The organism is Streptosporangium sp. H16 (assembly GCF_051918855.1).
Taxonomy (GTDB): domain Bacteria; phylum Actinomycetota; class Actinomycetes; order Streptosporangiales; family Streptosporangiaceae; genus Streptosporangium.
Genome location: NZ_JBPXMD010000004.1, coordinates 230,687 through 286,592 on the forward strand (window position 1 = coordinate 230,687; position 55,906 = coordinate 286,592).

General features: G+C 72.3%; 52 protein-coding genes (2 of these 52 cut by a window edge). 30 read left to right on the forward strand and 22 right to left on the reverse strand.

Features of this window, described 5'->3' with window-relative positions; translation table 11 throughout:
- A protein-coding gene (locus tag ACTOQ2_RS09105; protein ID WP_440099225.1) for a cobyrinate a,c-diamide synthase crosses the window boundary here: on the forward strand, positions 1–632 show its final stretch. The gene continues 691 nt to the left of window position 1, outside the view; the window shows 632 of its 1,323 coding nt (coding positions 692–1,323); its start codon lies beyond the left edge, outside the window; the stop codon is at positions 630–632.
- 432 nt (positions 633–1,064) lie between these two features.
- Here the strand turns inward: ACTOQ2_RS09105 and ACTOQ2_RS09110 are convergent, their stop codons facing one another.
- The 4 genes from ACTOQ2_RS09110 to ACTOQ2_RS09125 form a co-directional block, all read right to left on the reverse strand.
- The gene (locus ACTOQ2_RS09110; protein WP_440099226.1) at positions 1,065–1,904 is read right to left on the reverse strand and encodes a serine/threonine-protein kinase; all 840 of its coding nucleotides are present in this window, start codon (positions 1,902–1,904) and stop codon (positions 1,065–1,067) included.
- A gap of 262 nt (positions 1,905–2,166) precedes the next feature.
- Positions 2,167–2,961, reverse strand: a complete 795-nt coding sequence (locus tag ACTOQ2_RS09115) for a serine/threonine-protein kinase (RefSeq protein WP_440066159.1) — start codon at positions 2,959–2,961, stop codon at positions 2,167–2,169.
- Positions 2,962–3,119: 158 nt separating this feature from the next.
- Positions 3,120–3,524, reverse strand: a complete 405-nt coding sequence (locus ACTOQ2_RS09120; protein WP_440084884.1) for a hypothetical protein — start codon at positions 3,522–3,524, stop codon at positions 3,120–3,122.
- Between the two features lie 166 nt (positions 3,525–3,690).
- The gene (locus tag ACTOQ2_RS09125) at positions 3,691–3,978 is read right to left on the reverse strand and encodes a DUF1330 domain-containing protein (RefSeq protein ID WP_440099227.1); all 288 of its coding nucleotides are present in this window, start codon (positions 3,976–3,978) and stop codon (positions 3,691–3,693) included.
- 131 nt (positions 3,979–4,109) lie between these two features.
- Between ACTOQ2_RS09125 and ACTOQ2_RS09130 the strand changes: the two genes are divergently transcribed.
- The 9 genes from ACTOQ2_RS09130 (at position 4,110) to ACTOQ2_RS09170 (ending at position 12,006) form a co-directional block, all read left to right on the forward strand.
- Positions 4,110–4,457 carry an ArsR/SmtB family transcription factor gene (locus tag ACTOQ2_RS09130; RefSeq protein WP_440099228.1) on the forward strand — a complete coding sequence of 116 codons (348 nt, stop codon included), beginning with the start codon at positions 4,110–4,112 and terminating at the stop codon, positions 4,455–4,457.
- Positions 4,458–4,624: 167 nt separating this feature from the next.
- Entirely contained in the window at positions 4,625–4,834 is a 210-nt protein-coding gene (locus tag ACTOQ2_RS09135) for a ubiquitin-like protein Pup (RefSeq protein WP_329079325.1), read from the forward strand.
- Positions 4,835–5,550: 716 nt separating this feature from the next.
- Positions 5,551–6,369 (forward strand): proteasome subunit beta, encoded by an 819-nt coding sequence (prcB, locus tag ACTOQ2_RS09140; RefSeq protein ID WP_440099374.1) that lies wholly within the window; start codon positions 5,551–5,553, stop codon positions 6,367–6,369.
- A 25-nt stretch (positions 6,370–6,394) separates the two neighbouring features.
- The gene (gene prcA / locus ACTOQ2_RS09145) at positions 6,395–7,198 is read left to right on the forward strand and encodes a proteasome subunit alpha (protein ID WP_440099229.1); all 804 of its coding nucleotides are present in this window, start codon (positions 6,395–6,397) and stop codon (positions 7,196–7,198) included.
- Between the two features lie 114 nt (positions 7,199–7,312).
- Positions 7,313–8,026 (forward strand): hypothetical protein, encoded by a 714-nt coding sequence (locus ACTOQ2_RS09150; RefSeq protein WP_440099230.1) that lies wholly within the window; start codon positions 7,313–7,315, stop codon positions 8,024–8,026.
- A gap of 191 nt (positions 8,027–8,217) precedes the next feature.
- Complete coding sequence (gene pafA, locus ACTOQ2_RS09155; protein WP_030904553.1) at positions 8,218–9,576, forward strand: Pup--protein ligase; 1,359 nt, start codon at positions 8,218–8,220, stop codon at positions 9,574–9,576.
- A gap of 95 nt (positions 9,577–9,671) precedes the next feature.
- Complete coding sequence (locus ACTOQ2_RS09160; RefSeq protein WP_440099231.1) at positions 9,672–10,625, forward strand: FKBP-type peptidyl-prolyl cis-trans isomerase; 954 nt, start codon at positions 9,672–9,674, stop codon at positions 10,623–10,625.
- Positions 10,626–10,855: 230 nt separating this feature from the next.
- On the forward strand, positions 10,856–11,497 hold the full coding sequence (locus ACTOQ2_RS09165; protein WP_440099232.1) for a helix-turn-helix transcriptional regulator: 642 nt from the start codon (positions 10,856–10,858) through the stop codon (positions 11,495–11,497).
- A 32-nt stretch (positions 11,498–11,529) separates the two neighbouring features.
- Positions 11,530–12,006 carry a DUF3291 domain-containing protein gene (locus ACTOQ2_RS09170; RefSeq protein WP_440099375.1) on the forward strand — a complete coding sequence of 159 codons (477 nt, stop codon included), beginning with the start codon at positions 11,530–11,532 and terminating at the stop codon, positions 12,004–12,006.
- On the opposite strand, the gene ACTOQ2_RS09175 is transcribed toward ACTOQ2_RS09170, so the two are convergent.
- Positions 11,952–13,115 carry a DUF3866 family protein gene (locus tag ACTOQ2_RS09175; RefSeq protein WP_440099233.1) on the reverse strand — a complete coding sequence of 388 codons (1,164 nt, stop codon included), beginning with the start codon at positions 13,113–13,115 and terminating at the stop codon, positions 11,952–11,954. The two genes, ACTOQ2_RS09170 and ACTOQ2_RS09175, sit on opposite strands and share 55 nt — an antisense overlap.
- A 39-nt stretch (positions 13,116–13,154) precedes the next feature.
- Between ACTOQ2_RS09175 and ACTOQ2_RS09180 the strand changes: the two genes are divergently transcribed.
- The 7 genes from ACTOQ2_RS09180 (at position 13,155) to ACTOQ2_RS09210 (ending at position 20,424) form a co-directional block, all read left to right on the forward strand.
- On the forward strand, positions 13,155–14,111 hold the full coding sequence (locus ACTOQ2_RS09180; protein ID WP_435288033.1) for a helix-turn-helix transcriptional regulator: 957 nt from the start codon (positions 13,155–13,157) through the stop codon (positions 14,109–14,111).
- Positions 14,108–15,064 (forward strand): helix-turn-helix transcriptional regulator, encoded by a 957-nt coding sequence (locus tag ACTOQ2_RS09185; protein WP_440066174.1) that lies wholly within the window; start codon positions 14,108–14,110, stop codon positions 15,062–15,064. Before ACTOQ2_RS09180 ends, ACTOQ2_RS09185 begins: the two co-directional genes overlap by 4 nt.
- Positions 15,065–15,100: 36 nt before the next feature.
- Positions 15,101–15,355 carry a hypothetical protein gene (locus ACTOQ2_RS09190; RefSeq protein ID WP_440066176.1) on the forward strand — a complete coding sequence of 85 codons (255 nt, stop codon included), beginning with the start codon at positions 15,101–15,103 and terminating at the stop codon, positions 15,353–15,355.
- Complete coding sequence (gene tatA / locus ACTOQ2_RS09195; RefSeq protein WP_440084874.1) at positions 15,355–15,684, forward strand: Sec-independent protein translocase subunit TatA; 330 nt, start codon at positions 15,355–15,357, stop codon at positions 15,682–15,684. The genes ACTOQ2_RS09190 and tatA overlap by 1 nt, the downstream gene beginning before the upstream one ends.
- 58 nt (positions 15,685–15,742) lie before the next feature.
- Positions 15,743–16,699, forward strand: a complete 957-nt coding sequence (gene tatC, locus ACTOQ2_RS09200) for a twin-arginine translocase subunit TatC (RefSeq protein WP_440099234.1) — start codon at positions 15,743–15,745, stop codon at positions 16,697–16,699.
- 17 nt (positions 16,700–16,716) lie between these two features.
- Positions 16,717–17,592, forward strand: a complete 876-nt coding sequence (locus tag ACTOQ2_RS09205) for a diacylglycerol/lipid kinase family protein (RefSeq protein ID WP_440099235.1) — start codon at positions 16,717–16,719, stop codon at positions 17,590–17,592.
- A gap of 102 nt (positions 17,593–17,694) precedes the next feature.
- Positions 17,695–20,424: a DEAD/DEAH box helicase gene (locus ACTOQ2_RS09210; protein ID WP_440066181.1), complete on the forward strand. Its 2,730-nt coding sequence runs from the start codon at positions 17,695–17,697 to the stop codon at positions 20,422–20,424.
- Between the two features lie 103 nt (positions 20,425–20,527).
- Here ACTOQ2_RS09210 and ACTOQ2_RS09215 read toward each other — a convergent pair whose 3' ends face one another.
- The 3 genes from ACTOQ2_RS09215 to ACTOQ2_RS09225 form a co-directional block, all read right to left on the reverse strand.
- Positions 20,528–21,877, reverse strand: coding sequence for an RNB domain-containing ribonuclease (locus ACTOQ2_RS09215; RefSeq protein ID WP_440099236.1), 1,350 nt, complete (start codon positions 21,875–21,877; stop codon positions 20,528–20,530).
- A gap of 286 nt (positions 21,878–22,163) precedes the next feature.
- Positions 22,164–23,066 (reverse strand): 5'-3' exonuclease, encoded by a 903-nt coding sequence (locus tag ACTOQ2_RS09220; protein WP_440099237.1) that lies wholly within the window; start codon positions 23,064–23,066, stop codon positions 22,164–22,166.
- A gap of 17 nt (positions 23,067–23,083) precedes the next feature.
- The gene (locus tag ACTOQ2_RS09225) at positions 23,084–24,301 is read right to left on the reverse strand and encodes a PP2C family protein-serine/threonine phosphatase (protein WP_440099238.1); all 1,218 of its coding nucleotides are present in this window, start codon (positions 24,299–24,301) and stop codon (positions 23,084–23,086) included.
- A 225-nt stretch (positions 24,302–24,526) separates the two neighbouring features.
- Between ACTOQ2_RS09225 and ACTOQ2_RS09230 the strand changes: the two genes are divergently transcribed.
- Both ACTOQ2_RS09230 and ACTOQ2_RS09235 read left to right on the forward strand, forming a co-directional pair.
- On the forward strand, positions 24,527–25,642 hold the full coding sequence (locus ACTOQ2_RS09230) for a M24 family metallopeptidase (RefSeq protein WP_440099239.1): 1,116 nt from the start codon (positions 24,527–24,529) through the stop codon (positions 25,640–25,642).
- Between the two features lie 233 nt (positions 25,643–25,875).
- Positions 25,876–27,057, forward strand: coding sequence for an acyl-CoA dehydrogenase family protein (locus ACTOQ2_RS09235; RefSeq protein WP_440066191.1), 1,182 nt, complete (start codon positions 25,876–25,878; stop codon positions 27,055–27,057).
- Positions 27,058–27,207: 150 nt separating this feature from the next.
- Here ACTOQ2_RS09235 and ACTOQ2_RS09240 read toward each other — a convergent pair whose 3' ends face one another.
- Both ACTOQ2_RS09240 and ACTOQ2_RS09245 read right to left on the reverse strand, forming a co-directional pair.
- A complete protein-coding gene (locus ACTOQ2_RS09240) occupies positions 27,208–28,617 on the reverse strand; it encodes a dihydrolipoyl dehydrogenase family protein (RefSeq protein ID WP_440099240.1) in 1,410 nt (469 codons plus the stop codon).
- A 175-nt stretch (positions 28,618–28,792) separates the two neighbouring features.
- Positions 28,793–30,016, reverse strand: a complete 1,224-nt coding sequence (locus ACTOQ2_RS09245; protein ID WP_440099241.1) for an MFS transporter — start codon at positions 30,014–30,016, stop codon at positions 28,793–28,795.
- Between the two features lie 72 nt (positions 30,017–30,088).
- Here ACTOQ2_RS09245 and ACTOQ2_RS09250 point away from each other — a divergent pair, with 72 nt between their 5' ends.
- Positions 30,089–30,940, forward strand: a complete 852-nt coding sequence (locus ACTOQ2_RS09250) for a LysR family transcriptional regulator (RefSeq protein WP_440099242.1) — start codon at positions 30,089–30,091, stop codon at positions 30,938–30,940.
- 15 nt (positions 30,941–30,955) lie between these two features.
- Here the strand turns inward: ACTOQ2_RS09250 and ACTOQ2_RS09255 are convergent, their stop codons facing one another.
- Positions 30,956–31,909 (reverse strand): pirin family protein, encoded by a 954-nt coding sequence (locus tag ACTOQ2_RS09255; protein WP_440099243.1) that lies wholly within the window; start codon positions 31,907–31,909, stop codon positions 30,956–30,958.
- Between the two features lie 165 nt (positions 31,910–32,074).
- Between ACTOQ2_RS09255 and ACTOQ2_RS09260 the strand changes: the two genes are divergently transcribed.
- The 3 genes from ACTOQ2_RS09260 to ACTOQ2_RS09270 all read left to right on the forward strand — a co-directional run bounded on the left by ACTOQ2_RS09260 (position 32,075) and on the right by ACTOQ2_RS09270 (position 35,311).
- On the forward strand, positions 32,075–33,718 hold the full coding sequence (locus ACTOQ2_RS09260) for a sensor histidine kinase (RefSeq protein ID WP_440099244.1): 1,644 nt from the start codon (positions 32,075–32,077) through the stop codon (positions 33,716–33,718).
- 47 nt (positions 33,719–33,765) lie between these two features.
- Positions 33,766–34,242 (forward strand): Lrp/AsnC family transcriptional regulator, encoded by a 477-nt coding sequence (locus ACTOQ2_RS09265; protein WP_440066203.1) that lies wholly within the window; start codon positions 33,766–33,768, stop codon positions 34,240–34,242.
- Between the two features lie 133 nt (positions 34,243–34,375).
- Positions 34,376–35,311, forward strand: coding sequence for a nucleoside hydrolase (locus ACTOQ2_RS09270; RefSeq protein WP_440099245.1), 936 nt, complete (start codon positions 34,376–34,378; stop codon positions 35,309–35,311).
- A gap of 24 nt (positions 35,312–35,335) precedes the next feature.
- Here ACTOQ2_RS09270 and ACTOQ2_RS09275 read toward each other — a convergent pair whose 3' ends face one another.
- The gene (locus ACTOQ2_RS09275) at positions 35,336–36,394 is read right to left on the reverse strand and encodes an SDR family oxidoreductase (RefSeq protein WP_440099246.1); all 1,059 of its coding nucleotides are present in this window, start codon (positions 36,392–36,394) and stop codon (positions 35,336–35,338) included.
- Positions 36,395–36,609: 215 nt separating this feature from the next.
- Between ACTOQ2_RS09275 and ACTOQ2_RS09280 the strand changes: the two genes are divergently transcribed.
- Positions 36,610–37,524 (forward strand): LysR substrate-binding domain-containing protein, encoded by a 915-nt coding sequence (locus ACTOQ2_RS09280; RefSeq protein ID WP_440099247.1) that lies wholly within the window; start codon positions 36,610–36,612, stop codon positions 37,522–37,524.
- 128 nt (positions 37,525–37,652) lie between these two features.
- Here ACTOQ2_RS09280 and ACTOQ2_RS09285 read toward each other — a convergent pair whose 3' ends face one another.
- The 6 genes from ACTOQ2_RS09285 to ACTOQ2_RS09310 form a co-directional block, all read right to left on the reverse strand.
- Complete coding sequence (locus ACTOQ2_RS09285) at positions 37,653–38,624, reverse strand: N-acetylglucosamine kinase (RefSeq protein ID WP_440099248.1); 972 nt, start codon at positions 38,622–38,624, stop codon at positions 37,653–37,655.
- Positions 38,621–39,880: a 6-phospho-beta-glucosidase gene (locus ACTOQ2_RS09290; RefSeq protein ID WP_440099249.1), complete on the reverse strand. Its 1,260-nt coding sequence runs from the start codon at positions 39,878–39,880 to the stop codon at positions 38,621–38,623. Before ACTOQ2_RS09290 ends, ACTOQ2_RS09285 begins: the two co-directional genes overlap by 4 nt.
- The gene (locus ACTOQ2_RS09295; RefSeq protein ID WP_440099250.1) at positions 39,877–40,770 is read right to left on the reverse strand and encodes a carbohydrate ABC transporter permease; all 894 of its coding nucleotides are present in this window, start codon (positions 40,768–40,770) and stop codon (positions 39,877–39,879) included. The genes ACTOQ2_RS09290 and ACTOQ2_RS09295 overlap by 4 nt, the downstream gene beginning before the upstream one ends.
- Positions 40,767–41,708 carry a carbohydrate ABC transporter permease gene (locus tag ACTOQ2_RS09300; protein ID WP_440099251.1) on the reverse strand — a complete coding sequence of 314 codons (942 nt, stop codon included), beginning with the start codon at positions 41,706–41,708 and terminating at the stop codon, positions 40,767–40,769. The genes ACTOQ2_RS09295 and ACTOQ2_RS09300 overlap by 4 nt, the downstream gene beginning before the upstream one ends.
- 6 nt (positions 41,709–41,714) lie before the next feature.
- A complete protein-coding gene (locus ACTOQ2_RS09305) occupies positions 41,715–43,058 on the reverse strand; it encodes an extracellular solute-binding protein (protein WP_440099252.1) in 1,344 nt (447 codons plus the stop codon).
- A 120-nt stretch (positions 43,059–43,178) separates the two neighbouring features.
- The gene (locus ACTOQ2_RS09310) at positions 43,179–44,375 is read right to left on the reverse strand and encodes an ROK family protein (RefSeq protein WP_440099253.1); all 1,197 of its coding nucleotides are present in this window, start codon (positions 44,373–44,375) and stop codon (positions 43,179–43,181) included.
- 172 nt (positions 44,376–44,547) lie between these two features.
- On the opposite strand from ACTOQ2_RS09310, the gene ACTOQ2_RS09315 reads away from it, so the two are divergent.
- The 4 genes from ACTOQ2_RS09315 (at position 44,548) to ACTOQ2_RS09330 (ending at position 50,924) form a co-directional block, all read left to right on the forward strand.
- Positions 44,548–46,896 (forward strand): HelD family protein, encoded by a 2,349-nt coding sequence (locus ACTOQ2_RS09315; protein ID WP_440066220.1) that lies wholly within the window; start codon positions 44,548–44,550, stop codon positions 46,894–46,896.
- A 597-nt stretch (positions 46,897–47,493) separates the two neighbouring features.
- Positions 47,494–49,371 (forward strand): apolipoprotein N-acyltransferase, encoded by a 1,878-nt coding sequence (gene lnt, locus ACTOQ2_RS09320; RefSeq protein ID WP_440099254.1) that lies wholly within the window; start codon positions 47,494–47,496, stop codon positions 49,369–49,371.
- Positions 49,371–50,126, forward strand: coding sequence for a polyprenol monophosphomannose synthase (locus ACTOQ2_RS09325; RefSeq protein WP_440099255.1), 756 nt, complete (start codon positions 49,371–49,373; stop codon positions 50,124–50,126). Before lnt ends, ACTOQ2_RS09325 begins: the two co-directional genes overlap by 1 nt.
- Positions 50,127–50,357: 231 nt before the next feature.
- Positions 50,358–50,924: an FxsA family protein gene (locus ACTOQ2_RS09330; protein ID WP_440099256.1), complete on the forward strand. Its 567-nt coding sequence runs from the start codon at positions 50,358–50,360 to the stop codon at positions 50,922–50,924.
- On the opposite strand, the gene ACTOQ2_RS09335 is transcribed toward ACTOQ2_RS09330, so the two are convergent.
- Positions 50,911–51,354 (reverse strand): SRPBCC family protein, encoded by a 444-nt coding sequence (locus ACTOQ2_RS09335; protein WP_440099257.1) that lies wholly within the window; start codon positions 51,352–51,354, stop codon positions 50,911–50,913. The genes ACTOQ2_RS09330 and ACTOQ2_RS09335 overlap by 14 nt on opposite strands.
- A 218-nt stretch (positions 51,355–51,572) precedes the next feature.
- Between ACTOQ2_RS09335 and ACTOQ2_RS09340 the strand changes: the two genes are divergently transcribed.
- Positions 51,573–52,064, forward strand: a complete 492-nt coding sequence (locus tag ACTOQ2_RS09340) for a GNAT family N-acetyltransferase (RefSeq protein ID WP_440099258.1) — start codon at positions 51,573–51,575, stop codon at positions 52,062–52,064.
- 142 nt (positions 52,065–52,206) lie between these two features.
- On the opposite strand, the gene ACTOQ2_RS09345 is transcribed toward ACTOQ2_RS09340, so the two are convergent.
- Both ACTOQ2_RS09345 and ACTOQ2_RS09350 read right to left on the reverse strand, forming a co-directional pair.
- The gene (locus tag ACTOQ2_RS09345; RefSeq protein WP_440099259.1) at positions 52,207–52,779 is read right to left on the reverse strand and encodes a snapalysin family zinc-dependent metalloprotease; all 573 of its coding nucleotides are present in this window, start codon (positions 52,777–52,779) and stop codon (positions 52,207–52,209) included.
- 64 nt (positions 52,780–52,843) lie between these two features.
- The gene (locus tag ACTOQ2_RS09350; RefSeq protein ID WP_440099260.1) at positions 52,844–53,962 is read right to left on the reverse strand and encodes a S1 family peptidase; all 1,119 of its coding nucleotides are present in this window, start codon (positions 53,960–53,962) and stop codon (positions 52,844–52,846) included.
- 525 nt (positions 53,963–54,487) lie between these two features.
- Between ACTOQ2_RS09350 and ACTOQ2_RS09355 the strand changes: the two genes are divergently transcribed.
- Positions 54,488–54,670 (forward strand): hypothetical protein, encoded by a 183-nt coding sequence (locus ACTOQ2_RS09355; RefSeq protein WP_440066234.1) that lies wholly within the window; start codon positions 54,488–54,490, stop codon positions 54,668–54,670.
- Positions 54,671–54,797: 127 nt separating this feature from the next.
- Here the strand turns inward: ACTOQ2_RS09355 and ACTOQ2_RS09360 are convergent, their stop codons facing one another.
- Positions 54,798–55,906, reverse strand: the 3' portion of a protein-coding gene (locus ACTOQ2_RS09360; RefSeq protein WP_440099261.1) for a phosphotransferase. It continues 160 nt past the right edge of the window; only the last 1,109 of its 1,269 coding nucleotides appear in the window; the start codon falls outside the window, past its right edge — the gene reads right to left on this strand; the stop codon is at positions 54,798–54,800.

Sequence of the window (55,906 nt, forward strand, 5' to 3'; positions counted from 1 at the left end):
TGACCGCCGTTCCGTGGAGCCCGGGGCCGCCCGCCGCTCCCGTCACGAGGATCGCGGTCGCCGGGGGGCAGGCCTTCACCTTCGGCTACACCGAGCAGGCAGAACTGCTGGCGGCGGCGGGCGCCGAGGTCGTCCCCTTCGACCCGCTCGTCGACGAGACCCTCCCCGAGGGGGCTCGCGGGATCGTCGTCGGAGGCGGCTTCCCCGAGGTCTACGCGGCCGAGCTGTCGGCCAACGAGCCGTTGCGCGATCAGGTCGCCGCGTTCGACGGGCCGATCTCGGCCGAGTGCGCGGGCCTGCTGTATCTTGCCAGGAAGCTGGACGGCAGGCCGATGTGCGGGGTCCTCGACGTCGAGGCCAGGATGACCGGCACCCTCACCCTCGGCTACCGGGACGCGGTGGCCGTCCGCGACTCGCCGCTCACCAGGGACGGGGAGCGCTACCGGGGCCACGAGTTCCACCGCACCGCGGTCGAGCCCGTCCCCGACCGGCCGCTGTTCCGCTGGCGTGGCGGCGCCGACGGGTTCGCCGACGGCCGGATCACCGCCTCCTACCTGCACCTGCACTGGGTCGGCAGTCCCCGGCTGGCCTCCAGGTTCGTCGAGGCCTGCCGCCGCGTACCGGTCGTCTGACCTCTCCCGGCCCCGGACCGCCCAGGACCGGACCCGCCCAGAACCGGTCCGCCCAGGGTCGGCCCGGCCCGGTCCGATCCGAGCTGGTCCGAGCCGGTCCGAAGCATCCGGAAACGGCTCGAGGCTGGTTCGAGCTAATTTGTGATGATTGGCGAAGATTTGGGATGTGTTGAAAGCCAGGGATGTCAGCGTCTGGCCTTTTCGCGGTTTTTCGAGCTCCATCCGTTCTGATCAATTTCGCCCGGCCGGAAAACGCGCCCGGCCTGGCCGTCCCGGGACACCCCGCCCGCGCGGGAGGCGGGCCCGCGTGGCGGAAGAGTGGCGGAAGAGTGGCGGGAGAAAGGAGGAAAGCGGCCGTTCCCCGTCCCGAATGCCCGGCCCGAAGACCGCGCGATCCCGCGCGGTCCCGCCAGGTCTCAAGGGGGCCAGGTCTCAGGGGAGGGCGTCCGGCGGCAGCCGGGCCGCGGGCAGCCGTGGCGGGGCCAGGGCCACCCCCTCCGCATGGAGGATCGCCGACAGCATGCGACCCGCCTGCCCCATGCTGATGCGGGCCGCGGGGTCGCGCCGGAGCAGCCCCTCCAGGACGGGCCACAGCATCCCCGCCCGCGCCACCGGCCCCTGGTACCCGGCGCCCCCCGGTTCGCGCGGCGCCGGCGTACGGGACAGGGGGCGCGGCGGCCGGCCCTCCACCGCGAAGTACAGGCTCGCCCCGAACGACCACAGATCGCCCGCCGGGGTCGGCGGCCCGCCCCGCAGCCGCTCCGGCGCGACGAAGGTGGGAACGTGGACGACCGGCACGGTCGCGGAAGTGTCCAGGTCGCCGTGCAGCGCCGCGATGCCGAAGTCGGCCAGCACCACCCGATCGCCGGTCAGCAGGATGTTGCGCGGGTTGATGTCCCGGTGCAGGACACCCGCCCCGTGCGCGTGGCGCAGCCCGCCCAGCAGCTGGAAGCCGATCCACGCCACCCAGTGGATCGGCAGGTGGCCCAGGTGCCGTACGGTCTCCTTGAGCGTGAGGGCCTCCAGCAGCTCCATGACGATCCAGAGCCGCCCGTCCTCCTCGATCAGGTCGTGCACGGAGATCACCGCCGGGTGGTTCAGCCTCCCGGCCGAGCGCGCCTCGCGCAGCGCCCGTCGTCGCGCCTCCCGCATGTCCGCCCCGTCCTCGCCGAACCGGGGCTGGATCTCCTTGATCGCCACGTTCCGCCCGAGCAGGGAGTCGTGGGCCCGCCACACCGTGCCCACGCCGTCCTGCCCGATCGGCGAGGCCAAGTGATAGCGATCACTTAGTAAGCGTGCCTTTCCCGCATCTGTTCCCATGAATCACCTGCTGCACATAGAAGCCGGGCCCCTCAGCTGATTCATATTTTCACCTGGAACAGTGCACTATGTGATTACCTACGGTGATTCTCGGTAACGATTCAGACGCATGGGCATGATGGAATTTTGTTCCATGTCCGTAAACCCTGATCGGGGAATCAGGAAAATGGCCCGGAGGTCGGCGAAGGCGTTTCGGAAACGCTCGTGAACGTTCTCAGGCCGCGCTGAAGCAGCGCACGTCCTCCAGCATCTTCGACGTCCGCTCGGCACTCAGCCGCGCCCGCGGATCCTTGCGCAGCAACCCCCGCAGCACCGGCTCCAGGGCGCCCGCCCGCTTCGGCGCGCGTGGAGGCTCGCGCAGCGCCTCCACCAGCGCCGCCATCGAGTTCACCGTACGGAACGGGGTCCTGCCCTCCACCGCCATGTACAGCGTCGCGCCGAACGACCACATGTCCGCCTCGCGGGTGCCGCCCCTGCCCTGCAGCGCCTCCGGCGCGATGAACGCCGGAGTGCCCCGCGTCGAGGTCGTCGCCGCGCCCTCCGGCGCGGCGAAGCCGAAGTCGGCCAGCACCACCCGGTCGCCGGTCAGCATGATGTTGGCGGGCTTGATGTCGCGGTGGATCACCCCGCCGTCGTGCGCGTGCCGCAACGCCTCCAGCAGGCGGCATCCCATCGCCGCCACCAGGTCCACCGGGAGCGGGCCCGCCTGCACGAGCGTGTCGTGCAGCGTCAATGCCTCCAGGAACTCCATGACGATCCAGAGGCGCTCGGCCTCCTCGGTGAGGTTGTGCACCGTCACGATGCCACGGTGGCTCAGCCGCGCCGCCATGCGCGCCTCCCTGACCACCCGCCGCCGCTGCTCGGCCGCGGCGGCCCCCGGGGGCAGGAGTATCTCCTTGAGGGCCACCTCTCGCTCCAGAAGCAGGTCGTAAGCGCGCCAGACGACGCCGGTCGCCCCCTGGCCGACGCGTGAGACGAGCTTGTACCTGCGCGCGATGATGGTGCTCACCACCCAATGATCGCAGTTTCCAGCCCCGAAGGCCTACCTGGAACGTTCCTTATCTCTCCAGGAGTGTCGGACCTGCCCAAATTCCTGGGTGACGATGCTCACACGGGGGCGTACGGGCTCGCGGGGCTCGTGCGGGACCGCACAGGTCATGCGGAGGCTCACACGAGGCCGATGCCGAGCAGCAGCGTGCCGGCGCCCAGTGACACCCCGCCCGCCGGGACCAGCCAGATCAACCTGTTCGGCTTCGTGTCGGAGGGGCGCACCACGGACAGGAAGAAGCCCAGCGGCATCAGGATGGGCGCCGCCACGATCAGGACCCGGGACAGGTCCTTCAGGCCGCCGGACAGGTCGGCCTGATCGATGTAGAGCAGCGCGACGAGCGCGAAGAGCACCAGGACGCCCGCGTGCGCGTGCCCGGCCCGCCACAGGCCGCGCCGCACCGGATTGTCCAGGTATCCGGGGACTCCGCGCATGATCTGCGAGAGCAGGGAGACCCCGCCGAAGGCCACGGCGGGCACGGTGATGAGGAGTATTCCCGCTGTGTTCAGCGACGACGGTGACATGGGGACCTCTCATTGGATAGTGAAGCTAGCCAATTATTGGATAGGAGTGCTATCCAGTCAAGGGCGGGCGCATTCGCTTCGACATCCGGAGGGGCTCCCTGCCTGGCGGGCTCGGCGGGCTCGGCGGGTTCGGCCGGCCGTGGGGGCGGGGCGCGCCGGACGGGGGTCAGGTGGCGTCGATGAGGACGGCGCTGGCGCGGGCGAAGGTGTGCCGGAACTCCTTGAGGGGTTCGTACTCGGCGGAGTTGTAGAAGTTCAGCACGCTCTGCTTGTCGGGGAACTCCAGGATGACCGCGATCGCGGGCTCGTGGTCGCTCTCCAGGGCGATCGGGGCGGTGTCGCGCCTGATCGGCCGGCCGCCGAAGCGCGCCACGACGGACAGGGTCTCCCTCTCGTATCGGGCCATCTTCTCCTCGTCGTCCGGCGTGACGGTTATGACCATGTAGGTGCTCATGCCGTTCCCTCTCCAAATTGTTTGCTAGTACGTGAACTATGAAACAGTCCGTTGGGGGAGAAGGCAAACCGGCCGGCTGTGAGGCTGCTCACAACGCTTCGTCACTTTGCGCAGACGCGTACAATCGAGATATGAAGGCGTTCGTTCACCCCGCCCGCGAAGACCTGCGCCTGGACGCCGTCCTGGAGGCTCTCGCCCATCCCCTGCGCCTGCGGATCGTCGGGCGCCTCGCCGAAGGGGAGGAGCTGACCTGTTCCACCACCCTGCCCGACGTCAACGCCTCGACGGCCAGTCGTCACTGGCGGGTGCTGAGGGAGGGCGGCATCCTGTGGGCGCGGCGCGAAGGGCGCATCATCACCCACACCCTGCGACGCGAGGACCTCGACGCCCGTTTCCCCGGCCTGATCGACACCGTCATCGCCGCCGTCGACGACGGCGAGACGGGCGAGCCTCTCTCGGATGGAGCCGCTGTCGGATGAAAGGCGCCCGGATTCGCCTCGATGCCTCGGGGAAGGTTTCCTGGCGGGCAGGACCTCGGCACGGCCCGTCCGGGCTCCCGTAAAGATCGCGGGACGATCCGCGCGCAATGTCGCCCGGTTCGGGGAAGATATGAATCAGATCCGTCCCCCAGGTGGAGGTGCCACACATGGCAAGCAAGGACACCGGCGGCCAGAAGCAGACCGGCCGTACCGACAAGGAGGTCGAGGAGACCGCCCCGGCGGAAACCTCCGACGTCCAGGAGCGTCACGAGAAGCTCTCCGATGACGTCGACGCGATCCTCGACGAGATCGACGAGGTCCTTGAGGAGAACGCCGAGGAGTTTGTGAGGAGTTACGTGCAGAAGGGCGGACAGTAGGTCCGCCCGGCCGAACCCAGGTCAGGGATGAGGGCAGATCCGGCGAGGAGCCGGCAGACCCGTCCTGACCGCGGGCCCGGCCCGGCGCCCGCCGGGCCCGGCAGGCGGGTGACGCGCGGCCGTCCCCCGCCGGTAGCGCCTTTCCGGGTGCTCCGCCCGCGAACGCCGCGAACACGCTGAGCCGGCAGAACACGCTGAGCCGACAGGGGGGACCCCTCCGGGAACGGTTCCCGGAGGGAACGAGAACCGCCCGGGGTACGAAACGGGAAGGCGCGGGCCGAATCCGGTCGCGATCGTTCCCGGCCCGGCGGGCCGACCCTTTCCCGCCGGCCCCGCCTCCTCCGCGGCGAGAGCCCGCGCGGCGAACGACCGCGTGCACCGGCACCCCGCGAAGTTTTTCACGAGCACCGGCTCCCTCGCGAAGTCCTTCCACGAGCGCCGTCCCGCGCCTTCCGCGAGCACTGTCACGTGTCCTCCGTGATCACCGCCTTGTCGCCCTCGCCACCCCTCGTCCTCGTCGCGTCCGGCGGGATCCGCGGCGGTTCCGGCGATCGGGACCGATCACCCGTAAAGATTCAAAAGCCCGCCGCGGGGGGTTCGCGCTGAGCTGATCCAGGGAAGTGCAAGCAGCACGGCAAGATGAGTAAGGTCAGGCCTTAAAGGACTGCACCTTTGGAGGGAGTCGCGTGGGATCTCACAGGGACCTGCCCGCCGGCATGGTGAATCACATCTTTACCGACACCGGGAGCTCCTCGTTCACCGAGTTCGTCAGGTCCCATTCGCCGGACTTGCTGCCTGGCCGTAACGAGACCCTGGCAACCCCGGTGGGCGATCAGATCCCGCATGCCACCACGATCGTGGCGGCCATGTGCGCCGGTGGCGTGGTGATCGCGGGAGACCGCCGGGCGACCTCCGGCAACATCATCTCCCAGCGTGACATGGAAAAGGTGTTCCGCACCGACGACCACTCGGGCATGGGCATCGCCGGGGCGGCGAGCACCGGCATCGAGATGGCCCGCCTCTACCGGGTGGAGCTCGAACACTACGAGAAGCGCGAGGGCCGCACGCTCTCGGTGGCGGGCAAGGCCAACCGGCTCGCCACGATGATCCGCGGCAACCTGCCGATGGCGATGCAGGGGCTCGTGGTCGTCCCGCTCTTCGCCGCCTACGACCCCGACGTCGACGGTGGCCGCATCTTCAGCTACGACGTGGGCGGCGGCCCCTACGAGCAGCGTCACCACCACGCGATCGGATCCGGCTCGATCTTCGCGCGGGGCTCCCTGAAGAAGCTCTACCGCGAGGGCGCCTCACCCGAGGACACCGTGCTGACGCTGATCCAGGCCCTCTACGACGCGGCCGACGACGACTCGGCGACCGGCGGCCCGGACGTGATCCGCAAGATCTGGCCCGTCGTCGCGGTGATCACCGCCGACGGATACCACCGGCTTCCCGACGAGGAGGTCGGAGAGCTCGTCCGGGCCGTGGTCGAATCCCGGGCGGAACGCCCCGACGGCCCCGCCGCCCCGCTGCGCTAACACGAGAGGATCACCCCAGGTGTCCATGCCTTTTGGATATGTCTCGCCCGAGCAGCAGATGCGGGACAAGGCGGACTACGCGCGCAAGGGGATCGCGCGGGGCCGTAGCGTCGTCGTCCTGCAGTACGAGGACGGCATCCTGTTCGTCGCGCCCAACCCGTCCCGTGCCCTGCACAAGATCAGCGAGATCTACGACAAGATCGGGTTCGCCGCGGTCGGCCGCTACAACGAGTTCGAGGCCCTGCGCCTCGGCGGCATCCGATACGCCGACATCAACGGCTACACCTACGCCCGCGACGACGTCACCGCCCGTGGTCTGGCCAACCTCTACGCGCAGAACCTCGGCCAGATCTTCACCGAGTCGCTGAAGCCGTTCGAGGTGGAGATCGTGGTCGCCGAGGTCGGCGACTCCTCCGACGAGGACCACATCTACCGGCTGACCTTCGACGGCTCGGTCTTCGACGAGGCGGGCCTGGTGGCCATGGGCGGACAGGCCGAGGCGGTCGCGGGCCGTCTCAAGGAGCGCTACCGCGACGGCCTGTCGCTGGCCGATGCGCTGGAGGCGGCGCTGTTCGCGCTGACCGAGCCGGGAGGCGAGCGCTTCCCGGCGGGCCAGCTGGAGGTGGCGGTGCTCGACCGCAACCGGCCGCACCGCAAGTTCCTGCGGCTCAACGGCCCCAGGCTGGAGCGGCTGCTGGCCGACGGGGCCCCCGCCGCCGAGTCGGCCGCCCAGGCGGCCAGGGAGGAGAGCCCCCTCTCCGCGCCCGAGACGCCCGGCGCCCCGCCGACCGCGCCCGACGGCGACATCGACACCGGATCCAGCGGCTGACCGCGTTCACCGGCGACACCGAGCGCCGCCCCCGTCAGGGGGCGGCGCTTCGTTGTGTCCTGGATCACATCGTCTTCAGGCAACCGATCCCGTCCCGCGGCGGTCACAGTCTGCGTGAAGAACAGCACCTCCCGGGCCTGGACCAGGCTCGTTCCCGCTTTGACCGCCCCAGCCGCCCCGCGGCGACGCGGTGCGGCGCTCGCCCTGCTCGCGGCGGTGGCGCTGGCGTCCGGCTGCGCCCCTGAGACCGCCTCCAAGACCGCCCCCGCCACTCCCGCCGCCGCGGCCTCCTCCGCGTCCGTTCCCTCCGCGTCCGCTTCGACGGGTGCGCAGGACCCCGCGGCGGAACCCACCCCGGCCTCCGCGCCCGCGGCCACCCCCGAGCTCTTCGGTACCGAGTTCCAGGCCGCTCCCGAGCACGACTGGAGCAAGGGGCGGCCGCCGCCCTTCGAGGGCGTCCTGCGGGGCTGGCTCACCGACGTGGACGACAACGGGGTGGCCGAGTACCGGCCGATCCGCTTCGTCCAGCGCGGCGGCGAGGACGGCCACTTCGACGGTCCCGAGGAAGGCGACGTGGTCCGCTACCTGGCGCCCATCGCCGAGGACGTGCGGTTCCTCGCCGACAGCGGCTGCGACGGCGCGTCGCAGACCTACGACAAGGCCACCAGCCTCGGCACCGAGAGCTGCTCCCGCCAGACGCTGATCGACAACGTCAGGGAGGCCGCCTCCCTGACCGGGGTCGAGGGCCTCCACCGGCCGGCCCTGATCACCACCGAGAACGGCAGGATCACCAAGGTTGTCGAGATCTTCTGGCAGGGCGGAGGCTGACCGGGACCGCCGATCCCGGCGCCTCCGCGCCACCCGCGCCCGGCGGGAGCCGGGCGCGGGCCGTGTCCGCCCGTGTCTGCCCGTGTCTGCCCGTGTCCGCGCTTAGCCGCTCACAGCCCGGGGCATAAGCCGTACGACCGAAAACCCCATGATCCCTCCCGCGAGAGGGGTTCGGCGAATAGTGTGAGGCAATGGATCGTCGCATCTTCGGGCTTGAGAACGAGTACGGCGTCACCTGCACGTTCAGGGGGCAGCGGCGGCTGTCACCCGACGAGGTAGCGCGTTATCTATTCCGCCGTGTCGTCTCCTGGGGCCGATCGAGCAACGTCTTCCTGCGCAACGGGGCACGCCTGTATCTCGACGTGGGCAGCCACCCCGAGTACGCCACCCCCGAGTGTGACAACGTCGTGGAGCTCGTCACCCACGACAAGGCGGGCGAGCGCATCCTGGAGGGCCTCCTCGTCGACGCCGAGAAGCGTCTCCGCGAGGAGGGCATCGCCGGGGACATCTACCTGTTCAAGAACAACACCGACTCCGCGGGCAACTCCTACGGCTGCCACGAGAACTACCTGGTCGGCCGGCACGGCGAGTTCGGCCGCCTGGCCGACGTGCTGATCCCGTTCCTGGTCACCCGGCAGATCATCTGCGGGGCGGGCAAGGTGCTGCAGACCCCGCGGGGAGCGGTCTACTGCGTCTCCCAGCGGGCCGAGCACATCTGGGAGGGCGTCTCCAGCGCCACCACCCGGTCGCGCCCGATCATCAACACCCGCGACGAGCCGCACGCCGACGCCGAGCGGTTCCGCCGCCTGCACGTCATCGTCGGCGACTCCAACATGAGCGAGACGACCATGCTGCTCAAGGTCGGCGCGACCGACCTGGTGCTCCGCATGATCGAGGCGGGCACTGTGATGCGCGACCTGTCCCTGGAGAACCCGATAAGGGCCATCCGTGAGGTCTCCCACGACATGACCGGGCGGCGGCGGGTCCGGCTGGCCAACGGCCGCGAGGCGTCCTCGCTGGAGATCCAGGAGGAATACCTCTCCAAGGCCCGCGACTTCGTCGACCGCCGCGGTGGCGACGAGATCAGCCATCGGGTGCTGGAGCTGTGGGAGCGCACCCTCAACGCGGTCGAGACGGGCAACCTCGACAAGGTCGCCCGCGAGATCGACTGGGTGACCAAATACCAGCTGATCGAGCGCTACCGCAAGAAGTACGACCTGCCGCTGTCGAGCCCCAGGGTCGCCCAGCTCGACCTCGCCTACCACGACGTGCACCGCCGCCGTGGCCTGTTCTACCTGCTGCAGAAGCGCGGCGCGGTCGAGCGGGTGGCCTCCGACCTGAAGATCTTCGAGGCCAAGTCGGTGCCGCCGCAGACCACCCGGGCCCGGTTGCGCGGCGAGTTCATCCGCAAGGCGCAGGAGAAGCGGCGCGACTTCACCGTCGACTGGGTGCACCTGAAGCTCAACGACCAGGCGCAGCGCACCGTGTTGTGCAAGGACCCCTTCCGCAGCGTCGACGAGAGGGTGGACAAGCTCATCGCCGGAATGTGACGGTCATACTTCGGCAAGCTCGTCCCGGCCTTACCTCCTCCGTACGCCGGGACGGGTAGTGTGGCGCGAACCTGACGTCTGCTTGAGGGATACCTATGCGCCGCCGCAGCATGGCCGTACTGGCCGCAGTGCCTCTGATGTTCGCCGCAGCATGTGGCTCCGGCGGAGGCGTGGCCACCGGCGCCTCCAGTCCCGCCAGCAGCAGCGGGGTCACCGAGCTGCAGGTAACCGGACAGGCCGGCGCCAAGCCGACCGTCGCCTTCCCGTCCAAGGTCGTCGAGACCTCCTCCTACAAGGTGCTCACCCCCGGCACCACCGGCGAGACCGCCAAGCTCGGCACCAGCGTGATCGCCAACTTCACCGTCTTCACCTGGGACGGCAAGGAGAACAAGATCGCCGGTTCGACCTACGACGAGGGCGGGCCGCAGGTCATCACGCTCAACGAGCAGGTCCCGGAGATCCTCCGCAAGGGCTTCGCCGAGACCAAGGGCGGCGGCAGGTTCATGTCGGTCGTCGCCAAGGACACGCTGCCCGCCGAGCAGCAGGCGCAGGCCCCTCCTGGCCAGTCGCAGGTCTTCGTGGTCGACGTGGTGGGCGTCCCCCAGGCCAAGGCCGCCCAGGGCACCGCGACCGATCCCGGCGTCGAGGGGATCAAGGTGGAGAACCCCGGTGGCGACGCCGCGCCGAAGCTCACCACCAAGACCAAGAAGAAGGCTCCCAAGGAGCTCGTCGCCAAGACCGTGATCAAGGGCACCGGCCCCGAGGTCAAGACCGGCCAGTCGATCCTGGTGCAGTACGCCGGGAAGATCTGGGGATCGGACGTCGAGTTCGACAGCAGCTGGTCCCGCGGCGCCCAGCCGATCATGTTCCCGATCGGCGCCGGCAAGGTCATCAAGGGCTGGGACCAGGGTCTGGTCGGCGTCCCGGTCGGCAGCCGGGTCCTGCTGAGCATCCCGCCGGACCTCGGTTACGGCAAGGCGGGCAGCGGCGAAAAGATCAAGGGCACCGACACCCTCGTCTTCCTGGTCGACGTGCTGGGCGCCTACTGATTCCGCTGATCCGGCGTTCCGTCCCCGGCGAGGCCCGCCGGGCCGTCGCCGGGGCGACCCGCCCCATCCCGGAGCCCGGCCGTGCGCGCACGGCCGGGCTCCGTGCTTTCCCGGTGCTTTCCCGGCAAGGTGCCCGGTCCGCGCGATCGTGCCGCCCGGGTCCGCGCACGGGCCGGGCGGTCCGCCGGGCGAGGGCCGGCCTCCGGGGGCCGCGGCCTACAATCCGGGCTGTGAGCGGCGACGACCTTGACACGGTGGCGGTACTTCACGACCCGGTGCGCCGGGCCGTCTACGACTACGTGGCCTCCCGGGGCCAGGACGTGGGGCGCAACGAGGCGGCCGAGGCGGTGGGGGTCCAGCGGACCCTGGCCGCCTTCCACCTCGACCGGCTCGTCGAGGCGGGCCTGCTCGAGGCGGGGTTCCGGCGGCTGACGGAGCGGACGGGACCCGGCAGCGGCAGGCCGGCGAAGGTCTACCGCAGGGCGCCGGGGGAGTGGCAGGTCAGCGTGCCGGCCAGGGACTACCGCACCCTCGCCCTGGTGCTGGCGGAGGCGGTCGAGCTGCTCGGCGGGGACGAGCGGGCCGAGCAGGCCGCCCGGCGGGCGGGGGCCCGGTCCGCGGGGGAGGGCGAGGATCTCGCCGGGGTGCTGCGGCGGCGCGGGTACGAGCCGTACGAGGAGGGCGGCCGGATGCGGCTGCGCAACTGCCCGTTCCACGTGCCGGCCGAGGAGCATCCGCTGCTGGTCTGCTCGGTGAACCTGGAGCTGTGCCGCGGGCTGCTCGACGCGCTCGGGCAGGACGCCTCGGCGGCCAGCCTGGACCCGCGCCCGGGGGAGTGCTGCGTCACCTTTTCTAAAAACAATGGAGATTGACATAGAAGGATCGGGGATGATCTGCTGTGTCCATGCATCTGGCCCAGCTGAACGTCGCCCACCCGCGCGCGCCCAAGGACTCCCCGGAACTGGCCTCCTTCATCGCCGGCCTCGACCCCATGAACCGGCTGGCCGAGGCCGATCCCGGCTTCGTGTGGCGGCTCAAGGGGGGTGACGGCCCCGAGGACCTGATCGAGCACGGGTACGGTGACCACCTGATGATCACCTTCTCCGTGTGGAGGTCGCGCGACGCGCTGTGGAACTACGTCTACCGCAGCGGCCACCTGGCGTTCCTGCAGCGGCGCAGGGAGTGGTTCCTGCGCATCGCGGAGCCGTACTCGGTGATGTGGTGGATCCCCGAGGGGCACGAGCCGACGCTCGCCGAGGGGATGGAACGCCTGGAGAGGCTGAAGGCCGAGGGCCCCACGCCGGAGGCCTTCACCTTCAAGGACTTCTACGACAGCAGCGAGGCCGCGTGGCGCCCGGCGGCGGCCGAGGCCAGGAAGTAGGCCAGGTCCTCCTCCAGCCCCCGGCCCATCGTCGACAGCCGCACCGGAGAGCCCCGCAGCGCCTCGTGCAGCCCGTCCACCGGCACCTCGACCAGCTCGTGCCGCGCGGCGAGCGGGCGCGACTGCTCGGCCACCCGCCTGCCGAAGTCGCCGGGCAGCACGGGCACGGCGACCTGGGCCGGGGCGAGCGCCACCCGGCCGTAGGCGGTCAGCGAGTGGTGCGAGACCCCGATGTGGCGCTCGCGCAGGTCGCCCTCGCTGACCCGCAGCGCCGCGACCGGGCGGCCACCCAGGACGGCGGCGGCGTTGACCGCCTCCCCGGCCGAGACGCCGGAGAAACCCCAGCGGGTGCCGCTGCCCAGGTTGCCCGGCCCCTGGGTGACGATCGCGACGTCGGCCTCCAGGACGTGCCTGGCCGCCAGCAGGCCGGTGTGCGGGGTCACCACCTCCACGTCGCCGCCGAAGGCCTGGCCCGCCGTGACGACCCCGCACAGCCAGCCGGTCTCCCGCAGCCGCGCGCACGACATGGAGAACCAGGCGGGCAGCGCGCCCCCGTCGAGCATCACGTAGGCGACCCTGACGGGCTTTCCGCGCTCCCTGCCGCCGGGTCCGGCCGCGGTCTCCCCGGGCTCGGGCGGGTGCCGGCCGCCGGGTTCGCCCGCGAATTTCCCGGACCCGGGCGGGGTGGTGCCGTACAGGCCGCAGAGGATCGCGGGCAGGGCCGAGTGCAGGTCAGCGACGATCACCGGCATGCCGTCCACGGAGTCGGCGTCGCGCAGGACCTCGTGGAAGGGCGAATCCTGCTCGTCCGCGCCGAGGACGGTGGCCTGCAACGGGGTGTAGCGTGCCTTCACCAGGTGTCCGGGGCCTTGGGGATCTTGCGGCAAACGGTCGGGAACAGCCACCACCATGGCGTAGCCTCCCGTACCGAGACCCATCGCGAGCGCGGTCGTGTTGAGCAGCACCACGTCACCGGGCTCCGGGCGTCCCACCAGGGCCGGGTAGGCGAGCGCGCGCGCCTCACCGTCCTCGGTGGTCACGTCGAGTTCCACCGCCCCCGGCCACTCGCGCCGGACCCGTACGACCTCGCCCCTGCGCCATCTGATCACGGGGGAAGGGTAGCGTCACTCGAACAGGGAGGAGGCCGGATGTCGCGCCGGAAGACCGAGCGGCTGCTCAATCTCGTGATCTGCCTGCTGGCCACGCGGCGGCCGCTCAGTGCCGAGCACATCCGCCAGGCGGTGCCGGGCTACGACGCCGACAACGACGAGGCCTTCCAGCGGATGTTCGAGCGGGACAAGAACGAGCTGCGGGAGATCGGCATCCCGATCGAGGTCCACAAGGACCCGTGGGAGGAGGATCCGGGCTACCGGATCGTCCGGTCGGCGTACGAGCTGCCGGAGATCACCCTGGAGCCCGACGAGGCCGCCGTGGTGGGCCTGGCGGCCCAGGTGTGGCAGCGGGCCAGCCTGGCCGAGGCGGCCAGCGGGGCGCTGCTGAAGCTGCGCGCCGGGGGCGTGCAGACCGACGAGGCCCACGGGGTGCTCGGCGGGGCGCTGGAGCTGCGCGTCGACACCCAGGACCCGTCCTTCCCCGCCCTGTGGGAGGCCGTGCGCGACCGGCGCGCGGTCCGGTTCGCCTACCGGGCGGCGGCCAGCCAGAACGTGCTGACCCGCACGGTGGAGCCGTGGGGCGTCGTCAGCCGCCGGGGCCGCTGGTACATGGTCGGCCACGACCGCGACCGGGACGCGCCGAGGGTCTTCCGGCTCAGCAGGATCAGCGGCACGGTCACCACCGTCGGCCGCCCCGGCGCCGTGGTGGTGCCCGAGGGCGTCGACATCAAGTCCATGGTCGGCTTCAGCGACGCCGCCGTCCGCGAGCGCACCGCCCTCATCCGGGTGAGGCGGGACACCTGCCAGGGACTGCGCCAGGTGGCGAAGGCGGTGCGGCCCGCCGGCGACGGCTGGGACGAGCTGGACGTCGACTTCACCGACCCGGGCCGGCTGGCCGGGTGGATCGTGGGCTTCGCCGCGGACGCCGAGGTGGTCGGCCCGCCGGACGCCCGCGACGCGGTCATCTGCCGCCTGAAGGGAGCACTCGCGTGAGCACGGCCGATCGCCTGCCCAGGCTGCTGGCACTGGTTCCCTACCTGATGTCGCACCCCGGGGCCCAGGTGCCCGAGGTCGCGAAGATCTTCGGGCTGAGCGAGAAGCAGCTCATCGACGACCTGCAGCTGGTGTGGATGTGCGGGCTGCCCGGCCACACCCCCGGCGACCTGATCGACGTGTCGTGGGACGGCGGGGAGATCGTCATCGACAACGCCGAGACCATCGCCCGCCCGCTGCGGCTGGGCGTGGACGAGGCCAGCGCCCTGCTGGTCGCGCTGCGCCTGCTCGCCGAGATGCCGGAGTTCGGGGAGCGCGACGCGCTGGCCCGGGTCATCGCCAAGTTCGAGCAGGCCTCGGGCGAGGGCGCCGCGGCGGTCAGCAGCCAGGTCGCGGTGGAGGTCGACGCCGCGCCCGACGCGCTGCCCGTCGTCAACGAGGCGCTGCGGAGCCGCAGGCGGCTGTCGCTGCGCTACTACGTGCCGGGACGCGACGAGATCACCCCGCGCGAGGTCGACCCGATGCGCCTGGTCGTCGTGGACGGCCGCCCCTACCTGTCGGGCTGGTGCTACCGGGCCGAGGCGGTCCGGCTGTTCCGGCTGGACCGGATGCTCTCCGTCGACGTGCTCGACGTGCCCGCCGACCCGCCGGAGGACGCCGTGGCCGACGAGGTGACGCCCGGGGTGTTCCGGCCCTCGCCGACTGACGAGCTGGTGGAGCTGGAGCTGACCGCCGCGGGCCGCTGGGTCGCCGAGTACTACCCGTGCGAGCGGGTCACCGAGCTCGGCGAGGGCCGCGTGCGGGTGGCCCTGCGGGCCAGGGACCAGGGCTGGCTGGTACGCCTGGCGCTGCGCCTCGGCGACACCGGCAGGGTGGTCTCGCCCGCCTCGCTGGACGCGAGCGTCCGGGCCGCGGCCACCGCCGCGCTGAATCGTTACGAGTCGGTTTCCTGACGTGTCTCCTGACGCACGGAGCTGGAGCCTCCCGACATGAGCTGGATCATCGCCGCGATCTCGCTGACCTTCGCCGGGCTCGCCGTCCTGGCCTTCCTCGCCGTCCGCGTGCTGCGTGCGGCCGCCGAACTGGGCCGCGAGGTCGACCGCACCCAGGGGAGACTGGAACCCGTTCGCGTTCTGTTCGGCGAGCGTACGGCGGCTGTACGGGGACAAAGGGATGAGTCTGTCCCCGGAGGAGCGTACGATCGGGACCAGAGACTGCACGTCGCCCGGCGTAAGGATGTGTAATGCCCAACCTCGGACCCACTGAGCTGATCATCATCGGCCTGATCCTGGTGCTGCTCTTCGGCGCCAAGAAGCTGCCGGAAGCCGCCCGCGGGCTCGGCCGGTCGCTGCGCATCTTCAAGTCGGAGACCGCCAAGCTCCGCGACGAGGACGAGCCGCAGACCACGACCGCCACGGTCGTCCAGGCGCAGCCCCAGCCCCCGGCGCCGGCTCCGCAGCCGATCCCGGCCGCGACCCAGGCCCCGGCGCCGAGCGCCGAGGAGGAGGCCCGCCGCCTCGAGGAGCAGGCCGCCCGGCTGCGCGCCCAGGCCGGAGCGCCCAAGTCGCAGTGATCGGCGGTAGCCTGAAGATCTACCCTGATCATCCGACTCGTCACCCCAGGATTCGCGAATGGCGCTGCTGAAGTGGCCCAAACCGGGCCGGAACGGGGCGGCCCCACCGCCCGCCGATGCGGGCGACGGCCGCATGCCGCTCATGGAGCACCTGCGCGAGCTGCGTAACCGGCTGGTCATCGCCCTGCTCGGCCTGGTCGCCGGCACCATCGTCGGCTTCATCTTCTTCGCTCCGATCTGGGAGTTCGTGTCGGCGCCCTACTGCGGGCTTCCGCAGGCGCAGGAGCTGCGGTCCGGGCAGTGCACGATGCTGATCCTCGGCGTCTTCGACTCCTTCTTCGTGAACCTGAAGGTCGCGGCGATGTTCGGCCTGGTGGCCTCCTCGCCGATCTGGCTGTGGCAGATCTGGGGCTTCGTCACCCCGGGCCTGTACCGCAACGAGAAGCGCTACTCGATCCTGTTCATCATGCTGGCCGTCCCGCTGTTCCTCGCGGGCGCGGCGCTGGCCTACTTCGTGATGGACACGGGCCTGTCGATCCTGCTGGGATTCGCCCCGCCGGGGACGGTGGTCGGCCTCACGATCGACGAGTACCTCAGCTACGCGCTGATCATGCTCATCGTGTTCGGCATCTCCTTCGAGCTGCCGCTGCTCATGGTGTTCCTGAACATCATCGGGGTGTTGCCGCACGCGCTGGTGGCCAAGCACCGCCGCATGGTCATCTTCATCATGTTCGTCTTCGGCGCGGTCGCCACCCCCGGCGGCGACCCGTTCACGATGATCGCGCTCGCCCTGCCGATGGTGGTGCTGTTCGCCCTGGCCGAGGGGTTCATGTACCTCAGGGAGAGAAGGCGGTCCAAGGGTGAGGACTTCTCCCACCTGTCCGACGACGAGGCCTCCTCGCTCGACGACGACCCCTCCCCGCTCGATGACGCCTCGCCCCTGGGCGACGTGACCCCCGTCGGCGACCCGGCTCCTATCGATTCGAGAACGACCGACACCGATCCCGGCAAATAGGGGATAAGTTCCGGTCTGTGCCCGCAGAGATCGCAGTCCTCGTCAACCCCGCCGCCCGCGGCGGCCGTTCACGGGGACTGCTCTCCCCGGTGCTCGACCGCCTGAGGCAGGGCGGGCGCGAGGTCTCGGTGATCCTCGGAGACTCCGCCTCCGACGCCCTGGAACGCGCCTGCACGGCCGTGGCCGAGCAGCCGGAGGCGCTGGTGGCCTTCGGCGGCGACGGTCTGGTCCACCTGGCCCTCCAGGCGGTCGCGGGCAGCGGCGTGCCGCTGGGCGTCATCCCGGTGGGCACCGGCAACGACATCGCCGCAGCGCTCGGCATCCCCCTGAAGGCGCCGCTGGCCGCCGCCGACACCGTGCTGCGCGGGCGGGTGCGCACGGTCGACGCCGCGAAGGTGGGCGAGGACGAGTGGTTCGCCGGGGTGCTGGCCTGCGGCTTCGACTCCCGGGTCAACGAGCGGGCCAACACGATGACCTGGCCGCCCGGCATGGCCAGATACCTGGTCGCCCTCGCCGAGGAGCTGCGCTCCTTCCGGCCCATCCCGTTCAGGATCGACCTGGACGGCGAGATCGTCGAGCGTGAGGCGATGCTGGTCGCGGTCGGCAACACCTCCTCCTACGGCGCCGGCATGCGCGTGTGCCCCGGCGCCGTCCCCGACGACGGCCTGCTGGACGTGACGATCCTCGGCGCCATCCCCAAGGGGGAGTTCCTGCGCACCTTCCCCCGCGTCTACCGGGGCTCCCACGGCGCCCACCCCGCCGTCACCATGCGCCGCGCCCGCCGGGTGACCCTGGAGGCGCCGGGAGTGATCGCCTACGCCGACGGCGAGCGGGTCGGTCCCACCCCGCTGACGTGCGAGATCGTCCCCGGCGCGCTGACGGTCCTCGTCTAGGGCCGCCCGGCGTCCGCCGGCGCCGTCCGAGCCCGCCCAGGACGGCGGAGCCCGGCGGAAAGGGGGGACGGACCGGAATCCCGATATCGGTAGGCTGGACGCATGACGACCCCAGCGGAACGATACGCTGCCTTCCGTCAGAGCCAGGCCGAGAGCGGGCCGGCGCTGACCTCGTTCCGCGGTCTGTACGACTTCGAGCTGGACGACTTCCAGCTCGACGCCTGCCGGGCGCTGGAGGCGGGCGACGGGGTCCTCGTGGCGGCCCCCACCGGTTCTGGCAAGACCGTCGTGGGCGAGTTCGCGGTGCACGTGGCCCTGCAGGAGGGCCGCAAGTGCTTCTACACCACCCCGATCAAGGCGCTGTCCAACCAGAAGTACAACGACCTGGTCAAGCGGTACGGCACGGACAAGGTGGGCCTGCTCACCGGTGACAACAGCGTCAACGGGGAGGCCCCGATCGTCGTCATGACGACCGAGGTGCTGCGCAACATGCTCTACGCCGGATCCTCCACCCTGGCGGGGCTCGGCTTCGTCGTCATGGACGAGGTCCACTACCTCGCCGACCGGTTTCGCGGCGCGGTCTGGGAAGAAGTGATCATCCATCTGCCCGAGTCGGTGCGCCTGGTCGCGCTGTCGGCCACGGTCAGCAACGCCGAGGAGTTCGGCGAGTGGATGGGCGAGGTCCGCGGCGACACCAGCGTCATCGTCGACGAGCACCGCCCGGTCCCGCTCTGGCAGCACATGCTCGTCGGCAGCCGCATCTACGACCTGTTCGTCACCGGCGACGAGGACCGGCGCCCCCAGATCAACCCCAACCTCCTGCGCATCGCCAGGGACGAGGAGCGCCAGGCGTACGGCAGGGGGCGCCGCGGCTACTCGCGGCCCCGCAGGAACGGCCCGCCGGACCGGGCCGCGGCCATCGAGCGCCTGGACGCCGACGCCCTGCTGCCCGCGATCACCTTCATCTTCTCCAGGGCCGGCTGCGACGCCGCCGTCATGCAGTGCCTGCACGACGGCATCCGGCTGACCACCGACGCCGAGCGCCACGAGATCCGGCAGATCGTCGACGAGCGCACCGCGCACCTGCCCGACGAGGACCTGGGCGTGCTCGGCTATCTGGAGTGGCGCGACGCCCTGGAGCGCGGCTTGGCCGCCCACCACGCGGGCATGCTCCCGGCCTTCAAGGAGGTCGTCGAGGAGCTGTTCACCCGGGGCCTGGTCAAGGCCGTGTTCGCCACCGAGACCCTCGCGCTGGGCATCAACATGCCCGCCCGCTCCGTGGTGATCGAGAAGCTCGACAAGTGGAACGGCGAGACCCACGCCGACCTCACGCCCGGCGAGTACACCCAGCTCACCGGACGGGCCGGGCGCCGCGGCATCGACGTGGAGGGTCACGCGGTCGTCCACTGGCAGCCGGGCACCGACCCGCTCCAGGTCGCCGGCCTGGCCAGCACCCGCACCTACCCGCTGCGCTCCAGCTTCCGCCCCTCGTACAACATGGCGGTCAACCTGGTCGGCCAGGTGGGCAGGGAGCGGGCCAGGACCCTCCTGGAGTCCTCGTTCGCGCAGTTCCAGGCCGACCGGGCCGTGGTCGGCATCGCCAAGCAGGTGCGCCGCGCCGAGGAGGCCCTGGAGGGCTACCGCCAGGCGATGACCTGCCACCTGGGCGACTTCGAGGAGTACGCCGCGATGCGCAGGGCCCTGTCCGACCGGGAGGCCGAGCTGTCGCGCCAGCGCGGCGCGGCCCGCAGGACGCAGGCGCTGCGCTCGCTGGAGGCGCTCAGGCCCGGCGACATCATCAGGGTCCCCGGCGGGCGCCGCGCGGGTCTCGCCGTCGTCCTCGACCCGGGTCTCAACTCCCGGGGCGAGGGCCCGTCCCCGCTGGTCCTGACCATCGGCAAGCAGGTCAAGAAGCTGTCGCCGGCCGACTTCCCCGTCCCGGTGGAGCCGGTCGAGCATCTGCGCATCCCGAAGAACTTCAACGCCCGCTCGCCCAAGGAGCGGGCCAACCTGGTCTCCTCCGTGCACGCCAAGATCGGCGACCGCGACTTCGGCAAGCCCGTCAGGGCGCGCGACCACGCCGCGGAGGACGACGAGATCACCCGCCTGCGCAGGGAGATCCGCCGGCACCCCTGCCACGGGTGCGACGAGCGCGAGGACCACGCCCGCTGGGCCGAGCGCTACTACAAGCTGCTCCGCGAGACCGAGGGGCTGCGCCGCCGGGTCGAGGGCCGCTCCCACGTCATCGCCCGTACCTTCGACAAGGTCTGCGGGGTGCTCGACCAGCTCGGCTACCTCGACGGCGAGAGCGTCACCGCCGAGGGCCGCCGCCTGGCCCAGCTCTACACCGAGCTGGACCTGCTGACCGCCGAGTGCCTGCGCGCGGGGCTCTGGAACGACCTGGACCCGGCCGAGCTGGCCGCGTGCGTGTCGTCACTGGTCTTCGAGTCGCGGCAGGCCGACGACGCCCGCCAGCCCAGGATCCCCGCGGGAGCGGCCCAGAAGACGCTGGCGGACATGGTCCGCCTCTGGGGTGAGCTGGAGTCGATCGAGGGCGACCACGGCCTGTCGTTCATCAGGGAGCCCGACTTCGGCTTCGCCTGGGCGGCCTTCCGCTGGGCCAAGGGCCACACCCTGGACGCCGTGCTCCGCGACGGCGTCGCCGGCTCGGAGCTGGCCGCCGGAGACTTCGTCCGCTGGACCAAGCAGCTGCTCGACCTCCTCGGCCAGATCTCCGACGCGGCCCCGGCGGGGAGCAAGGTCAAGCAGACGGCGGGCAAGGCGATGGACTCCCTGCGGCGCGGGGTGGTCGCCTACTCGTCCCTCACCTGATCCCGGTCCCCGGCCCGGGCCGTCTTCGGTCCCGGCCGGGCGGTTCGCCGGGCCTCACCGGATGCGGGGCCGGAGGGGGCCGGACAGGACTCCGCGAGGGGGCTCAGGCCAGGCTGAAGCGGACCTCGCGGGTGGTCGGGTCGGCGCGCGTCAGCCGCACGCGTACGGTCTCTCCCAGCGGGAGCCCCTCGCCGTCGCAGCGGGCCACCACCGCCGGGTCGGTGACCTGCACCTGGCCCCACGGCCGGTCCTCGGCCACGTCGATCACCACGGCCTCGAACGTCTGGCCCACCCGCTCGCGCAGCACGAAGGCCTCCACCAGGTCCACGCACGCCCGCTCGACGCCGCCCGCGCGGCGCCCGGTGGCGTGCATGATCTCCGGCAGCTCGCCCATGGCCCGCTGGACGTCCTGCGGCACCGGCTCGCCCGCCGCGACGGCCAGGCAGATCTCCGTGGCGTAGCGGTCGATGAGGCGGCGCAGCGGGGCTGTCACGTGCGCGTACGGCGCGCCCACGGCGGCGTGCTCCGCCTGCGCGGGCGGCTCGCCGTTGAAGGCGACGTATCCGGCGCCGCGCAGCAGCACCGTCGACTCCTGCAGGAACGCGGCCTGCTCGGGGATCTTCGGGTCGAGGGAGTGCACGACGTCGCCGTACCCCGCGCCCTCGGGCCAGGGCACGCCGAGAGCGGCGGCCACCCGGCGCACCTGGGCGATCCTCTCCGCCGGGGCGGGCGGCAGCACCCGCAGCAGGCCGATCTCGGCGTCCAGCATCATGGCGGCGGCGGCCATGCCCGTCAGCAGCGAGATCTGCGCGTTCCACGCCTCGGCGTCCAGCGGGGCGCGCATCTCCACCCGGTAGCCGTCCCCGTCGAGGACGACCTCCTGATCGGGGGTGGGCAGCGTCACGCCGCCCCTGGCCCGCTCCTGGGCCAGTCTGAGCCGGCCGATCTCGGCCAGCAGCCGCAGCGTGCCGTCGGCGGTGCCGGTGTCGATGGCGGCCTGCGCGTAGTCGTAGTCGAGCCGCTCGCGGCTGCGCACCAGCGCCCTGGTCACGTCCGCGCCCACGATCAGGCCTTCGGCGTCCAGGTCGACGCACCACAGCGCGGCGGGCCGCGTCACGCCGGGCAGCAGGCTCGCGGCGCCCTCGGACAGGACGGGCGGATGCAGCGGCACGCGCCCGTCGGGCATGTAGACCGTCTCGCCGCGGGTGCGGGCCTCGGCGTCGATCGCGCCGCCGGGCCTGACGAACGCCCCGACGTCGGCGATGGCGTACCAGACGCGGTAGCCGCCGGGCTGCTCCTCCAGGTGCACGGCCTGGTCGAGGTCCATCGCTCCCGGGGGGTCGATGGTGATCAGCGGCAGATCGGTCCGGTCGAGCCGGGGCAGGGCGGGCACCTCGGCGACCCACTCGGCCTCGTCGACCACGGCCCGGGGGAAGCTCTCAGGCAGTTTCATCTCACGACGGATCCGTTCGAAACCGTCGTCGAGCCGCGGATGGGACTCTCCGGGCACCCGGATGCTCTTGTGAGGCACACGGAGCAACCTACCGGCTCCCGGCGGGCCACCCCACCGGCCGGCCGGGGCGATGCCGACCGGCCGGTGGGGTGGCCCGCCGGGAGCCAGGTCAGAGCCGTGACGCGGCGGATGGAGACGGTGAGACCGGGCCGGACGGCGGTGGGATCGATCCGGATGGCGGGGCGTGGGGTCGAGCCGGAGGGCGGCGGGATCGGGGCGGGCGGGGTCAGAGCGCGGAGATCAGGCGCTCCAGCGGGCTGGAGAGGCCGTAGCGCTCGCTCAGCGCGGCCAGGGCCTCCGGATCCCGCGGCTTGGCGGGAAGCGCGATGTCGATCTCGGGGAGGGGGGCGTCGCGGGCGACCTGAACCACCTCGGGGGCCACCCGCAGGTAGTCGCGGGCCGCCGACAGCCTGGCGCGCTGCCCGGCGGTCAGGTCGCCGGCTCCCTCGCCCCCGTCGGCGGCGCGCAGCAGGGCCTCCAGCGAGCCGAACCGGGTGATCAGGGCCGCCGCGGTCTTGTCGCCCACCCCCGGCACGCCCGGCAGCCCGTCGCTGGGGTCGCCGCGCAGGGTGGCGAAGTCGGCGTAGGAGCGGCCGGGGATGCCGTACTTCTCGGCGACGGCGGCCTCGTCGACCGCCTGGAGGTTCTTGACCCCCCTGGCGGTGTAGAGGATCCGGACCGGCCGGGAGTCGTCGACCAGCTGGAACAGGTCGCGGTCGCCGGTGACGACGTCGACCTGGCCGCTCGCCCGCGCGGTGAACGTGCCCATCACGTCGTCGGCCTCGTAGCCGGGCACGCCGACGCGGGCGATGCCCACCGCGTCGAGCACCCGCTCGATCACCGGCACCTGCGGGGCGAGCGTGTCGGGGGTCTCCTCGGCGCCGTCCTCGGCGACCCGGTGGGTCTTGTACGTCGGGATGGCCGCCACCCGGAAGGCCGGGCGCCAGTCGGCGTCCATGCAGGCGACGAGCTCGGCGGGGGAGTGCCGCCGGATCAGCATGGCGATCATGTCGATGACGCCGCGCACCGCGTTGACGGGCATCCCGTCGGGTGCGGTCATCGACTCGGGGATGCCGTAGAAGGCGCGGTAGTAAAGGGAGGGGGTGTCGAGAAGCATCAGGCCGGGCATGGCGACCATTTAACCAATCAGCCGAGCACGCCGATCGCCAGAACGCAGGTGTCGTCCTCGGGGTTGGGTCCGCCGATCACCTCGATGAGCCGGTCGAGCCCGTCGTCCAGGTCGCCTCTCAGCAGGGCCGCGGCCTCCATGGTCAGCGCCAGGCCCTCGTCGATGTCGCGGGTGCGCCGTTCCACCAGCCCGTCGGTGAACAGCAGCAGGAGATCGCCCTCCCGCAGCTCGACCCCGGCCAGCTCGTACGGCTCGTCGGGGGTGGCGCCCAGCAGCACCCCGGCGGGCGGGTCGAGCTGGGTGGCCGTGCCCTCGCGGACCAGGATCGGCGCCGGATGCCCCGCCTGCCCCCAGGTGAACGTCCTCGTGGCCGGGTCGAGGTGGCCGACGACCGCGGTCGCCGTCGTCTCGGGCATCCGGTGCAGCACGAGGTCGTTGAGCCAGGCCAGCAGCCTGTCGGGGGAGTGGCCGGTCATCGCGAGGCCGATCAGGGCGTGGCGCAGCTGGGCCATCTGGGAGATCGCGGCCATCCCGTGCCCGGACACGTCGCCGATGGCGAGCAGCACCCTGCCGTCGGACAGGGGAACGGCGTCGTACCAGTCGCCGCCCAGGCCGGGCTTGACCCCCGCCGCCACGTAGCGGACCGCGATGCGCGCGTGCGGCAGGTCGATGGTGTCGCCCAGGCCCGGCATGATCGCCTCGCGCAGCGCCACGCTCATGTCGTGCTCCTCCGCGGCCTGCTCGCGGACCCGCAGCAGCTTGCTGCGCGACTCCGACATGATCCGCTCGGCGCGGCGCCGGCAGGTGATGTCCTGCACGACGCCGTGCACGGCGAGATGCCCGCCGGTCACGACGGGGTCGAGCGCGGCGCGCAGGTGCCGGAGCTCCCCGTGGCGGCGGATGCGGAACTCGGCCTCCCCGGCCTCGGACCGGTGCACGACGGACCACAGCAGCCGGTCGAGGTCGGGCCGGTCGGCCGTCTCGACGTGGCCGGGCAGGTCGCGCAGGTGGATCGGGCCGTCGCCGGGGGCGCGGCCGAATATGGTGTACGCCTGGTCGGACCAGATGGACTCTCCGGTTTGAAGATTCCACTCGGCCCAGCCCATTTCGCCCATGCGCTCCGCGTGCGCCAGGCGTGCGGTGAGGAGTTGTCGCTCCACGGCCATGTGCTCGTCCAGCTCGCCGCGCAACCGCTGCACCATCTCAGCGGCGGTCGACGGGGCCTGACCGGTCACATGGTCGTTTCGTGGGTGGAGGGGTGGCTGGTGGCCGCCCACTACGCCGACCATGTAGCTCGCTCTCGAAATGTGTGGCTTTACGGATATTTTGCCAACAAAATGTGATCGTACTTCAACAGATTGTAGTGGCGGAGTCGCCTTCGTGCCTTCCTTTCCCTGACTTTCGGTTTCCGGGGCCGGCCCGGATGCATCGTCGTTCCGCCCGGGATTAGATTGGTCGCCGTGACGACGGAGCCCTCTGACCTCTATCCCGTGACCCGCCTGGCCGCCGCCCGCGAGGCGGCCGCCGCCGCCGGGCTCGACGCGCTGCTGCTCACCCCCGGTCCCGACCTTCGCTACGTGACCGGTTACGAGGCCCTGCCGCTGGAGCGGCTCACCTGCCTGGTGCTTCCGGCCAGGGGCGAGGCGTTCCTGATGGTGCCCCGCCTGGAGCTGCCCGCGGCCGAGCACTCCCCGGCGTCGCGGCTCGGCGTCGAGTTCGTCCCCTGGGACGAGACCGACGACCCGTACGCGGTCGTCGGCAGACGTCTGGGCGCGGTCCGCAGGGTCGGCCTCGCCGACCGGATGTGGGCGATGCAGTCGCTGCGCCTGCGCGACGCGATCCCCGGCGCGGAGCAGGTGCTCGCCGGGACCGTCCTGCGCGGGCTGCGGATGCGCAAGAGCCCGGCCGAGGTGGCGGCGCTGCGCGCGGCGGGCGCCGCGATCGACGCCGTCCACGCCCAGGTGCCCGGCTTCCTGCGGGCCGGCAGGACCGAGCGGGAGATCGGCAGGGACATCGCCGAGGCGATCATCGCGGCCGGCCACTCCACCGTCGACTTCGTCATCGTCGGCTCCGGGCCCAACGGCGCCAGCCCGCACCACGAGCTGTCGGACCGCGTCGTCCGGGAGCGCGAGCCGATCGTGGTCGACATCGGGGGCCAGATGCCCGACGGCTATTGCTCCGACTCCACGCGCGTCTACGCCGTCGGCGAGCCCCCGGCCGGCTTCCTGAAGTACTACGAGGTGCTCAGGCGGGCCCAGCAGGCGGCCTGCGACGCCGTGGCCCCCGGGGTGACGTGCGAGGCGGTCGACGCCGCCGCGCGCGACGTGATCGCCGCCGAGGGCTACGGCGACTACTTCATCCACCGCACCGGCCACGGCATCGGCCTGGAGACCCACGAGGAGCCCTACATCGTCGCGGGCAACACCGAGCCGCTGGCGCCCGGCTTCGCCTTCTCCGTCGAGCCGGGAATCTACCTGCCGGGGGTCCACGGCGCCCGCATCGAGGACATCCTCGTCTGCACCGAGGAGGGTGGCGAGCGGGTCAACCACCGCCCGCGCGAGCTGGTGGTCGTCTAGCGGCTCCCGGGCCGGCGGCTCCCGGTCCGGTCGTGCGGGGAGGGCCCGCGGCCGCGGTCGCGTGGCCGCGGTCGCGCGGAGGGTGCCAGAATCGGGGTGGCCGGTGATCCCGGCCGCCCTCTCGCCGTCCGCGCCAGGACCTCGCGGTCAGGACTCCGCGCCGGGACCCGGAGCACGCGGGCGCGCCCCTCCCCGCGAACCCTGGGGCGGGTCTCCACGCTGGAAGGACTCAGATGACCGTTGAGCGCGTTCTGCCGACCGGCGACGCCCATGACCTCCTGGACCTGGTCCGCGACCTGATCGGCAAGGAGGTCGCGCCCCGGGCCGCGGCCGACGAGTCCGCAGGGCGCTTCCCCCGGGAGGTGTTCACCACGCTCGGCCGCGCGGGGCTGCTCGGCCTGCCCTACCCCGAGGAGCACGGCGGGGCGGCGCAGCCGTACGAGGTCTACCTGCAGGTGATCGAGGAGCTCTCGGCCGGCTGGCTGGCGGTCGGTCTCGGTCTGTCGGTCCACACGCTGTCGTGCTTCCCGGTGGCCGCCTACGGCACCGCCGAGCAGCGCGCCGCGCTGCTTCCCGAGATGCTGGGCGGCGAGTGGCTGGGCGCCTACTGCCTGTCGGAGCCGCAGTCGGGGTCCGACGCCGCGGCGCTGACGACCAGGGCGGTTCCCGGGGACGGCGGCTCCACCGGTTCCGTCGGCTACACGGTCGACGGGGTGAAGGCCTGGATCACCCACGGCGGCGCCGCCGACTTCTACACGCTGATGGCCCGCACCTCGGCCGACGGCGCGCGCGGCATCTCCTGTTTCCACGTGCCTGCCGGGACGGAGGGGCTGTCGTTCGGCGCGCCCGAGCGGAAGATGGGGATGAAGGCCTCGCCGACCGCCCAGGTCCGCTTCGACGGGGTGCGGCTGGCGCCCGAGGCCCTGCTGGGCTCCGAGGGGGAGGGCTTCCGGATCGCGATGGCCGCCCTGGACGGCGGCAGGCTCGGCATCGCCGCCTGCGCGGTGGGCGTGGCCCAGGCGGCCTTCGAGACCGCCACCGCGTACGCCGCCGAGCGCCGCCAGTTCGGCTCGCGGATCATCGACTTCCAGGGCGTCGGCTTCATGCTCGCCGACATGGCCACCCAGATCGCCGCCGCCCGCGCCCTCTATCTGGACGCCGCCCGGCTGCGCGACGCGGGCCGGCCGTACGGCACGCGGGCCGCGATGGCGAAGCTCTTCGCCACCGACATGTGCATGAAGGTCACCACGGACGCGGTCCAGGTCCTCGGCGGCTACGGGTACGTGGAGGACTTCCCGGTCGAGCGCCTCATGCGGGAGGCCAAGGTCCTGCAGATCGTCGAGGGCACCAACCAGGTCCAGCGCCTGGTCATCGGCCGCGCCCTCGCAAAGGAGGCGGAGAACGCCGGGCGGTGACGGCCGTGACGGTCGTGACGGCTGTGACGTTCACGACGCCGGCGCGCGGGTGACCCGCAGGGTGGTTCCGGCGGCGTCCGGGCCGGGAGGGCGTCGCCTCCCGGCCCGGACGCCGGGCCGGGGCCCGCGTACGCCGGGTCGGACGCCGGGTCAGAGCCCGTACGCCTCCAGCAGCCGCAGCCAGATCTCGCTGACCGTGGGGTAGGACGGCACGGCGTGCCAGAGCCGGTCGAGGGGCACCTCGCCGACGACGGCGATCGTCGCGGAGTGCAGCATCTCGCCCACGGCGGGGCCGGCGAAGGTCACCCCGAGCAGGACGCGGCGCCGCTCGTCCACGACGGCCTTGGCCCTGCCCCGGTAGCCGTCGCCCTGCAGGTAGGCCCCCGCCACCCTGGCCAGGTCGTACTCGACCACGCGGACGTCGAACCCCTCGGCGCGGGCCTCCGCCTCGGTCCGGCCGACCGAGCACACCTGCGGGTCGGTGAAGACCACCTGCGGCGCGCCGTACGCGTCCGCCGCGTCGCGCAGGCCCGGCAGGTCGTCGGGCTCGCCCTTGGCCCGCGCCGCGATGACGTCGCCGCACACCCGCGCCTGGTACTTGCCCATGTGGGTGAGCAGGGCGCGGCCGTTGACGTCGCCCACCGCGTACAGCCAGCCGCCGGGGACGCCGGTGGCACGCATGCTGTCATCGACCTCCACGGTGCTCCCGGCCTCCAGCCCGACGGTCTCCAGGCCGACGTCGCCGGTCGCCGGACGCCTGCCGGTGGCCACCAGCAGCTCGTCGGCCTCCAGCGGCGGGCCCTCGGACAGGTGGACCGTCACCGGGCCGCCGGGCGTGGGCCGCTCGACCCTCGTCACCCGGACGCCCGTGCGCACCGTGATGCCCGCCTCGGCGAACGAGGCGGCCACCAGCTCCCCGGCGAACGGCTCCATCCTGCCGAGCAGCCCGCCGCGCGCCAGCACGGTCGTCTCCCGGGCGCCGAGCCCGTGCATGGCCTGGGCCATCTCGCAGCCCACCACGCCGCCGCCCAGCACGACCAGCCGTCCGGGCACGCTCTTCGCCGACGTCACCTCGCGGCTCGTCCACGGTGACGCCTCCGCCAGCCCGGGGATCGGCGGGACGGCCGCGCCGCTGCCGGTGGCCAGCACGACCGCCCGCCGGGCGGTCAGCGTGCGGACCGAGCCGTCCTTGGCGGTCACCACGACCCGTCCGGGGCCGTCCAGCCGCCCGTGCCCCCTGACGAACTCCGCGGGCACGTTCTTGATCCACTCGACCTGGCCGCCGTCGTCGAAGTGGGACACCGCCTCGTCGCGCCGGGCGAGCACGGCGGCGGTGTCGATCGGGCCCGGCGTCAGGCCGGGCACCCGGGCGACCTCGGCGGTCAGCTCCACCGGGCGCAGCAGTGCCTTGCTGGGGATGCACGCCCAGTAGGAGCACTCGCCGCCGGCCAGCTCCCTCTCCACGATCGCGGCGGTCAGCCCTCCCCTGACCGCGCGGTCGGCGACGTTCTCGCCCGCGGGCCCCGCGCCCACCACCACCACGTCGAACTCCTCCGACACGACTACCTCCCACAGAGAACCGGCCATCGGCCGCGCGCCGCCCCCGGCGACGCCGGTCGTACCAGCTTCGCACCCTCCGGCCCGGGCCGTGGACGGGCCCCGGGTCTCGGCGGGTTCGAGCCGGAGCCGCCGGTGGGCCGATTCCCGCGGCGCCCGCAGCCGTGCCGGGCCGGCGTCACGGGGCCGGCGCGACGGCGTCGCAGGACTCGCGTGCCCGCGGCGAGGACGACGGAGACGGCGCGGCGGGTGACCGGCGCGAGAGCAGGTATCCCGTCAGCGCGGTGAGCAGGCCGGCCAGGCCGGCCGCCGCGAAGCCGCCCGCGGGCACGGACGCGTCGATCGCCACTCCCACGACCGGGGAGCCGAGCGCGAACCCCGCGCTCGCCGCCGAGGACTGCAGGCCGGTCGCCTCACCTCGCGCACCGGCCGGCGCCAGCCGGCTCACCGCGTCGGAGACCGTGGAAAGGGTCGGCGCGGTGAGCAGCCCGGCACCGATGACGGCCACGCACAGCCAGGGCCAGTCACGGGCGAGTCCGGCCGGAACCGTCACCAGCCCGAGCAGGCCGAGCAGCAGCCAGGTGGGCATCGGCCGGGGCAGCGTTCCGTACACCAGGCCGCCCACGACGGACGTCACCCCGAACACGACGACGACCACGGCCGCCCACGAGACCTGGCCGGCTTCCCGGAGAGTGGCGACGATGGCCAGGTCGACGCCGCTGAGCAGCATCGCGACGCCGAACCCCATCGTCAGGACGGCGACCATGCGCGCTCCCAGCCACTCCCGGCGCCGGGGCCGGCCCGCCGCCTCGCCGCCCGCCTCGTCCTCGGCCCGCATCGGCGGGTCGAGCAGGGCGATCCCCGCCCCGCCGACGACGATCGCGGCGCCCACCCCCCATGCCACCACGCCGGGGGACACCGTCGCCGCGCACACGATCACCACCGCCGGCCCCACGATGTACGACAGCTCGCCCACCACCGACTCCAGCGCGAACGCCGCCCGCCGCTGCCCCGCCGTCGTCATCGCGGCGATCGCCTGCCGGGTGACCGACTGGACCGGCACCATCAGCAGGCCGGCGGCGAAGGAGGCGCACAGCAGGATCACGTACGGCAGCACGGGCACGGCCGGCCAGAACACGAGCTGCGCCACGACCGTGGCGAGCAGCACGGTACGCAGGCCCCGCCGGTCGATCATCCGGCCCAGCAGCGGCCCGCCCAGCGCGACCCCGGCGGTGAGCGCCGCCACCACGGCCCCCGCCGCCGCGTAACTCATGTCGAGGGCGATGACGACGTACATCGTCAACGCCATCGCGTCCGCCGTGATCGCGGCACGAGCGAGCAGCGAGACGCCCAGCAGCGGCGTCATCCCCGGCACCGCGAGCACCTGTCGAAATCTGATCACCGTTTCAACGCTAGGTCACCCCCGATGCCATAGGAAGTCGTCAATTCGTTGGACCAGGCATAATGAACGCTTATGGCACGTGATCTCGACACCGCCCTGCTGCGGTCGTTCGTCACCGCCGTGCGGGCGGGCAGCATCAGCCGCGCGGCGGCGGCGCTCGGCCGTACCCAGCCCGCGCTCAGCCAGCAGCTGCGCAAGCTCGAAAGGGCCGTCGGCAGCCCGCTGCTGCACCGGGCGCCGTCCGGCGTCTCGCCGACCCGGGCGGGCGAGGAACTGCTGCCCTACGCCGAGCGCATCCTCGCGCTGTCGGCACAGGCACTCGCCGACACAGGACGCGCGCTCACCGGGCACTGCGGGGTGGGACTCCTCGAGGATCTCGCCGCTTCCCGCCTTTCCCAAGTACTCGCCGACCTCGCGCGGCTGCACCCCGGCGCGACGCTGGAGGTGCTCAGCCTTTCCGGCGCGGAGATGCGGGAGGCCTACGACACGGGCCGTGTCCACCTCGTGCTCGACGAGGTCAAGGATCTTCCCTGGCCGCCGCGCTGGACGGTGCGGCTGCCGCTGGTCTGGGCGGTCGGGCAGGGGGTCGCCGTCGACGCCGATCCCCTGCCGGTGGTGCTGTTCTCGAACACGTGCGCCTGGCGGACGTCGGTGCTGGAGGCGATGGAGACGATGGAGGGCACGGGGCGCCGCTGGCGGGTGGCGTTCGAGAGCAACAGTCTCGCCGGGGTGCTCGCCGCGCTACGGGCCGGGCTCGGGGCCGCGGCGCTCCTGCCCGCCAACCTCGAACCGGCCATGGCCTGCCACGACGCGGCCGCGTTGCCCGCTCTGCCGGACGTCGAACTCGGACTTGCCCGCCACCCCGGCACCGAGGGCGACGCGCTCGTCGACGCCGTGGAGACCGCCCTCCGGCGGATGATCTGAGCGGTGCGCGGCCCGCTAGCGGCGGCGCCCGCGCGCCTTGAGGGGAGTCAGGGGCAGCTCGGGCGCGGGCAGCGGGGCGGCTCCCGCGCCGTGCACCGTGCCGAACTCCTCACCCTCCATCCACTCCCGCCGGAACCGGGCGATCTCCTCGTGGCTCCGGCCGACGAAGTTCCACCACATGACGATCCGCTCCTCGAACGGCTCGCCGCCGACGAGCAGCAGCCGCCCGGGACCCTCGGCGCTCAGGGCCAGCTCCGAGCGCCCGCTGCCCAGGTAGAGCAGCGGCCCGGGGGAGAGAGCCGTCTCGCCGACCCGTACGGTGCCGGACAGGGCCAGCACGGCGTACTCGAAGCCGGGACGCAGCGGGACCGAGGTCCCGGCACCCGCCTCCAGCGTCACCTCGGCCCCGACCAGCGGGGTGTGGATCGTCGCCGGGGAGGTGACCCCGCCCAGCTCGCCCATGATGACGGTCACCGCCACTCCTGGAGAGGTCAACGTGGGCAGCGCCGGGTGGTGCTCGAAGGCGGGGGCGGCGTCGCGGGCGGCGGAGGGGAGCGCCACCCACAGCTGGACCCCGTGCAGCACGACCTCGGCGGGCGACTCCTCCGAGTGGGAGATGGCCCGCCCGGCGGTCATCAGGTTGAGCTGGCCCGGCCTGACCAGCTGCTCGCTGCCGACGCTGTCGCGGTGCAGGATCTCACCCTCCACGAGCCAGCTGACGGTCTGCAGGCCGGTGTGCGGATGCGGGGGGACGTGCATCCTCGTCCGCTCGGGGCCGTAGTGGTCGACGAAACACCACGCGCCGACCATCCTGACGTCCCGGTTCGGCAGGGTTCTGGTGACCTTCATCGCCCGGGGGCCGCCCAGCACGACGTCCCTGCCGGTCAGCAGCTCGTTCACCGGCTTCGCCGCCACGTCCGCGAGACCGCCGCAGGCCGACTCGCGCGGATCCGTTTCCAGGTTGCTCATCCCGCGAATGTATGTCGAGATCCGCCCATACCGGGCATCGGGTGGCGTCATCCCCCCGGGGGGGGATCACGTGCGTGGCCGGCGGCGGGTTCCGGTATCTTTCGTCCACCCCGCCGGGCACCTACGGCCACGGCGGGACGGACACCGCGTGAAGTGAGAGGCCGAATGACCACCGAGACACCTCCGAGCGGATCCCGCAAGAGCCGCTGGAGCGCGCAGACGTGGTTCAACGTCGTGTTGCTCGTCATGACCATCCTGCTGGGGGTGTCGGCGATCGTCGGCGCCACGGTCCTGCAGAACGCGGCGTCCGCCTCCAACAGGCTGATCGACCACATCTCGGTGGGCAGGATCCAGGCGGCGCGCCTGCAGGCGACCCTGCTGAACCAGGAGACCGGGGTGCGGGGCTTCGTCATCACCGGCAAGGAGGAGTTCCTGCAGCCGTACGTGGACGGGCGGCGCGACGAGATCACGGTGTCGGCGCAGATCGAGCGGCTGGCACCGGGCGCGGAACCGCTGCGGGCACTCGACGAGGTGGGACGGCTGGCCGCCGAGTGGCGGGCACGCTACGCGGAGCCGATGATCGCCAGGGTCAGGGACGAGGGCCCGGAGAGCGTGAGCGCCGAGCAGTCCGAGGAGAGCAAGCGCTCCTTCGACGCGGTCAGGAAGGCGCTCGACGCCCAGAACGCCGCCTGGGCCCGCGCGAGGGAGCTGGCCCGCGCCGACCTGCAGGTCGCCCGCACGGTCAGGAACGCCACCTTCTTCGGCATCCTGGCCGCCTTCCTGGTCACCATCGTCACGGTGGCGGTGCTGCTGAGGATCGGGGTGTTCGGCCCCCTGGCCCGTCTGCGCGAGGCCTCCCGCCGGGTCACCATGGGAGACTTCGCGCACCACGTCGACACCGGCGGCCCCGCCGACCTCGCCGAGCTGGCCGACGACATGGAGGCGATGCGCCGGCGCATCGTCGCCGAGCTGGAGGAGGCCCGAGGCTCCCGGCTGCGGATCGCCGCCCAGGCCGAGGAGCTGAAGCGCTCCAACGCGGAGCTGGAGCAGTTCGCCTACGTGGCCTCGCACGACCTGCAGGAACCGCTGCGGAAGATCGCCTCGTTCTGCCAGATGCTCCAGCAGCGGTACGCCTCCCAGCTCGACGACAGGGCCAACACCTACATCGACTTCGCCGTGGACGGCGCCAAGCGCATGCAGGTGCTCATCAACGAGCTGCTCACCTTCTCCCGGGTGGGACGGATCAGCAGGGAGCCCGTCGAGATGGACCTGAACGACGTGGTCGACAGGGCCCTGGTCAACCTCTCCGCGGCGGTGGAGGAGTCCGGGGCCGAGATCGAGGTCGGCGACCTGCCCACCGTCGTCGGGGACCGGACCCAGTTCGTGATGCTCTGGCAGAACCTGATCGGCAACTCCCTGAAGTTCCGCGACCCCGGCCGCGCGCCCCGGATCGGGATCGAGTCCGAGCGGCTCGACGGCGAGGTGCGGATGACCGTGACCGACAACGGCATCGGCATCTCCCCCAACTTCGCCGACAAGATCTTCGTCATCTTCCAGCGGCTGCACCAGCGGGACGCCTACGAGGGCACCGGCATCGGCCTGGCGCTCTGCAGGAAGATCGTGGAGCAGCACGGCGGCACGATCCGGCTGGACACCGAGTACACCGGGGGAGCCCGCTTCGTCATCACGCTGCCCGCCGAGGTCGTCTCGCCGGAGCGGGAGGGCGAGGGTGAGGCCGAGGCTGCCGAGGCTGAGACCGAGGCCGGACGGGAGGACGCCGCGGAGATCGCGGTTGGGACCGTGCCGTGACACGCGGACGGTACGCGCGGTATCCGAATGCCGTTACCGTTTACCGGATGGAGGAGATCGACCGCCGTATCGTCACATTGCTGGCCAGGGATGGCCGGATGAGCTTCACCGATCTCGCCAGGGAGACCGGGCTCTCGGTGTCGGCGGTGCATCAGCGGGTGCGCCGGCTGGAGAAGCGCGGCGTGCTGCGGGGATACGCCGCGCTGGTCGACTACGACGCCATTGGGCTCTCGCTCACCGCGTTCGTCTCCATCAAGCCGATAGACCCGGCCGCCGCCGACGACGCCCCGGAGCGGCTGGCCCATCTGAGCGCCGTCGAGGCCTGCCACAGCGTGGCCGGGGACGAGAGCTACATCCTCAAGGTCCGGGTGGCCTCGCCGATCGCGCTCGAGGAGCTGCTCAACCAGATCCGCACCGCCGCCAACGTCTCCACCCGCACCACGGTCGTGCTCAGCACGCCGTACGAGCACCGCACCCCGGAGCCGGCGGGCGAGGACGCCGGGAGGCCCGAGGAGCGCGCCTGACCGTCCCGGGGATGCTCCCCGCGGGCGCGTGACGGGCCCGCGCCGGCGTCTTCCCGGCGTGGCCGACCGCTCACCTTCCCGGGAGGCCGTTCCCGGTTTGCCGGAAAAGAGGTGATTGCTCCAAGCTGGACGGGTGTCTCCCAGAAAGATCATCATCGACTGCGACCCGGGGATCGACGACGCGCTGGCGCTCGTCCTCGCCCACGGGAGCCCCGAGCTGGAGATCCTGGGGATCACCACGGTCGGCGGCAACGTCGAGCTGGCCAGGACCACCGACAACGCGCTCCGGCTCCGCGAGTTCCTGGGGTTCGGCGGCGTGCCGGTCGTCGCGGGCAGCGCGGGCGCGCTCCTGCGCCCCCGGGTGAACGCGGCCGGGGTGCACGGCGATTCGGGCCTCGGGGACGCACTGCTGCCCCCGGCGTCGCTCCCGCCGGCCGCCGGGCACGCCGCGGACTTCATCATCGAGACGCTCAGGGCCGACCCGGGCGAGGTGACCCTGGTCGCCATCGGCCCGCTGACCAACGTGGCGCTCGCCGTGCTCAGGGAGCCCGAGATCGTCGGCTGGGCGCGGGGCCTCACGATCCTCGGTGGGTCCTACACGCGGGGCAACTTCTCTCCCGCGGCCGAGTTCAACATCGCCGCCGACCCGGAGGCCGCCGCGGTCGTCTTCGGCGCGGGCTGGACGGTGACCATGATCGGTCTCGACGTGAGCCGCGGCGCCGTGACCACGCTGGCGGTGGCGGAGCGCATGGCGGCGATGGGCCGGCTCGGCGCCGACCTGCTCCTGCCGTGCGTGCGGTTCTACGGCATGATCACCGCCGAGGACGGGCCCGCGATCCACGACGCCTGCGCGATCGCCCACCTGATCGACCCGTCGCTGATCACCCTCGAACCCGCCGTCGTGGACGTCGAGACGGCGGGCCGCTTCACCGCCGGGATGACCGTGACCGACTTCGCCCTGCGGGGCCGCGCCCCCAACGCCCTGGTCGGCACCTCCCTCGACGTGGGCCGCTTCTGGGAGCTCCTGCTGACCGTCTACGCCCGGGTCGCGGAGTCGATCGAGCCTTGAGGCCGCTTTCGGGGGACGGATCCCTCAGGGGATGATCCTGCGGCGGCGCAGGTCGCCGAGGATGTCCAGGAACATCGCCTCGGTATCGACGTACTCGTGGAAGCCGAAGCGCCGGGCCTTGGAACCGTCGGCGAAGAAGTCGTAGTCCCAGGAGAACACGGCGTCACCGAAGGCCCAGGAGGACACGTCCTCGTACGGGTGCGGCTCCAGCCCGTACTTCTCGGTCATGGAGTTCCAGAGCGGGCCCTTGTCCGCCATGACGACGTCGAGCGACATCGGCAGGGGAGGGGCCACCTCCAGGTCGAAGAATCCGGCGATCTTCGGCCACATGTCGTTCCAGCGGAAGAGGTCGCCGTTGTTGACGTTGAACGCCTGGTTGGCGCAGCGCTCGTCGGTCGCCGCCCAGACGGTCGCCCTCGCCAGCAGTCCCGCGTCGGTCATCTCCAGCAACGTGTCGTAGGCCCCCGGCCTGCCGGGGAAGCGCAGCGGCAGGCCCAGTTCCTTCGAGATGGCGCCGTACACCGCGATAACCATGGCCAGGTTCATCGGGTTGCCGAGGGCGAAGCCGCACACCACCGACGGGCGGATCGCGGTCCACGTCCACCCCGAGCCCTTCTGGCGCTCCTCGAGGAAGTTCTGCTGGTCGACGTTGAACTCCGGCGGCATGTGGTGCGGGTCGCTCTCGCGGGCCGGGGTCTTGAAGGGGCCCAGGTGCGCGCCGTAGACCTTGTATCCCTGCATGAGGCTGACGTGCCGCAGGCCCGGCGCCACCGGCTCGACCGCGTCGACGACGTTGACGAGCATGGCGAGGTTGGGCGGGACGAGCTCGGCCCAGGTCGGCCGGTCCTGGTAGGCGGCGTAGAAGATGTGGGTCACGTCGACGAGCTCGCCGAGCTTCTTGGCGCAGTCGTCCCGGTCGAGCAGGTCGGCCCGTATGTGGCGGACCCGGCCTGTGCTCTCCCCGCCGCGGCGTGACAGGCCGATGACGTCCCAGTCGCCGAGCGCGGCGAGGTGGTCGACCAGGTTGCGGCCGATCACCCCCTGGGCCCCGACGACGAGGGCGACCTTGGGCTGGGTGCTCATCGTTCTTCTCCCCGATCGATGCGGATGGGCCGGCGCGGTCACGCTCCCGTGCCGGTGCGATCCGATTCTGCGCGGTTCTCCTCCCATGAGTCCAAGGCTTGTTTCTTGTCGCGGCCATGAACATTGTTTATGGCGGACGTCATGGCCCAGCGCGTCCGAACCTCACTCCACATAGCCCAAAGTCATGATTTATGAGGCTCTGATAATTTTTGCGCATGCTGAGCCTGCGACAGCTCGAATACCTGGTGACCATCGTCGACCAGGGTTCCTTCACACGGGCCGCTGAGACCCTCCACGTCACCCAGCCGGCCCTGTCGCACCAGATCCAGGCTCTGGAGCGGACGGTCGGCGCGCGCCTGCTCGAACGGCTGCCCAAGGCAATCCACCTCACGGCGGCCGGGCGTGCGATGCTGCCGCACGCGCGGGCCACCCTGGCCGACGCGGCCCGCGCCCTGTCGGCCGTACGCCGGACGGCCGGGCTGGCCGGGGGAGAGCTGCGGCTGGCGACGGTCTACTCGATCAGCCTGGGCGTGCTGCCCGCTGCGCTGCGCGTCTGGAGCGGGCTCTATCCAGAGGTCGACGTCAGGCTCTTCGAGCACCGCCACGCCGGCGAGCTGGCGGAGGCGATGGCGAGCGGGCAGGCCGACCTCGCCGTCGGTCCCCGGCCCGCGTCCTGGGCGGGGCCGGTGCGCACGCTCGGTGCCGAGGAGTTCGTCGTGGCCGTCTCCTCCGGCGATCCCCTCGCGTCCGGCGGGGCGACCTCGGTGGACCTGCACGACCTGCGCGACCGCCGCTGGGTCCACTACGCCCCCGGCAACGGCCTGGCCGACATCCTGGACCGCGCCTGCGCGGAGGCCGGGTTCCGGCCCAGGATCGCGGTGCGCACCGAGCAGACGGCATCGGCTCCAGCCCTCGCGGCTGCAGGTCTCGGACCCGCGCTCGTCCCCGCCAACATCGTGCCCGGCGGGTACAAGGGCCACATCCTCCGGCCGAGGCCCGCCGTGACCCGCGTCCTCACCGCCTACGCTCGTACCGGGTTCGACGCCCTCGGCCGGGCCTTCCTCGCCCTGCTCACCGAGAGCACGGCGGCCACGCTCCTTCCCCTGCCGGACGCCCACCCGGCCTCCTGAGCGTTCGGGCTCCCCGCACGCCGCGGCCCGCGCCGTGAGACGCGGGCTGTGCGCGGCGCGATGTCAGCCCGTCACGCCACCCCGTCATGCCGGGGAGTGTCATCCCCGTGAGGTCATGTCCAGAGGTCTCATGTCCGGGGGCGGAAGTGGGCCCGCAGCCGGGCCCTGGCCTCCTCGGTGGCGCCGAGGGCGTCCAGGCCCAGGAGGGCGGCGCCCATGATGGGCGCGACGTCGGCGACGATCAGCTTGGCCTGCGGCGCGCTCCCGGCGAAGCCGCGTTCCAGCAGCTCGCTCATGAGCGGGTGGCGGGCGGTGAGCACGCCGCCGCCCAGGACCACCTCCATCGGGACGGAGAGCAGGTCCAGGCGGCGCATCGCGACCACCGCGAGCACGACGACCTCCTCGGCCATCCGCGCCACCAGCGAGCGGGCCACCCCGTCCCCCTGGGCCGCGACCGCCATCAGCACCGGTACCAGCTCGTTCAGCCTGCCGTAGGGCAGCTCGCCGAAATGGATGGCCAGGGACACCTCCTCGACGGTGCGGGTGCCGAAGTGCTCGCGGACCGCGGCGGCCAGCGCGCTCGCCGGGCCCCGGCCGTCCTCGGCGCGCACCGCGTGCCAGAGCGTCTCCTCGCCGAGGCCGAGGCCGCCGCCCCAGTCGCCGGTGAGCCGCCCCAGCGCCGGATATCTCGCCACCTCCCCCGACGGGGAGACCGCCACCGCGTTGATCCCCGCGCCGCACACCACGGCCACCCCCGCGGGCCCGGAGGCCCCGGCGCGCAGCAGCGCGAAGGTGTCGTTGCCGACGGTCGCCTCCCCGCCGTACCCCCGGGAGAGGATCTCCGCGCGGAGCGCCTCCTCCTCCACCGGCAGGTCCGCGCCCGCCACGTAGGCGGCCACGTGGTCGGCGTACGGTGTGGCCGCGCCGGGGCCGAGCGCGGCGCGCACGGTGTCGCCGATCGCGTCGATCGCGACGCCCACCCCCGTGGCCTGGGGCTGGAAGGCGCCGCCGCGCCCGGTGGCGAGGACCGAGCCGTCCTCGGCCACCAGCGCGATGTCGGTCTTGCTGTTTCCGCCGTCGACCGCCAGGACCGTTCTCACGCGGTCGCCCAGGACAGGTGCCCGCGGTTGGCCTCGATCAGGCGCCTGGCCAGGTCGCCGGAGAGCGAGGCCTGGCCGATCAGCGGGTGGGCCAGCAGCGCGTCGGCGACGCGGTCCTCGCCGCCGTGCAGCGCGGCCTCGATCGCCAGCGTCTCGTACGCCGTGACGTGGGCGATGAGCCCGGCGAAGAGGGGCTCCACCGGGGCGACGGGCAGCGCGGCCGCGCCCGCCGAGGTGATCGTGGCCGGGACCTCGATGACCGCCTCGTCGGGCAGGAACGGCAGCGTGCCGTCGTTGCGCAGGTTGACCACCTGGGTGTCGCCGCGGTCGCCGATCAGCGAGGCGATCAGCGCCACCGCCGCCTCGGAGTAGAAGGCCCCGCCGCGCTTGCCCAGCAGCTCGGGCTTGGTGTCCACCGCCGGGTCGGCGTACAGCTCCAGCAGGGTCTTCTCCATCGCCGCGACCTCGGCCGCGCGCGACGGCTTGGTCCGCTGCTCCTCCACCACCAGGTCGTGCTCGTAGAAGTAGCGCAGGTAGTAGGAGGGCACCACGCCCAGGTGGCGGATGAGCGCGGCGGGCAGGCCGACGTCCCGGCCGATCTCCTCCGCGTGGCTCTCCAGCAGCTTGGGCAGCACGTCCACCCCGTCCAGGTGGACGGCCCGCTCCCAGGTGAGGTGGTTCAGGCCGACGTGGCCCAGCGAGATCCGCTCGGGGGCGACGCCCAGGTTCGCGGCGAAGCGGCGCTGGAAGCCGATGGCGACGTTGCACAGGCCGATGGCCCGGTGCCCGGCCGAAAGGAGCGCCCTGGTGACGATGCCGACCGGGTTGGTGAAGTCGACGATCCAGGCGTCCGGCGCGAGCCTCCTGACCTTCTCGGCGATGTCCAGCACCACCGGCACCGTGCGCAGCGCCTTGGCCAGCCCGCCCGCGCCGGTCGTCTCCTGGCCGACGCAACCGCACTCCAGCGGCAGCGTCTCGTCCACGTTCCGCGCCGCCTGGCCGCCGACGCGCAGCTGCAGCAGGACCGCGTGCGCCCCGGCGACGCCCTCCTCGACCGAGGTGGTCGCGACGACCGTGGCCGGGTGCCCGGCGCGCGCCAGCATCCGGCGCGCCATGCCGGACACCAGCTCCAGCCGGTGGGTGTCCGGGTCGACCAGCGCGATCTCGGTCAGCGGCAGCTCGTCGCGCAGCCGCGCGAATCCGTCGATCAGCTCCGGCGTGTACGTCGAGCCGCCCCCGACAACGGCGAGTTTCACCCTTTTACTCCTGTCAGCGTGACGCCCTCGATGAAGACCTTCTGGGCGAAGAAGAACACAATGATCACCGGGGCCATGACGAGCAGCGTCGCCGCCATGGTGAGGTTCCACTGCACGCTGTGCAGTGCCCGGAAGGACGCCAGCCCGAGGGAGAGCGTCCAGTTCGCCTCGTTCGTGTGGGCGTAGAGCAGCGGACCATAGTAATCGTTCCAGCAGTAGAAGAACTGGAACAGGCCCACCGCCGCTATCGCCGGGCGCGCCATCGGCAGGACCACCCTGATCAGGGTCCGGAAGTCCGAGCAGCCGTCCACCCTGGCGGCCTCGGTGTACTCCCGGGGAATGCTGACCAGGAACTGCCGGAGCAGGAAGATGGAGAAGGCGTCGCCGAGCAGCATCGGCAGGATCAGCGGCCACAGCGTGCCGGTCAGGTCCAGGCGCGCCCAGATGAGATAGACGGGGACCGCGACGACCTGGGGCGGCAGCATCATCATCGTGATGACCGCGAGGAAGGCCAGCCTGCGCCCCCGGAAGCGGAAGCGGGCCATCGCGTACGCCACCGGGATCGACGACAGCAGCATGAACGCGGTGCCGAGCCCGGCGTACAGGAACGTGTTGCCCAGCCAGGCCAGCAGCTGTGACCTGGCGAACACGTCGGCGAAGTTGGCCCAGTTCCAGGTGCGCGGCCACAGGTCGCCGGTGAGCGCCTGGTCGTTGCTCATGACGGCCGTCAGCGCCACGAACACCAGCGGTCCGACGAACATCAGCGACAGCGCGACGGCGAGGGCGTGGGTGGCGATCCAGTACAGGATCACCCGGACGCGCGGGCCGCGCGCGGCGGGGCGCGGCCCGGGGGAGGAGGCCTCGGCGGGCCTCGTGGCCACAGCGGTCACCGGTCGCCTCCTTCGTCGAACGCGCGGAACCTGCGGAGCAGGATGAGGGTGAAGACCGTGGAGAAGGCGAACAGCAGCAGGGCCAGCACGCAGGCGTAGCCCATGCTGAAGTCGCGGAAGCCCACGTGGAACAGCCACTGGGCCAGCGTCAGCGTCGACAGCTCCGGGTAGCCGGGCACGAAGGTGCTGCCGGGGGAGTCGGTGACCCCCGCCGCGACCCGGGAGGCGATCATCGCCTGGGTGAAGTACTGCAGGGCGTAGATGACGCCGGTGACCGTCGAGAACATCAGCACCGGCGAGATCGTCGGCAGCGTGATGCTCCTGAACTGCCGCCACGCGCCCGCCCCGTCGATGGCCGCCGCCTCGTACAGGTGCCTGGGCACGTCGAGCAGCGCCGCCAGGAAGATCATCATGGTGTTGCCGATGCCCCACATGGCCAGCATGGTCAGGCCGGGCTTGGACCAGTCCTTGTCGCCGAACCAGTCGGGCGCGGCGATCCCGAAGAGCTCGACGAGCTGGTTGAGCGGCCCTGAGGGGTTCAGCAGGAACACGAAGGAGACCGTGCCGGCCACCACCGGGATCAGCGACGGCAGGTAGAACACCGTGCGGAAGAAGCCGATGCCCGCCTTGAGCCGGGTGAGCAGCCACGCCACGCCCAGCCCGAAGAGCACCTGGGCGGGGACCATGAGGACCACCAGCCACAGCGTGTTCCCGACGGAGGCCCAGGCCCGGTCGTCCACCAGGAAGTAGCGGTAGTTGTCCAGGCCGATGAACTCCAGCGTGAACAGGTCGTAGCGGTGGAAGGAGAAGTAGACCGTCGCCGCGAGGGGGTAGGCGAAGAAGACCGCGAACCCCACTAGCCAGGGCGACATCCAAAGGAGGGCCTTGAGGCCCTCGCCGCGCCGCCACCTGGGCGGCGCGGCGTGGACGGTGCTCATCGAGGATCAGCCCCCGGAGAGCTTCATCTTGTCGTCGAGGCGCTTGTCGACCGCGGCGAGCCCGGCGTCGAGGTCGGTGGCCGAGCCGTTCTCCCACTTGACCAGGAACTCCTGCAGCGAGTCCTGGTTGAAGGTGCTGTTGACGTTGGCAGGGACCGTGCTCGTCTTCGGGTGGGCGAAGATGTCGAGGAAGGTCTGGAAGTTCGCGTCCTTCTTCAGGTCGGGCGACTCCAGCGACGCCTTGGTGGTCGGCACGTTGCGCAGCGCGTTGGAGAGCGTGACCAGCGCGGCGGTGTCGGTGGTCAGATACTTGACCAGCTCCCAGGCGGCCTGCGGGTTCCTGGCGCCCTTGGGCACGCCGATCACGGTGCCCGCGGTGAAGCCGCTGCCGTACAGGTCGGGCTTGGTGTCGGAGACCGGGAGCGGCGCGGTGCCGTAGTCGATGTCCCCGGCCTCGTTGGCGAGCATGGCGTTGCGCCACTCGCCGTCCAGGATCATGGCGATCTTGCCCTTGTGGAAGGGGTGGTCGGCCGACCACTCCTGGCCCAGGCTCTTGCGGAACTTCTCCAGCTTGTCGTACCCGTACCAGTCGACGAGCTCCTTCTGCCAGCGCAGCAGCTCCTTCCACGCCGGGTCGGAGCCGACCGCCGAGGTGCCGTCCGGCTTGTACCAGGTCGCGCCGACCATCGGGCCCATGTGCGAGGCGGAGTTCTCGTAGTACTGGAAGCTCGGGACGAACCCGGCGACCTTGATGTTCCCGTCGGCGTCGCGGACGGTGAGCTTCTTGGTCAGCGCGGTCAGCTCCGAGAGCGTCTTGGGCGGCTGCTCGCCCTTCATCAGGGCCTTGTTGTAGTAGAGCCCGTACGCGTCGGCGAGCAGCGGCATCACGCACCGCTTGCCCTCGTACTCGGTGTAGGAGCGCGAGACCTCCGGCAGCACGGACAGGTCGATGCCGTCCTGTTCGATCACCGAGGTGAGGTCCTGGAACGTTCCGCTGCGGCACCACTGGGCCACGTTGTCGGTGGTGAACGAGGAGGCGACGTCCGGCGCCTTCCCGCCGCGCACCGCCTGGGTGATCTGGTCGTCCTGCACGCCCTTGACCAGCTTGACGGTGATCTGGGGGAACTTCGTGCGGAAGCCCGCGACGGCGTCCTCGAACGCCTTGACCTCGGCGGGCGCGGAGAACCCGTGCCACAGCTCGATGGCGGAGGCCGGCAGGGCCGCGGAGGCGGAGCCCGACGGTCTGGGCTGGGAGCCCAGCGCGGGCGCGCTCTCGGTGCCCGCGGTGCAGGCGGTCAGGGTGGTGGCCGTCAGGGTGGCCAGGGCGAGGGTGAGAAAGCGTCGGTGCACGACGGCTGCCTCCTGGGGGCGGGGAATCTGGCGGGGTTCCGGGCGGGATCCAGCGGGGTCGGGCGAGGTCCGTACGGTCCGTACGGTTCGGGGCCTGTGCGGGTTCGGGGGCGGCGGGGGTCAGGAGGGGACGGTGGAGCTGAAGACCTCGTCACGCGCGGTCGCGAGGGCGAGGTCGAGCGCGCCGGCGAGGACGGGATTGCCCTCGACGGTGGACAGCAGCAGCGGGGGCCGGGGGATGGTGAGCGCGTGGAGCTCGTGCTCGACGAGCTCGCGCAGGGTGTCGCCGCCGGCGAGGAGGGTCCCGCCGGTCAGCACGATGATCTCGGGGTCGACGACGGAGGTGATCGCGGCCAGCCCGACGGCGATCCGGGAGGCGATGTCGCGCAGCCCGGCGCGGGCGTCGTCGGCGCGCCTGCCGGTGGACGCCGAGGCCTGCACGGCGTTCAGCACCGCCTGCGCGGGCGCGGTGCCGCGCACGCCGTACGACCTGAGGATCTTGAGCACCGCCGGGCCGCCGGTGAGGGCCTGGTAGCCGTGGTTGGCGTAGCGGCCGGTGTCCCTGGCGGTCGGCGCGCCGGGGGTGGGCATGTAGCCGACCTCTCCCGCGCCGCCGGTGGCGCCCCGGTGCAGCCGCCCGCCGAGGACCAGCGCGGCGCCGAGGCCCTCGTCGGCCCACAGCAGCACGAAGTCGCGGTGGCCGCGGCCCACGCCGTGCGCCTGCTCGGCCTGGGCGACGAGGTTGACGTTGTTCTCCACGGCGACCGGCACGCCCAGGCCGTCGCCGAGGGTACGGACCAGGTCCGGGATGTGCCAGCCGGGCATGTCCTTGCTGGTGGCGTACGCCATCTTGCCGGTGCCGGGGTCGATCGTGCCCTGCACGCCGATGACCACGCGCCGCAGCGCCGCGGGGGCGCCGGCGCCCTCCAGCGCGGCCCGGACCCGCTCCAGCGCGTCGCCGCCGGAGCGGCCGGGACTGGGCAGGTGGTGCTCGCCGACCACGGCGCCGGTGATGTCGGCGACCCTGACGTCGATGCCCGCGCGGGTGACGTCCAGCGCGGCGACGTGCGCGGCGGCGGGGTTGAGCCGGTACACCTCGGCGGTGCGGCCGGGCAGTCCCTCGCGGATGCCGTCGAGCACGACCAGGCCCGCCTCCTGCAGGCGGATGAGAAGCTGTGAGGCGGTGGGCTTGGACAGGCCGGTGAGGGCGCCGATCTCCGGGCGGGTCAGCGGGCCGCGCTCCAGCAGCGCCTGCAGGGCGGCGCGGTCGTTGATCGCGCGCAGCAGGCTGGGAGTGCCGGGCGTCGGCTGGGTCACTGGTCCTCCGCGTGCGTCCTTGCATCCACTGATGACGCGAAGTTAGGAAACTTTCCTAACTTCGAGTGAATGTAAGGAACTCGGCAGATTTTCGTCAAGCAGGCAGGGGGCGCCGCAATCAAGCTGTGATGACGGAGGGGCGGGTAAACTTCTCGACGGACCTGCTAAGGTGATGGTTTGTCATAACAACCAGCGCAATGGCCCGGAGTATCCCATTACTAGCAACGATAATGGAGCGACGGCAACCCGTCAAATCGAGCTGACCCGGGAGCAGGAGTATGTTTCCTGCCTTTATGCCCGGCTCGATCTGCTGCGCGAGCGCACCCAGCGGCAGCTGGACGGCGTCCTCGCGCAGGGCGGAAGTGGCGGCACGCATCAGAACCGCTCCGAGCGTGACAGCTTCGCCGGGATGTACGCCGAGCGCCTGGGCCGCCTGTGGGCGGTCGAGAACGGCCTGTGCTTCGGCCGGCTCGACAACGCCGACGACACCTCACTCTACATAGGCCGCATCGGCCTGGCCGACGACGACCAGCGCCGGATGTTGATCGACTGGCGGGCGCCGGTGGCCCAGCCCTTCTACGGCGCCACCCCGGCGGCCTCGATGGGCGTCACCCGCCGCCGCCACCTGCAGACCAAGGGCCGCACGGTGATCGGGATCGACGACGATCTCCTTGACCTCGACAGCCTCACCGAGGAGGACGTGGCCACCCTCAACGGGGAGGCCGCGCTGCTGGCCTCCCTGGGGGCCAAGCGCACCGGCCGGATGCGCGACATCGTCGCCACCATCCAGTCCGAGCAGGACCGCATCATCCGCTCCGACCTGGGCGGGGTGCTGGTCGTGCAGGGCGGTCCCGGCACCGGCAAGACCGTGGTCGCGCTGCACCGCGCCGCCTACCTCCTCTACACCCACCGGGAGAAGCTGGCCCGCAGGGGCGTGCTCATCCTCGGGCCGAACCTGACCTTCCTGCGCTACATCGAGCAGGTGCTGCCCTCCCTGGGCGAGACCGACGTGCTGCTGTCGACCGTCTCCGAGCTGTACCCGGGGGTCGTCCCCGGCCGGAAGGAGCGCCCCGAGGTGGCGGCGGTCAAGGGCGACGCCCGGATGGCCCAGGTCGTCGCGCGGGCCGTGCGCGAGCGGCAGCGGGTGCCGCGCAAGCCGATCGAGATCAAGCTCGACCGCTACACCCTCCGGCTGGAGGGCAACGTCCTGGAGGCCGCCCGCAGCCGGGCCGCCCGCTCCAAGAGGGCGCACAACGAGGCCCGCGCGATCTTCGTCCGCCACCTGCTCAACGCGCTCGCCCGGCAGGCCGCCAGGCAGCTCGGCAAGGGCATGATCGACGACGACGAGCTGGCCGACATCCGCGAGGACCTGCGCACCGAGCGGCCCGTCAAGGCGGCCCTGAACCGGCTGTGGCCCTACGTCACCCCGCAGCAGCTCCTGATCGGGCTGTTCACCTCCCGCGAGCGCCTCGACCACGCCGCCGCCGAGTTCGGCGAGGCCGAGCGCGAGCTGATGCTGCGCGAGCCGCCCCGCACGGGGGAGAACTGGTGGGCCGAGTCCGACGTGCCGCTCCTGGACGAGGCCGCCGAGCTGCTCGGCGACATCGACCCCGCGGTGCTGCGGGCCGGGGCCTGGATGGCCGAGGAGGAGCAGGCGGCGCAGCGCGCCGCCGCGCTCGACGAGCGGCAGCACCAGCTCGCCTACGCCAAGGAGGTCCTGGAGCTGACCGGCCTGTCCGACATCATGGACGCCGAGAAGTTCGCCGCCCGCCACCTCGGCGACGACGTCTTCCTGACCACCGCCGAGCGCGCGGCGGCCGACCGCACCTGGGCCTTCGGCCACGTCATCGTCGACGAGGCGCAGGAGCTGTCGCCGATGGACTGGCGGATGCTGATGCGCCGCTGCCCGACGCGGTCGATGACGATCGTCGGCGACCTGGCCCAGACCGGTTCGTCGGCCGGGGCGCGTTCCTGGGGCAGGGTCCTCGACCCGTACGTGTCGGGGCGCTGGCGCGAGGAGACCCTCAGCGTCAACTACCGCACCCCGGCCGAGCTGATGGCCGTGGCCGCCGACGTGCTCACCCTGGTCGACCCGGCGCTGACCGCCCCGGCCTCGGTCAGGGAGACGGGGTCGCACCCGTGGGCGACCTCGCCGACGGCCTCCCTCGGCGAGGTCGTCAAGGCCGAGGTCGTCGAGGGCGGCCGGCTCGTCGTGATCGTCCCCGAGTCACGTGCCGAGGAGTTCGGGGAGATCGTGGTCCGCTCCGTCGACGGCGCGGTGGCCGGGCCGGGGGCGGCGGCCCTGGACGCGCAGGTGGCGGTGCTGACCGTCGCCGAGGCCAAGGGGCTGGAGTTCGACGCGGTCGTCGTGGTCGAACCGGAGCTGATCCTGGGCGAGTCCCCGCGCGGGGCGAGCGACCTTTACGTGGCGTTGACCCGCGCCACCCAGCGGCTTGGCGTCGTGCACGACGGTCCGCTTCCCGGCGCGCTCGCTCGACTTGAGAGACATCGGATCACATGAGACCATTGACGGCTCTCGTCGATCATGTCCCAGCTGCGAAAACTTGATGTTTCCGCAGTTGGTGACACGGTTGACATCTGCGCTGGGCTCGGTAGTTTGCTGCCCAGTCCAGCACGGGACTGGCCGGTCGGCCGCCTTTCGACATCGCCGTCTCCTGCGCCCGTGACGGGGGATCACCCCGTCCGTACAGCCAGGCGCAGGGCCGGCAGTCCGTCGAGGCGGGGCACTCCTTCCGGGCGGGGGGTTGGACCCAGGAGGGGTCCGGGCACCCAGTAGACAACGGCAATCCGCGCTCGCCGCCGACGGGACGGAACCGGTCCGAAGGGTCGCCCGGGCCCTCTTCCCGCTCCCGTGCGAGCGCCGCAAGCGTCGGGGCGGCCCGGGGTGTCGAAAGGACACCCCGGGCCGCCCCGTTGCCGCGTCTGGGGCCGTTTATAGCAGTTTTTGTCGGATTTATCGTGCTTTAGTGTTGTTTCTGATTGATATGATGCAGGGCTTTTGGGGGCGCGCCCGCCGGGCGGTAGCGTTCCGGCTAGGAAGACCGGCTGGGAAGACCAGGCGCCACCCGACCGCACGACATCGCAAGGAGCCCCGCCCGTGGTGCAGGACAAGACGGCCGTCCCGGTACCGGACAGGCCCTCGGCGGGCGATCCCGCGAACGGTTCGGCGGCCGATCCTGTGAACGTCTCCCCGGGCGATCCCGCGGACGGCTCGGAGGCCGGCCCCGCGCGGGTTCCGGTGGCCGGCCCGGTGAGCGGTCCGGCGGGCGGTCTCGCGGGCCGTTCGGCGGCCGGGGCCGCGGACGGCCCGCCCGGCGCGGAGGACCCGTCCCCCCTCTCGCGCCTGGCGCTGCCCGCCCGCGTCGCGGGCGCGGTGGCCGGCGGCCTGCTGATGTTCCTCGCCTTCCCGCCGCTCGGGCTGTGGCTCCTCGCGCCGCCCGGCATGACCCTGGCGGTCCTGGCGGTCCGCGGCACCCGTCCGCGCCGGGGCGCGTGGCTCGGGCTCCTGGCCGGGTCCGCCCTGCTGCTGCCCGGCCTGCACTGGGTGAGCCCGATCGGCGTCGACGCCTGGCTGGGCCTGGTCGCGATGGAGAGCGTCTTCTACGCCGCCTGGGGGGCGGGGGCCGCCCTGGTGGCCCGGTTGCCCCTGTGGCCGTTGTGGAGCGCCGCGCTCTGGGTGGCGGCCGAGTGGGCGCGGGGACGGTTCCCCTTCGGCGGATTCCCCTGGGCGCGGGTGGCCTTCAGCCAGGGGGAGTCGGTCTTCACCCCGTACGCCGCGCTGGGCGGGGCGCCGCTGGTGAGCTTCGCGGTGGCCCTGTGCGGCGGCCTGCTCGCCCTGGCGGCGGTGCGCTCGTTGCCCGCCCTCCGCCCGATCGCGTCCTCCCGCCCGATCGCGTCCTCGGGCCCGCCCGCCTCTCCCGGCCCCCGCCCCGACCGGGGCGCGCGCCGGGGACGGGCGCTGGCCCTGCCGCTGGCGCTGCCGCTCGCCGGGGCGCTCGCCGTGCCGGCCGGGGCCCTCGCCGTTCCCCGGTACGGCGACGAGGGCAGGAGCGTGACCGTCGGGGTCATCCAGGGCAACGTCCCCGGCCGGGGCATGCACCCGCTGGGCGACGAGCCCGCCGTGGTCCTCGGCAACCACACCCGGATGCTCCACCAGATGGCGCGGGACGTCAGGGAGGGCAGGACACCCCGCCCCGACCTGGTCGTGCTCCCGGAGAACTCCACCGACATCGACCCGCTGAGCAACGAGTTCGCCCGGAACGAGATCGACGCGGCGGTCAAGGACGTCGGGGTGCCCGTCCTGGTCGGCGCCGTGGTCAGGATCGGCGAGAGCAACCGGGCGACCCGCAGCATCGTCTGGGACCCGGTCACCGGTCCCGGCGCCTACTACGACAAGCAGCAGCTGGTCCCCTTCGGGGAGTTCACCCCGCTCAAGGGTCTCATGCTGGCCCTGTTCGAGCGGGCCTCCCTGGTCGGCAGGCAGTCGGTGGCGGGCACCCGCGACGGCGATCTCAGGCTGGGCCCGGTGACCGTCGGGGCGATCAACTGCTACGAGGTGGCCTTCGACGGCATCGTGGGCGACACCGCCAGGACGGGTGCCACGCCGCTGGTGGTGCAGACCAACAACGCCACCTACGCCCTGACCAACCTGCCGCCCCAGCAGCTCGCCATGTCCCAGCTGCGGGCCGTGGAGCACAATCGAGCGGTGATCACTTCCGCGATCACCGGCATATCGGCGTATGTGACCCCGAGCGGTTCGATCGCCTGGCGGACCGGTGAGCTGGTGCCGGCCATGAACGTGCTGACCGTTCCGGTCAGGACCGCGCAGACCATCGCCACCCGGGTGGGCGCGCTGCCCGAATGGGCGCTGATACTTGTGGGTGCGGGTGCGGTGGCCGCCGCCTGGCGGCGCAGGAGGCCCCGCGTGGGGCACTCCGTGAACCGGGAGGATGATCAGCAGGTGGGAGACGCGTGATGGAGCGGATGCTTGGTCGGGTGCTCGTCATCGTCCCGACGTACAACGAGCGGGAGAACCTGCCGCTGATCACCCGGCGGCTGCGCGAGGCCGTGCCCGAGGCCCACCTCCTGATCGCGGACGACGACAGCCCCGACGGCACGGGAGCGATCGCCGACAAGCTGGCGGCCGACGACGACCACGTCCACGTGCTGCACCGGCCGGCCAAGCAGGGGCTGGGCGCCGCCTACATCGCGGGCTTCCGCTGGGGCCTGGGGGAGGGCTTCGGCGTCCTCGTGGAGATAGACGCCGACGGCTCCCACCAGCCGGAGGAACTGCCCAAGCTGCTGAACGCGCTGGCCAAGGGGGCCGACCTGGCGATCGGGTCCCGCTGGGTGCCCGGCGGCAAGGTCGTCAACTGGCCGGCCTCGCGGGAGTTCCTGTCGCGCGGCGCCAACATCTACACCCGGCTCGTGCTCGGCCTCCCGGTCAGGGACGCCACCGCGGGCTTCCGCGCCTACCGCGCCTCGGCCCTGGAGAGGATCAGCCTGGACGACGTCGAGTCGCGGGGCTACTGCTTCCAGGTGGACCTGACCCTGCGTACGGCCGTCTGCGGGATGCGCGTCAAGGAGGTGCCCATCACCTTCGTGGAGCGCACCGTCGGGGCCAGCAAGATGAGCCGCGGCATCGTGGTCGAGGCCCTGTGGCGGATCACGGTGTGGGGCGTCACCGGCCTGCCCGCCCGCCTGCGCCGCCGCCGCGATCGCCGTCGCTGACCTCGCGGCTCCGCGGCTCCGGGGTCTCGCGTCCACCCGGAGGGCCCGGACGGCCCGGCCGCGGCTCCGCGGTCCCGCGGCCGGGGCGCTCCCGCGAGGCCGCCGGACCCCCCGGGGGGCGCGATCCTGAGAGTCCGCTGAGGACGCTGTCCACGCTGAGCGAAAGCGGAACGCGCCGCCGCTCCTGGACGTTGTTCATGTCGTACGGCTGTCGCACGAGTTGAGGCGAAAATGCGCATTCTGCTGTTCCTGACCTTCCTCGTGGTGCCGGTCCTCGAGATATGGGTGCTCATCCAGGTCGGTCAGGTCATCGGCGGGTGGCCGACGGTGGCCGTCCTGCTCGCCGACAGCCTGCTCGGCGCCTGGATCGTGCGCCGCGAGGGCCGCCGGGCCTGGCGCAATCTCCAGGGCGCGCTGCAGAGCGGCCGGATGCCCGACCGCGAGCTCGCCGACGGCGGGCTGATCCTCGTGGGCGGCACGCTGCTGCTCACCCCGGGGTTCCTCACCGACATCCTCGGTTTCCTGTGCCTGCTGCCGTTCACCCGGCCGATGGTCCGCAGGCTCGGGTCCTGGTTCTTCGCCCGCCGGGTCCGCACCCTCGTCGCCAGGAACGCGGCGGGCGCCGGGCTCGGCTCGCCGTTCGGCGGCCCGGGCTCGCCCTTCGACGTGCTGCGCGACGCGGGGAGGCCCCCGGGGTCGGGGCCGGTCGTCCACGGCGAGGTCGTCCGCGACGAGCCGGGTGGCGCGGGGGCGCCGGGTGGCGCCGGAGACTCCGGCCGGGGTCTCACCGATCGCTGAGCGCGGCCAGGCGTCGTAGCGAGAACCGGAACAGGGCCGCGTTCAGCGGCTTGATCACCTGCCAGCCGAGCCGCCCGGCCGCGCCGAACGGCACGTCGAGCTCCTCCTCCCAGACGATCGTGCTGCCGCCGCCCTCGCGGGGCAGCACGCGGAAGACCCCGGTGCCGCGCACCGGCCATCCGGTGTGCCGGACCCCCACGCTCCTCGGCGGGTCCCACTCGGTGATCTCCATGGTGTCGAGGAACCCGGCCGGCCCCAGCCCGGTGAAGGCCTCCAGCCGGCTCCCGACGCTGTGGCCGTTCCCGGCGGTGACGCGCGCCCGGGTCAGGACCATCCACTCGTCGTGTCTCGGCCAGTTGGTGAGCACGGCGAACACCCGTTCCGGCGGGGTGTGCGCGTCCACCGAGACGCTGATGCGGGAACCGGTCATGCCCGGATCCTTCCCCCGCGACCGGTGGCCGACCCTCGGGCGTCGCCGTGTCCGTGAGATCCTGCCGTGGACGTTGACAGAAAAATCCTATTTTTCTACCTTTTAGGTCGAAATTTTGCGTGACTCGGAATCGTGAGGGCGTGACGGCGCGACACGCGCCGCGGCGAGCCCGGGGCGGTCCGCGGCCGCGAGAACGGGAAGAGGGGGCGGTTTCGCACATGACCGCGTTCGCGCAGGGAACCGGCCTGGTCGAGGTCAGGCCGGTCGGCTGGGACGACGCGGCGGCCGTGGCGCTCCGGTGGGCCATGACGGAGGAGATGGACGCCCGCTACGCCGACCTGCTCGCCGTCGTCGGCCTCGTGCCCAGCGGCATGAACGTCGAGCCGGAGACCGTCGCCTACACCGGGGTCGCCTACGCGGCGGAGGGCGTCGCGGTCGGCCACGTGGCGCTGCGCCGGCTCGGTGACGACGTGGAGCTCAAGCGGATGTTCGTGACCCCGTCCCACCGTGGCACCCGCGTGGCGCGGGCCCTGCTGGCCGCCGCCGAGGACGCGGCCCGCGCGCTGGGCGCGCCCCGGGTCGTCCTGCAGACCGGTCCCCGCCAGCCGGACGCGGTGCGGATGTACGGGCGGGAGGGATACACCCCCATCCCCGTCTTCCCTCCCTACGACCGGCTCCCCGGCTCCCTCTGCTTCGAGAAGCTCCTCTGAGGCGGGCTTCGCACGCTGCGGGCGGGGCGTTCCCGCGGATCTCCCGGTCGCCGGGAGCCGGGCCCCCGCCGGTCCCCGGACACGGGTTCGCCGGCCCGGCCGAGGGGACGGCCGGACCGGCGAGGTGCTCGCGGGCGTCCGTCTAGGACGGGGACGCCGCGTGCTCGGGACTGTCGACGTAGATCTGACCGAAGTCGATCGCCGGGGTGAATCCGGCGAAGTTGCGCTGGACCTCGGCCCTCTCCGCCGCGTTCGGGTTCGGGTTGGTGCAGCTCGTGCCCGCGCTCGCGCCGGACATCAGGTCCGTGCACCGGCCGGTACGCCGGTCGGGCAGGCCCAGGATGTGGCCGATCTCGTGGGCGGCGATGCGCAGCGGGTTGTGGCCCTGCGCGGTCGCCTGCCGTCCCATCCACACCGTTCCGCGCCCCAGGCTGGTGGGCTGCGCACGGGGCCAGCCGTTGTCGGCGAGCACCACGAAGTCCGCGGGGCTGCCGGCCACCAGTCGTACGTTCGAGACGCTGGAGTTCCAGATCTGGGCCGCCTGGTCGACGACGGACCGGAACTCCGCGGCCCTGCTCGCGTCGTATCTGAGCACGCGAACCGTCGCGGTGCGGGCGTCCGCCGCGTGGGCGGGCGCCGCCTGGGCGGGGGTGACCGTCACCAGGAAGGCCAGCCCCAGGATGAGGGCGACGCCGAAGCGAATGATCCTTGACATTTCTCGCCGGCCTCCTCGGCCATCGGGGGGTTGCTCACGGGGAGCAGCTGGTGAGGAGGCGAGATCAGCCGGTGACGAGTGTCAGCCCGTACGCCGAGAGGATCTCGTTGACCGGCTGGTGGTAGGTCGTGCCGCCGATGCTGCAGTTGCCGGAGCCGCCTGAGGTGACACCCTGGGCCTGGCTGCCGGAGATGAACGAGCCGCCGGAGTCGCCGGGCTGGGCGCACGCGCTGGTGCGGGTCAGGCCGCTCACCGTGCCCTGCGAGTACCTCACGCTGGCGTTGTGCTGCTGGATGACGCCGCAGCGCCAGCCGGTGGTGGAGCCGGAGCGGCAGATCGAGGCGCCGACCGAGGCCTGGGTGGAGCCGCGCACGGTGACGTTGGCGCCGCCGGAGCCGCGGACGTAGGGGGTCATGGTGTGGCCGGGGGTGGAGACCCAGGCGTAGTCGTTGCCGGGGAACGACGAGCCGTAGAAAGTGCCGGAGGGGCTGCTGGTGGTGGCTCCCGCCCTGCCGCAGTGGCCGGCGGTCACGAAGCCGGGGGCGCTGCCCCGGCGCGCGGAGAAGCCGATGCTGCAGCGGCTGCTGCCGATGTAGTAGGCGTTGCCGCCGATGATGTTGATGAAGGCCTGGGGCTGCTCGGTGGAGGGCACCACCTTCACGACGCCCTTGTCGGCGCCGGCGGCGGCGGCGAGGGCCTCGCCCGCGGCCTGGCTGCCGGCGAGGATCACGACGCTGTTGGTCGTGACGTCGACGTACCAGAGGGACGCGCCGGCCTTCGCCTCCGCCGACGCCCCGTCGAGCTTGGCCTTGACGGCCTCGAGGTTGGCGAGGGAACGGCCGACGATCACGGGCTGCGCGCCCTTGGCCCTGATGGCGCCCGCGTCGGCGGCGTCGGTGGTCGCCACGGAGAGCTGGGAGGCGTCGCCGTTGAGCCAGGCGCCGGCGTACTCGGCGCCGAGCTCCTGGGTCAGGGCGGCCTCGGAGGCGGCCGCGCGGTGCTCGTTGGCCAGGCGCTGGACGGCCTGCTCGGCGGTGAGGCCGAGGTCGCGCTGGAGGGCCTCGATCATCGTTGCGGGAGGCTGGGCAGGGGGGGCGGATGCTGCGACGGCGGGCGCCACGGTGGCGACCAGGTACAGGGCCACGGTAGCGGCGCCGGTCAGGAGGGTACCTCGACGTAACATGAACACTCCTTGTGAGGGGTGATGTCAAGGTATGGGGGAGAGGCCCGCGGAGGGATCTCCCAAAGAATCCCTATCGCGATGTTATGGGGACCTTGATGGCTTTCTGGGGCGATGACCGGCGAGGGCACGGCGACCTGTGCGAGGACCGCGGACGCCTGCCTCCCGGAGGCGGTGATGTGACCGAAACGGTCGAGGAATATGGCCGAAACGGCGGGTGGGTGATCGACGATCGCGTGGTTTTCCCCCTCGCGCGGCCGGGGGGAACTCTGGAAGACTGGTCGCCGCGCCTTCGGCGCACGGGTGCCGAATTTTGACAGCGATCAAACGGAGCAGCGTCGATGACTTGTTCTGGACATCCAGAACTCGCGAGGATGGGTCGCTGCGCCGCACGTGCGCCCGCCCGCGGGGAAGGCGCCCTCGCGGGATCCGTTCCGTGTCTTCCCCGGACGCGCCCCGCGCGGACCGTCGTCCCGGCCCCCCACCGTCCGGCCGTCGCGGTCCGGATGTCACAGAAGGACACGTGTCATGACTGACGAAGCCGCCGCCGAAGACGGGAGCGAGGAGACGGCGACGCTGCCGCGCCGCGTCGACGCGCTCCGGTGCCCGCACACCGAGCCCGGCGAGCGCCGCTGCGTCCTGCCGCCCGGCCACGAGCTGGACCACGTCTACCCGCACAAGAAGGCTCCCGCGCTGTGCGCGGGTGAGTGACGGGCCGCCCGCCCACCGGCCGCTCCCGCTCCCGCTCCCGGTCCCGGTCCCGGTCCCGTGGACGAGGAAAGGCCCGTGAATGCGGGAGAGGGGCGAGGAAAGGCCCGTGGACGCGGGGGAGATCCCCTCAGAGGACGCCGGCCACCTCGGCGGCGGCCACGGCCGCGCGGACGGTCTGCGCCGGGTCACCCTCGTGGTAGCGCCGCTCGCTGGGTTCGATGTTGTCGAGGAACTCCTGGTAGCGGAGGGCGTACGCGAGATGCTGCAGCGGTTCCGCCAGGATCAGCGCGCGGGCCGGGTCGCAGCCGGGGACGCTCGCCGCCCACGTCTCGCACCAGGCGTCCGCAGCCGCCTCCCAGCGGTCGGCGGACAGGAAGTCGCGGGGTCGCAGCCCGTCGAGGGCGGGGTGGCCGTAGTGGCTGTCGGCGAAGTCCAGCACGACGGTGCCGCGCGGCCCCGACACCCAGTTGCCCGGATGGAAGTCGCCGTGCACCAGCGTGCACGGCAGGCCGCAGGACTCCAGCGCGGCGACCAGCGACGGCAGGCGGCCGGCCAGCCGGCGGGCCAGACGCAGCTCCCCGGCGTCCAGGTCGCCGGCCGCCTCCCCGTCGAGCAGCCCGCCCACCCCCTCGGCCAGGGCCGAGGGGGTGCGGTCGGGCAGCCCGCCGGGCCGGCCGGCGCCCCCGCGCCCGGCGAGGGCCGCCTGTGCCCTCGCCAGCCGGCTCACCGCCTCGGCGACGATCTCCCGAGGTGCCCCGTGACAGTCGCCGCCGGGCACGTGCTCCAGGAGCACCCGCCGGTTCGGGGTGTCGGCCGCCACGACGGCGGGCACCAGGCCGGGGTCCTCCGCCGCGAGCATCCCGATCGCGCGGGCCTCGTCGGCGGCGAAACCAGGAGTGATCTTCAGCCAGACCGGCCCCGAGCTCGTGGGGATACGGAACAGCCCCGCCAGGTTCCACGTCTTCACCTGACGCGCGGGCCCCTCGGCGGGCCTGCCCGCCTCGCGCAGCGCGGCCCGGGCCCAGCCCAGCGCCTCGCGTACCCCCGAGGCCTTCGCCCACTCCGCCCGGTGCGCCACGGGGGCCGTCAGGTCCGCGGGCGGCCTCCCCGCCGCGTCCGGGGCGCCGGGCCCGAAGGGGGCCGGACCGGCCGTGGGGCGGCCGAGGGCCTCGACGTGGTAGGTCGTGTGGCCCTCGCGGGGGCCGCGGCCCCGATCCTCGGCGTCGACCAGGCGCA

What these genes read in the sequence shown, in the direction of transcription:
- ACTOQ2_RS09325 (WP_440099255.1), top strand. Translation starts at nt 49,371, where the DNA reads ATGGAGCGGATGCTTGGTCGGGTGCTCGTCATCGTCCCGACGTACAAC.
- ACTOQ2_RS09335 (WP_440099257.1), bottom strand. Translation starts at nt 51,354, where the DNA reads ATGACCGGTTCCCGCATCAGCGTCTCGGTGGACGCGCACACCCCGCCG.
- ACTOQ2_RS09180 (WP_435288033.1), top strand. Translation starts at nt 13,155, where the DNA reads ATGTCGCGCCGGAAGACCGAGCGGCTGCTCAATCTCGTGATCTGCCTG.
- pafA (WP_030904553.1), top strand. Translation starts at nt 8,218, where the DNA reads ATGGATCGTCGCATCTTCGGGCTTGAGAACGAGTACGGCGTCACCTGC.
- ACTOQ2_RS09340 (WP_440099258.1), top strand. Translation starts at nt 51,573, where the DNA reads ATGACCGCGTTCGCGCAGGGAACCGGCCTGGTCGAGGTCAGGCCGGTC.
- ACTOQ2_RS09255 (WP_440099243.1), bottom strand. Translation starts at nt 31,909, where the DNA reads ATGAGCAACCTGGAAACGGATCCGCGCGAGTCGGCCTGCGGCGGTCTC.
- ACTOQ2_RS09265 (WP_440066203.1), top strand. Translation starts at nt 33,766, where the DNA reads ATGGAGGAGATCGACCGCCGTATCGTCACATTGCTGGCCAGGGATGGC.
- prcA (WP_440099229.1), top strand. Translation starts at nt 6,395, where the DNA reads ATGCCTTTTGGATATGTCTCGCCCGAGCAGCAGATGCGGGACAAGGCG.
- ACTOQ2_RS09190 (WP_440066176.1), top strand. Translation starts at nt 15,101, where the DNA reads ATGAGCTGGATCATCGCCGCGATCTCGCTGACCTTCGCCGGGCTCGCC.
- ACTOQ2_RS09135 (WP_329079325.1), top strand. Translation starts at nt 4,625, where the DNA reads ATGGCAAGCAAGGACACCGGCGGCCAGAAGCAGACCGGCCGTACCGAC.
- ACTOQ2_RS09250 (WP_440099242.1), top strand. Translation starts at nt 30,089, where the DNA reads ATGGCACGTGATCTCGACACCGCCCTGCTGCGGTCGTTCGTCACCGCC.
- ACTOQ2_RS09345 (WP_440099259.1), bottom strand. Translation starts at nt 52,779, where the DNA reads ATGTCAAGGATCATTCGCTTCGGCGTCGCCCTCATCCTGGGGCTGGCC.
- tatC (WP_440099234.1), top strand. Translation starts at nt 15,743, where the DNA reads ATGGCGCTGCTGAAGTGGCCCAAACCGGGCCGGAACGGGGCGGCCCCA.
- ACTOQ2_RS09350 (WP_440099260.1), bottom strand. Translation starts at nt 53,962, where the DNA reads ATGTTACGTCGAGGTACCCTCCTGACCGGCGCCGCTACCGTGGCCCTG.
- ACTOQ2_RS09120 (WP_440084884.1), bottom strand. Translation starts at nt 3,524, where the DNA reads ATGTCACCGTCGTCGCTGAACACAGCGGGAATACTCCTCATCACCGTG.
- ACTOQ2_RS09170 (WP_440099375.1), top strand. Translation starts at nt 11,530, where the DNA reads ATGCATCTGGCCCAGCTGAACGTCGCCCACCCGCGCGCGCCCAAGGAC.
- ACTOQ2_RS09280 (WP_440099247.1), top strand. Translation starts at nt 36,610, where the DNA reads ATGCTGAGCCTGCGACAGCTCGAATACCTGGTGACCATCGTCGACCAG.
- ACTOQ2_RS09330 (WP_440099256.1), top strand. Translation starts at nt 50,358, where the DNA reads ATGCGCATTCTGCTGTTCCTGACCTTCCTCGTGGTGCCGGTCCTCGAG.
- ACTOQ2_RS09260 (WP_440099244.1), top strand. Translation starts at nt 32,075, where the DNA reads ATGACCACCGAGACACCTCCGAGCGGATCCCGCAAGAGCCGCTGGAGC.
- ACTOQ2_RS09315 (WP_440066220.1), top strand. Translation starts at nt 44,548, where the DNA reads ATGGTTTGTCATAACAACCAGCGCAATGGCCCGGAGTATCCCATTACT.
- ACTOQ2_RS09210 (WP_440066181.1), top strand. Translation starts at nt 17,695, where the DNA reads ATGACGACCCCAGCGGAACGATACGCTGCCTTCCGTCAGAGCCAGGCC.
- tatA (WP_440084874.1), top strand. Translation starts at nt 15,355, where the DNA reads ATGCCCAACCTCGGACCCACTGAGCTGATCATCATCGGCCTGATCCTG.
- ACTOQ2_RS09275 (WP_440099246.1), bottom strand. Translation starts at nt 36,394, where the DNA reads ATGAGCACCCAGCCCAAGGTCGCCCTCGTCGTCGGGGCCCAGGGGGTG.
- ACTOQ2_RS09125 (WP_440099227.1), bottom strand. Translation starts at nt 3,978, where the DNA reads ATGAGCACCTACATGGTCATAACCGTCACGCCGGACGACGAGGAGAAG.
- ACTOQ2_RS09130 (WP_440099228.1), top strand. Translation starts at nt 4,110, where the DNA reads ATGAAGGCGTTCGTTCACCCCGCCCGCGAAGACCTGCGCCTGGACGCC.
- prcB (WP_440099374.1), top strand. Translation starts at nt 5,551, where the DNA reads ATGGTGAATCACATCTTTACCGACACCGGGAGCTCCTCGTTCACCGAG.
- ACTOQ2_RS09220 (WP_440099237.1), bottom strand. Translation starts at nt 23,066, where the DNA reads ATGCCCGGCCTGATGCTTCTCGACACCCCCTCCCTTTACTACCGCGCC.
- ACTOQ2_RS09215 (WP_440099236.1), bottom strand. Translation starts at nt 21,877, where the DNA reads ATGAAACTGCCTGAGAGCTTCCCCCGGGCCGTGGTCGACGAGGCCGAG.
- ACTOQ2_RS09355 (WP_440066234.1), top strand. Translation starts at nt 54,488, where the DNA reads ATGACTGACGAAGCCGCCGCCGAAGACGGGAGCGAGGAGACGGCGACG.
- ACTOQ2_RS09235 (WP_440066191.1), top strand. Translation starts at nt 25,876, where the DNA reads ATGACCGTTGAGCGCGTTCTGCCGACCGGCGACGCCCATGACCTCCTG.
- ACTOQ2_RS09160 (WP_440099231.1), top strand. Translation starts at nt 9,672, where the DNA reads ATGCGCCGCCGCAGCATGGCCGTACTGGCCGCAGTGCCTCTGATGTTC.
- ACTOQ2_RS09300 (WP_440099251.1), bottom strand. Translation starts at nt 41,708, where the DNA reads ATGAGCACCGTCCACGCCGCGCCGCCCAGGTGGCGGCGCGGCGAGGGC.